Raw genomic sequence first — 55,131 nt, 5'->3', positions numbered from 1 at the left:
AGCGGTCGCGGTCGAACCAGTGCGGGTTGGCGGGGTTGTAGCGCAGGTGCTCGCCCCACAGGGCGACGGCCATGTCGGCCATGCCCATCGGTGCGCCCGGATGTCCGGAATTGGCTTGTTGAACGGCATCCATTGCCAGCGCGCGGATCGCGTTGGCCATCAGGGCTTGGTTTGCCATGGGCAGTGGGCTTTCGGGGGAAAAGGGTGGGTGGGGGATACGGGAGAACCCGAGATTTTACCGGGCGAGCCGCGCCCGGCCTCGATACAGGGCCAACACCCCGCTGATGCTCTCTTGTGTCGCAGGCCCGGCTGCTAGAGTTGCCCCCCATGCAAGGGCTGCACCTCACCGCCGATCTCCACGACTGCCAATGCGGCCTCCAATGGCTCACCGACGGGCGCGCGCTCGGCGAGGTCTGCACCAAAGCCGTGACGGCCGCCGGGCTGCAGGCCGTGGGCAAATTGGTCCACAGTTTTCCGGCCACGCCGCAGGGGCCGGGCGGCGTGACGGCCACGCTGCTGCTGGCCGAATCGCACCTGTGCATCCACACCTGGCCCGAGCAGCGCGGCGTGACGCTCGATGTGTACGTCTGCAACTTCGGCGCCGACCACTCGGCGAAGGCGCATGCGTTGATGGCCTGCCTGGTGGCGCTGTTCCAGCCCCGCCACAGCGAACGCAACGAACTGCAACGTGGCCGTGTGGCCGGGTCGGTGCGGTGATGGCGGTGCGCGCGATGATCCTGGCCGCCGGCCGCGGCGAACGCATGCGGCCGCTGACCGACACCACGCCCAAGCCCCTGCTCGAAGTGCGCGGCAAGCCGCTGATGCAGTGGCCGATGGAAGCGCTGGCCGTTGGCGGCTTCACCGAGCTGGTGGTCAACACCGACTGGCTGGGCGCGCAGGTCGCCGCCCGGTTCGGCGCGAACCCTGTGCTGGCGGGGCATGGCGCGCTGTCCATTTCGTATTCCGACGAGGGCCGCGACTTCGGCGGCGCGCTCGAAACGGCGGGCGGCATCGTGCGCGCGCTGCCGCTGCTGGGCGAGGTGTTCTGGGTCGCTGCCGGCGACGTCTTCGCGCCCGGTTTCCGCTTCACCCAGGAAGCGGTCGACCGCTTCCTGGCCAGCGGCAAGCTCGCCCACCTGTGGCTGGTGCCGAACCCGGCGCACAACCTCAAGGGCGACTTCGGCCTCTCGGCCGACGGGCTCGCGCTGAACCAGGCGGCCAAAAAGTACACCTTCTCGACCATCGGCCTGTACAGCGCCGCGCTGTTCGCGCCGCCGTACAGCGGCATCCCGGCCGGCAACCCGGGCGGCGTCAAGGCCCCGCTGGCGCCGATCCTGCGCGCCGCCATGGACCACAGGCAGGTGAGCGCCGAGCTCTACACCGGCGACTGGACCGACGTGGGCACGCCGCAGCGCCTGCAGCAACTCAACGCCGGGGTCGCGCCGGCAGCGGGCGCATGACAACGCTCGCACCGTTGCCCGACGCCCTGCGCCTGCTGCCGCAGCGCCTGCAGGACCTGGCCCTGGCCACCGCCGCCGAACGCAATGACGGCGCGCCCGAAGACCCGCTGACCGTGCCGCTCTACGTGAGCGACTTCACGCGCCTGAGCCTCGCGCCCATGCGCCAGGGCTGGCACGTCGAGTACTTCGGCGACACCTGGGGCGACGCCTTCGACGAAACCCTGGCCTGCCTGAGCCGGCAGGACGTGGCCGATTGCATCACCTCGCTGTCGTTCAGCGGCCCCGACAGCGGGGCGAACGGCTCGCGTGAGTGGATGTTCACGCCGCTGCTCGAGAGCGCGGTGATGTTTCCCCGCCTGCGCTCGCTGTTCATCAAGCCGACGCAACCGGAAGACCACAACCAGTCGCTCGTCTGCACCAGCGACGGCATCCTCGAGGAAGGCGGCGACATCGCGCGCTGGGTGCGCAAGACGCCGCACCTGAGCGAACTGACGGTGCCGAACGCGCCGAACGCCGACTTCTTCGCCGTGCCGCTGCCGCAACTGACCAGCCTGTGCGTCGGCGCCCATTTCGCCACGCAGCACTTCATCCGCCACCTCGCCGCCGCAACGCAGCTGCCGGGCCTCAGGCTGCTGGACTTTTCCGAGTCCACCGAGCAGCAGATGGCGTGGCCGGCCGACCGGGCACCCGGCGGCATCACGGCCTTCGAAGACTACGAAGCCTTGCTGCACAGCCCCGTGGGCGCACAGCTGCGCGTGCTGAGGCTGCGCAACACCTGCCTCGACCTGGCCCAGCTGCAGCAGCTGCAGGGCGTGCGGCAGGGGCTGCAATTCATGGTCATCCAGTCAACGATCGGCGGCTACGTCAGCCACTTTGCGCAGGATGTGTTCCCATGGCGGCATCTGGTACCCGCGGACCCCGGACTTGCACCGTATCGAAAGTGAAATCCCATGCTCAATGACACCACGATCTACGCCGAGCGCCGCGCGCGCCTCGCTTCGCAACTGGGCAAGGACGGCATCGCCATCGTCCCCACCGCGCCCGAGCGCCAGCGCAACCGCGACAGCGACTTCCTGTTTCGCCACGACAGCTACTTCTACTACCTGACCGGCTTCACCGAGCCCAACGCCTGGCTGGTGCTGGCGGGCGACGGCCGCGCCACGCTGTTCTGCGCACCGAAAGACCTGGAACGCGAGATCTGGGACGGCTACCGCCTCGGCCCCGACGCCGCCCCCGCCGCGCTGGGCGTGGACGAGGCCTTCTCGGTCAACGACCTCGACGCGAAATTGCCGAAGCTGCTCGAGAACCGCTCCACCGTGTGGTTCCCCTTCGCCACCCACAAGGGACTGGAAACCCGCATCGACGGCTGGCTGCAGTCGGTGCGCGCGCGCGTGCGCTACGGCGCGCTGTGCCCCGAGGAGCAGCGCGACCTGTGCGGCCCGCTCGACGAGATGCGCCTCGTGAAGGACGCGCACGAGCAGGACATCATGCGCCGCGCCGCGCAGATCAGCGCCCGCGCCCACATCCGCGCGATGCAGCTGTCGGCGCGCATGCTGCGCGAGGGCAAGGATGTGCGCGAGTACCACCTCGACGCCGAACTGCTGCACGAGTTCCGCCTGGGCGGTTCGCAGTACCCGGCCTACGGTTCCATCGTCGCGGCCGGTGCCAACGCCTGCGTGCTGCACTACCGCGCCGACGCCGCGCCCGTGCGCAAGGGCGAGCTGGTGCTGATCGACGCCGGCTGCGAGCTCGACGGCTACGCCAGCGACATCACCCGCACCTTCCCGGCCGACGGCAAGTTCAGCGGCCCGCAGCGCGCGCTGTACGACCTGGTGCTGGCCAGCCAGGACGCCTCGGCCGCCGCCACCAAGGCCGGCAACCGCTTCAACGACCCGCACGACGCGGCCGTGAAGGTGCTCGCGCAGGGCATGCTCGACCTGGGCCTGCTCGACGGCAACAAGGTCGGCGGCGTCGACGACGTGATCGACTCGCGCGCCTACTTCCAGTTCTACATGCACCGCACCGGCCACTGGCTGGGCATGGACGTGCACGACTGCGGCAGCTATGTCGAACCCACGCAGGTGGGCGAGGTGAGCGAACGCAAGGACCCGCTGTCCAACGAACTCATCAAGAACCGTCCGAGCCGCATCCTGCACCCGGGCATGGTGCTGACGCTGGAACCCGGCATCTACGTGCGGCCCGGCGAAGGCGTGCCGGAGCAGTTCCACAACATCGGCATCCGCATCGAGGACGACGCGATCGTCACGGCCACGGGCTGCGAACTGATTTCGCGGGGGGTGCCGGTGAAGGCGGATGAGATCGAGGCATTGATGCGCGCCTGAGCGCGAATCAGGCGGGCAGCGCGCAGAACAGCGCCTGCCCGATCGCGAGCACTGCCGCGCCCGCGGCGATGCGCGGAAAGCGATGCGGCAACCCGCTCAACAGCCCGACCGTCGCCAGCGCCGCCGCAGTCAGCGCCCCGAGCCACAACACCCATCCCACCGACCCGCCCGCCGCCTCCAGGCTGGCCCACAGCGACAGGCACAGCAGCGCCGTGCCCCCGAGCTGCAGCCATCGGCGCCAGGCGCCCGGCGTGTGGCCGCGGCCGAAGACGTCTTCGCTGTGGCGGTCCATCGCGAGGCTCAGCGCGCAGAAGCCGGCCAGCGAGGCCGCGAACACCAAACCGAGCAGCGGCATCACGACCCCTGGCCCGACGCAGCGAGCTCGGTCGGCGGCGGCTTGACGGCCTTCTTCGGCGCGGCCAGCGCCTTGCGGCGCTTGCGCTCCACCAGCCAGGTCGCGCCCGCGAGCCCGAGGCCGAGCGCGATCGCCACGAGGTCGAAGCCCGCCACCGAACTCGGGCCGCTGCGCAGGCTGACCGTGAGCGGCGCGGGGCCGGTGAAGGCATTGAGCACCGGCAGCAATGCGAACAGCAGCGCGCCGAGCGCGAGCTGCGCCTGCCACATGCGCAGGGTCGGGCGCAGCAGGCCCAGCACGGCGGTGGCCCCCCAGACGATGAAGAACCAGCGGATCTCGGCCTCGTTGCGGCCGGCCACGTCGACCGGCAGCAGGCGGTTGGCCCAGAAGAAGGCGGCCATCGCCACGGGCAGGCCCGCGATCGCGCCGAGGTTCAGTCCGTCGACCAGCCGCAGGCCGAAGCCGATGCGACCGCCCTGCTTGAGGGTCTTGGCGTATTTCTGGCGCTCCTTCACGGCCCACAGCAAGAGGCCCGTGGCCACCATCAGGCAGCCCGCAAGGCCCGAGACGAAGAACAACGCGCGCAGCAGCGGATCGGCAAAGCGGCCGATGTGCAGGCCGTAGAGCACGCCGCGCGTTTCGGCCGCGGCCTTGGGCACGTCGCCGAAGGTGCCGATGAGCGCACCGGTCGTGCCGTTGAACTGCATGGAGGGCTGTTCGTACGACAGGTGCCGGCCCTCGGCCCGCGCGAGCGAGACCACGGCGTTGGCGTCGTTGGGCTGGTGCACCAGGATGCGGCCCACGGGCGCGCCGCCCCAGTGGGCCGTGGCCTGCGCCACCATGGGCCCGAGGGGTGCCAGCGCCGCCTTCGTGCCCGAGGGCTTGATCTGCGTGCGCAAGCCGCCCGGAATGGCTTCGGCGAAGAAGGTGTCGGTGCCGCCGTGCGCCTTGTAGGCCACCTGCGGGCCCCACGGCATGTACATGAACATCAGCGTGACCAGCCCGGTGTAGGTGATCATGGCGTGGTACGGCAGCGCAAGCACGGCGGTGACGTTGTGCGCGTCGAGCCAGCTGCGCTGGCCCTTCTTCGGACGGAAGGTGAAGAAGTCCTTGAAGATGCGCTTGTGCGTGACGATGCCGCTGACGATCGCCACGAGCATGAACATCGCGCAGAAGCCGACGATCCAGCGCGCCCAGATCGCGGGCATGTAGTGCAGGTCGAAGTGCAGGCGGTAGAAGAACTCGCCGCCGCGCGTCTCGCGCGGCGCGGTGATCGCCTGGCCCGTGGCCGGGTCGAGCGCGGCGCGGTCGAAGCCGCGGCGCCGCTCCACCGGTGGCGAACCGGCCGGCGGCGGCGGCTTGATCCACAGCACGCCGACCGACGGCTCGCGCGCGGTCGGCAGCGTGATGAACCAGCGCGCCGCATGGCCCGCGTTGCGCTCCAGGTACGCCACCGCGTTCTCGGCCGCGACCGGCTGGGTCACGGTGCCGTGCGAGATGGCGTGCAGCTCCGGCTTCATCCAGAAGGTGATCTCGTCCTTGAAGTACGAGGCCGTGCCGGCCGCGAACACCATGAAGAGCACCCAGCCGACCAGCAGGCCCGACCAGGTGTGCAGCCAGGCCATCGACTGACGGAATCCTTCCTTCATGCGGCACCTCCGCCACCCTGGGTCCACAGCAGCAACAGCAGGCCCTGCGGCGCCGCCGCGATGGCAAGGCCGATCCAGGCACGCCACGCCGAGCGGGCCGCGAAGACCCACATCACGGCCACGGCGTAGACGAGGAAGGAGGCCAGCGTGCCGGTCAGCGCGGCTTCGCTGCGCGCCATGCCGAAGAGAGCGGGCAGGCCCAGCGCGAGCACGGCGGCCGACAGCGCGGCGACGCCGTAACCGCCCGCGATGGCGGCGACGGCCCGCGACGCCACGCTCATCCGGTAACGGACGTCGGCGCTCACGACGGGCGCCGGACGACGTGCAAGGTCGTTCGGAAATTCATGGGACAGAGGGAGAGGAGAAACCTGGAGAATGAGAATCATACTCATCTTCTCGGTTTTTCTCGCCCCCCGCCCATCCCGAGAGCGGGGCCTTGAAAGGCGCGCGGCGCCTTACTCTTACTTCGCCTGCAGCAGCGCGCCGGCTTCGAGCAGCACCAGCTCGTTGTCGTCCGCCTTGTTCGGCTCGCGGCTGCTGGAGAAGGGCAGGTTGTTGTCGTTGCCGACCACGATGTGCGTGGCATCGACCACGTCGACGTTCTCGATCGTGAAGAACGGGAACTTCAGCACGCCGTCGTTGAGCGGCTTGCGCGCGAGCTTGTTGGGGTCGGCGATGTTCAGCAGGTCGATGTAGCCGATCTTGCGCACCGCGCCGCCCACATTCGCATCGCTCAGCTCGACCTTGTAGACGCGCTTGAACTTGGCGATGTCATGGAAGCAGTCGGTGCTCTTCTGGCCTTCGGGGCAGGCCTTGTCGCTCGTGCCTTCGCCGTTGTCGCGCTCGATGATGAGGCCGGTGGTGCCGTCGATCATGTTGAAGTCGCCGATGGCGTGGCCGTTGGCTTCGAGCACGTACTTCCAGTGCCGACCCGTCCACTTCTCGGTTGCGACGTCGAACTCCAGAACGCGCAGCGCTTCCTTGCCGTCAACCTTCTCGTAGTCCTTGGTCTCGGCGTTCCACACCGGGCCTTCGAGCAGCGCATAGAGCTTGCTGCCGTCCTTCGAGGACGCCATGCCTTCGAAGCCCTTGGAGCGCTTGATCTGGAAGTCGACCGCGCCGCCCGGTGCGCCCGGCGTGGTCACGGCCGGATGGTCGGGCGAGCGCACGGCCTTGCCGTCGACCTGCGTGTCGAACACCGCGAGCACCTTGCCCTTCAGGTCGGCCTTGATGAGGAAGGGGCCGAACTCCTCGCCGATCCACAGCGCGCCGCCGGCGAACTGGAAGCTCTCGGGATCGAAGTCCGAGCCTGTCAGGTAGCGCTGCTTCGTGCCTTCGTGAACGATGCGGAACGGCACCTTCTTGTCGGGGTCGTGCAGGAAGATGGTGTTGATGCGATTGAACTTGCCGCTCTTGAAGTCCACCTTGTAGTGGTTCAGGTAGAGCATGAAGTCGGGCGAGTTGGCCTTCGCGCCGGCGCCGTTGTCGGTGAGGATCCAGAACGAGCCGTCGTCCATCTTCTTGATGCCCGAATGCCCTTGCAGCGGCTGGCCCTTGAAGGGCACCGACACGCCGGTGCCGCGGCCGGCCGAGAGGCCTTCGACGGTGCCCAGCGCCTCGACGCGCTTGCCCGAGGTGAACTTGCCGCTGACCTGCAGGTCGGCCGGCGCGTCTTTCGGTGCGGCGACGAAGCTCTGCGCAGGCAGCACGGCGTGGCCGGAGAGCGTGGCGGGGAAGGCGGTCTGGGCCACAGCGCCGCCGCAAGCGAAGGCAGCGGCCAGGGCGACCAGAGAGAGGGAAGCGAAGCGCGTCATGAACGAAAAAGCTTTCAGTCGAAAACGCGTGACCTTGCCGGGCAGGCGTGACGCCGCCGTGACATCCGCTCAGACGAACGACAGCTGCGGCTTGTTCACCATCAACCAGAACACGATGGCCATGGCCACGAAGGCCGGGTAACCGAGCAGTTCCCAGTAGCGCTGATAGCTCAGATACAGCGACGGCAGCGGCGTGGCCGCGTGGTGCGCCTGCGCCGCGAGGGCCGCCATGCGGATCTGCAGCCACACCACCGGCAGCCAGCACGCCCCCGCGAACGCGAACAGCCCCAGCGAGAGCGCCAGCCACGGCGTCGACAGCGGCCAGCCCGCCATGTGCGCCAGCGCGAAGCCAGTGACCGGCTGCAGGATGACGGTGGGCGTGGTGAACCACCAGTCGGCGCGCACCACCAGCCGGCTCACCACCGCCTGCGCCGGCACGCTGCCGCTGCGGTTGGCAAAGAACATGTAGAAGGCCGACCCCAGCCCCGTGCCGACCATCAGCACGCTGGAGACGATGTGCAGCCACTTGAGGACGAGGTAGGTGTTCATGGCGTGGCGCGTCGGTACAAATGCCAGAGCAGCGCGGCAATGGGCAGGTTCTTGAGCAGCGGGCCCAGCGGATGCAGCCACAGGTTCGGCTGAAGCACGGTTGCCACGAGCGTCATGGCGAGCATCAGCGCGAAGGCGGCCAGGTAGACGGTGCGGCCGGGCCGCAGCCACAGCGCCAGGCCGACCGCAAGATCGGCCGCCGCGCCGCCGACGATCAACGCCTGCACCAGCCACGGCGGCGAGGCGATGCCTGCGTCGGCCAGCACGCGCCGGCTCTGGCCGTCGAGTTCGACGATGCTGGCGACGGCGGTGACAAGCCAGACGACGACGAGGCTCAGGCGCAGCAGGCGGTCGTCGTCACGCGTCTTCGTCATGCCGCATCGCTCCCATGCTGTGCCCGTTGCCACCGAACGACCTCGTCCGCATGCCCCGCGAGAAAGTCGCGCATGCGGGCGAAACGCCGTTGTGTCTGCCGCGCGAAGACCTGGGCCACCACGGGCTCCAGCAGCCAGCGCAAGGCCTTCGGTCCGGCTTCGATGGTGTAGACGTAGATCAGCACCGATTGGCCAGGCTGTGTGTCCCGGTGCCGCATCGATGCGGCCCAGCGGCTGAAAGGAAAGGAGCGGCCGACCATCGACGCCGCGGCCACATGCGGCCGGTCGAACGTGACAAAGCGCGTGCGCATCGACAGGCCGCGCAACCAGCCGCCGCCGGTGTTCTCGGTTTCCGCGCCCACGAAGGGGCAGGGCGCGCCGCCCACCACGCGCGCGTTGCCGACCAGCGAGTCCCAGCGCGCACGCCAGACGTGATAGTGGAAGGCATCGAAGACCACGTCGGCCGGCGCCGGCATGTCGAATTCAAAGCGCTGGTGTGCCATGGCCTGCTGCGCTTTCGCCTTCGTCGATCACGTCCGTCACCATGCCCCAGCGCGCGAACTCGGGGTCGAACTCGGGCAGCGTGAGCAGGCCGGCGCAGGCGTGCGCGCCCGTCGGCAACGCCTCGCCGCGCGCGAGCCGGCGGGCCAGCAGGATGGCGGCCATGCAGGGGATTTCGGGGCCGTGGTTGTCGTCGGCCGCGATGTGCCAGGCGCGGCGCGCGATGGCGCCATGCGCATCGGCGCCTTCGACGCGCACCACCATGCCGCCCAGCGCGGTGCCGAACGCATCGAACACGCCGCCCGTCGCGTGCAGCAGGGGCGCCAGCTTCTGCGGTGCGCGCAGCAGGCCCGCGCGGCGCAGGAAGGCCAGGAAGGCGAAGGCGTGCTGGGTGAGGCCGACTTCGAGTGCGGCGCGGAACATGACCGACTGCACGCCGGCGTAGCGCGCCGGAAAGAGTTCGAGATCGGGGATGTCGCACAAGGCGCCGCGGCGCGGCGTCATGCGCGCGAACTGCACCTTCGCGGGATGGGCCCAGCCGGGTTGCTCGGTCCAGCGGCCGTCCTGCCAGACGCGGATCAGCGCGCCGCAGTAGGCGAGCACGCCCGCGAGCGTGGCTTCGCCGCGCGGCGCGCCCTGTGCCGGCGCGATGCAGATGTCGATGCTGCGGATGCCTTGCCAGCCGGCGGCGAGGTGGTCGATCACCGCCGACGACAGCGCCGGCACGGTGCTGGCACCGGCCACGGCGGTGCGGCCTGCGCTGTGGAAAGCGGCGTCCATCGCGGCGGGAAAGTCGCAGACGAAGCGCCGGCCGTCGGCCAGGTCGATGTAGTTCGCGCCGGCGGCTGCCACGGCCTGCGGCACGCGGTAGTCCTGGCCCTGGAACGGGCCGGCGGTGTGGATGACGAGGTCCACGCCCAGGAAGCCCAGCCCCTGCGCGAGGTCGGGCGACTGCGCATCGACGCGCACACTGCGTGCACTGCCGCCCAGCGATTGCGCAAAGACCGTCGCCCGTTCGAGGTCGCGCCCGCCGACGTACAACTCGATGCCCGGGTCCTGCGCGAGCGCGCGGCTGATGCGCGCGCCGAAGTTGCCGTAGCCGCCGAGCACCAGCGTCTTCATGCGAGGTTCGCTCCGGCGATGTGGCCGCGCGTGAAGGCTTCTTCGAAGATCGAATAGCCCGACCAGTCCGCGTGCGCGAACGACAGCCGGCCCGCGGCCACGCGGTCGCCGTGCGCGCCGATCTGCGCGAGCAGGCCCGGCCGCGGGATCGACATGGCGTGGCCGTAGCGCGTGATCTCGACGCGCGTGGCGAGTGCGGGCAGGTCGGGATGCGGCACCGACAGCTCGGCCAGCAACTCGTCGCGCCATGCGGTCCACGGGCGCTCGAGCAGCAGCTGGCGGCCGTCGCCGGTGTCGTAGCCGCTCGGGCCCAGCGGGCGGTACCAGCTGAGCACGGTGCCGCGCGGCGTGGGATCGAGCGTCTGGTGGCGCGCATCGACATACCCGAGGCCGCGCGTGCCGTAGATCACGTTGTCCCAGCTCGGCGCGGCGCCGACGCGGTCGGCCAGCGGGCCGCGCAGGTGCACGTTGGCGACCAGCCACGGCGCATAGCGCACGTGCGCGGCGGCGCTCGTCAGCAGCGCCGGCGGGTTCTCGACCACGCGCGCGGCGATGAAGACGGGCAGCGCGACGATGCAGCGCTCGGCCTGCCAGCGCACCATGGATTTCGACGCGGCATCCCACGCATCGACCTCGACGCCCGCGCGCCCTTCGGCGATGCGCGTGACGACCTGGCCGGTGTGCAGGCGCGCGCCCAGCGGCGCAGCCAGCTGCTTCGTGAGCCAGCCGTTGCCTTCGGGCCAGGTGAGCACGCCGTCGCGGTCGGGGTTGGTGTCGTTGACACTGCCGCTGGCGTCGCCGGGCGCATGGAAGCCGTGCCGGCTTGCGAAGTAGTGGATGCCGGCCCAGGCCGACACCTGCGCAATGCCGGCGCCGTAGTCGTCGCGGCAGCAGTAATCGAGGTACCAGCGCAGGTGGGCGTCGTCGAAGCCTGCGCGGTCGAGCCAGCCCGCGAAGGGCAGGGCGTCGAGCGCGAGCAGCTCGGGCGTGACGGCGAAGCGCAGTGTGGGAATGGCGAAGTGGGCGGCGTGCTGCAACGCGTCGATGCGTTGCGCGAAGCGGCGGTACTGCGCGTGCGTGCCGGCGCCCACGTCGTGCACGGGCAGCAGCCCGTCCTGCCATTCGCCGCGAAAGAACAGGCGCTCCTGCGGGCTGTGGCAGAGGTGGCGCTCGTCGTAGGTCCAGCGGCCGGCCACGCGGCGACGCAGGCCGAGTTCCTCGAGCAGGTCCTGCACCTCGTGCGCGTCGTCGCCGGGCGTGGGCAGGTAGTGCGCGCCGAGCGGGCAGGCGATGCCGCCGACCGAGCCGCCGCGCGCATTGCCGCCGGCGGTGTCTTCGAGTTCGAGCAGCGCGAAATCCTCGATGCCCGTGAGGCGCAGCGCGCGCGCCGCCGCCAGGCCAGCGACGCCACCACCCGCGATGACGACCCGGGTGCGTTTGACGGTGGCCGGGGCCTGCGACTTCAGTGCGCCATCGCGCATCGCGTGGCCGCGCGAGACATCGACACCGGTGAAGCCGCCCTCAATGGCCGGTGGCGGCGCCTCGCAGCCGGCCAGCGCCAGGGCGCCCGCCGCACCCGCCACGCCGAGGAAGTCGCGCCGTTGCATGCCGCGGCTAGTGCGCCATGACCTTGCCCCACTCCTGCTCATAAGTGGTGACCAAGGTCTGGTTCGACAGGCGGTTTACTTCGGTCGGCACGCGCGCCATGTCGAGCGGAAAGTCGAACATCAGGGGCAGCGTCGCAGGCGTGAGAAAGCGCATGCCGCCCGGCAGCGCATCGGGCAGCCGGTAGGGCCGGTGACTCGCAATGATGTAGCCCCATTCGCCGAAGCTGGGCACGTGCGCGTGGTACGGCGTGGCCTTCAGGCCGACCGACTCGATCGTGCTCGCCACGGTCCAGTAGCTCTTGCGCGCCACCAGCGGCGAGGTGGTCTGGATCACGGCATAGCCGCTGGCCGACAGGCGCCGGTCGAGCAGCGCGTAGAAGCTGTTGGTGTAGAGCTTGCCGATGGCGAAGTTGGTCGGGTCGGGGAAGTCGACCACGATGACGTCGAAGGTGTCGCCCTCCTGCTGCAGCCACTGGAACGCGTCGGTGTTGACGATCTTCACCTTCGGCGACGACAGCGCGTGCCCGTTGAGCGCGGCCAGCGTCTCGTGCGTGGTGAAGAGCTGCGTCATGTTCGGATCGAGCTCCACCAGCGTGACCGACTCGACCGAGGGGTACTTGAGGATCTCGCGCACCGCCATGCCGTCGCCGCCGCCGAGCACGGCGACTTTCTTGGGCGCGCCGTGCGCGGCCATCGCGGGATGCACCAGCGCCTCGTGGTAGCGGTACTCGTCGCGCTCGGCGAACTGCAGGTTGCCGTTGAGGAACAGCCGGTGGCCCAGCGCGCCGCGCGTGACCACGATGCGCTGGTAGGGCGAGCTGGCGCTGAAGACGATGCGGTCCTGGTAGAACTTGTCTTCCGCCAGCGAGGTGATGTGGTCGGCGCCCCAGAAGGCGCCGATGAGCGCGGCCAGCGTGAGAAAGCAGGCCACCGCATGCGCGCCGGCGCGGCGCAGCTCATGGCGGAACAGCCACAGCGCCCACACGGCCACCGCGGCGTTCATCACGCCGAACAGCAGGCCGGTGCGGATCATGCCCAGCTGCGGCACGAGGATGAGCGGGAACGCGACCGACACGGCGAGCGCGCCCAGGTAGTCGAAGGTCAGCACCTGCGACACGAGGTCCTTGAGCACGATGTTGCGCTTGAGGATGCGCATCACCAGCGGAATCTCGAGCCCCACCAGCGTGCCCACCACCACCACGAGGCCGTACAGCAGCAGCCGGAACGCGCCCGGCACGTAGGCATTGGCCAGGAACAGGATCGCCGGCAGCGCGCCGCCGATCAGCGCCACGAGCAGCTCGATGCGAAGGAAGTGCGCCGGCAGCTGCCGGTCGAAGTAGCGCGAGAGCCACGAGCCGACGCCCATGGCGAACAGGTAGGTGCCGATGATGGTGCTGAACTGCAGCACCGAGTCGCCAAGCAGGTAGGAGCTCAGCGCGGCCGCGCTCAGTTCGTAGACGAGGCCGCAGGCCGCGACGACGAACACGCTGGCGAGCAGCGCGATCTCCACGGGTTGCGGCCCCCGCGCATCCGGGGTGCGCGCGGGCAGGGCCGCGTCGCTCAATGGATGGCTGCGGCCACGATGACGCTGATGCCGAGGCACATGGCGGCCACGACGAGCGCCAGCGCCATGTTCTGCTTCTCGACGATCTCGCCCCACAGGTCATAGGGCGTGATCTTGTCGATGATCAGGAAACAGACCCAGAAGACCACCACGCCGATCAGCGCATACACGAGCGATCCGAGGACCACGCCCGGTTTCAGCCATTCAATTCCCATGGGGACCTCCAGTCGTAGCAATAAAGAGAGATGTGAGAGAGCCGCAGCGCCTGCGCGCGATCTTCGTCATTTGTGGCCGCCGCCGCTCGAGTAGCCGCCGTACGAACCGCCCGAGCTGCGGTACCCGCTCGAGGAGCCGCCGCTGCAGTTGCTCATCAGGATCAGCACGAAGAGGATGACCACGATGACGAGGATGATCGTGCCGCAGCCCATGCCCGACGCGGCGCTCACGGGCAGCGCGTCGCCGCGCGAGAACAGGTCTTTCTTGGCGTCGAGCTTGAAGGCCGTGGCCACGGCGCCGCTGTCGATCTTGCTGCCCGAGGACCATGTCAGCTCGTTGGCCGAGCGCTCCATCGAGAGCAGCGCGCCGCCGCTGGCGAAGTCGCGGTTGAAGGTTTTCTGGCCGCGCTCGACCTGCCAGTAGAACTCGCCGGCCACGTAGGTGGTCTCGGCGTTGTAGGCGTACTGCTGCTGGTAGCGCTTGTTGAGGTAGGTGGCGGTGTTGCCGTTCTCGGCCATCACGGGCGCGCCGGTGGTCGGCTTGACCATGCTCCAGCCGTCCTCGGCATCGACCAGGAAGCTGAAGCCGCGCTTCTTGTTGTACAGCAGGTACTCGTCCCAGCCGAACTGCTCGTCGTCGCCGGGCTCCTGGCCCATGCGGTGCTGGAAGCCCACCACCTGCCACTGCGCGCCCTGCAGCTGGCCCATGCTGCCCAGCGCGATGAGCGGGCGCACCGGCTCGTTCTGTTCGGCGTGCTTGAGCTCGCCGCCGATGCCTTGCGACAGGTCGATGATGCTGTGGCAGTTGCCGCAGGTGATGCTCTTGCTGTCGGCCAGGTTGACGGTGACGGGCGAGCCGCAATTCGGGCAGTTGAAGCTGCGGCCCTTTTCGTCCTTCGCGGATTCGTCGCGCAGGCCAGTGAGTTGCAGGTCGTCCAGCTGCACCGAGCGGCCGAGGTAGGCGGTGGGCGGGGCGGTGCCGTAGTCGATGCTGAGCACCAGTCCCTTGTCGTTGCGCAGCTCGACCATCGCGAACGGTTGGCCGAGCGCGGGCAGGTGCGGCAACTCGCCCTGCGCGGAGGTCAGCGCCACCTGCTCGTTGGAGGCGACGGTGTAGCTCTGGCCGGCGAAGGCGGTGGTAGCGCCCACGCGCAGGTCGGCCGGCGGCGGCGCGGCGCGCTGCAGGTCGAAAGGCAGCGCGAAGACGTAGGCGCCGTTGTCCTCGCTGAGCACGCCGGTGCGGTCGCCGTCGAGCGAGGCGATCCACTCGGTCCAGCGCCCGCCGGGGTAGGTGTACTGCAGCCGGCCGATCAGCGTGAAGGGCTTGTCCTGGATGCGGCCGGCGGCGAACAGCTGCAGCGGGCTGAAGTCGTCGAACAGCTCGGCCATCTTGCCGGTGCGCGCGAGCGTCTCGCCCTGGCGCACGACGGTGCTCTGGCAGTACGGGCAGACCGCGTGCGTCGATTGCGCCGAGCGGAATTCGACCGGCGCGCCGCAGCCGGGGCAGGGCGCACGGTAGTAGCGTTGGGAGCCGGTTTCCTCAGCCATGGCAGCCTGGAAAAGCGACGGATGCAACTGCGGGAAACACCACGGAGCCGGCTTCGCCGGGCCGTGGGTGTTGCCCCCTGCAAGGGGGAAGGAGAAGCGACACGAAGTGCGCGAAGCCTGGGGGTTAGACCAACTTCTTCAACAGTTCGGCCTTCTTGGCGTCGAACTCTTCCTGCGTGAGGATGCCCTTGGTCTTGAGTTCGCCGAGCTTCTCGAGCGTGGTCATCACGTCGGCGGCGCTCACCACGGCCACGGCCGGCTGCTGCGTCGTGGCCGCAGCCTGGGCCGCCGCGTTCGGGCTCAGGCCCTGTGCGAGGTTCTGCGCCAGCACCTGGCCGAGCGCCACGCCGGCACCCAGGCCCATCGCGTCGCCCGCGATGCCGCCGCCACCGGCCGCGCCTTCGGCGAACTTGGGAATGGCCTGCGCCGTCTGGTACTGCATGAACTTGCCCATGTCGTTGCCGACCATGCCCATGCCGATCTTCTGGTCGAGGATTTTCTGCAGCTCTTCGGGCAGCGAGACGTTCTGGACCGTGATGTTCTCGAGCTTGATGCCGATCTTTTCGAACTCGGGCACCAGCTGGGCGGCGAGCGCCTGCGCGAACTGGATCTGGTTGGCCGCCAGGTCGAGGAAGGGCAGGCCGCTGGACGCAATGGCGTTGCTGATGTTCTGCAGCACCAGCCCGCGCAGCTGGCCGTCGAGGTCGGCCACGGAGTAGATGTCGCGCGTGCCGGAGATTTCGGTGTGGAACAGCTTCGGATCGCCGATGCGGAAGCTGTAGTTGCCGAAGGCGCGCAGGCGCACGGCACCGAAGTCCTTGTCGCGGATCGTGATCGGCTGGGGCGTGCCCCACTTCTGGTCGACCTGCTGGCGCGTGCTGAAGAAATAGACGTCGCTCTTGAAGGGGGATTCGAAGAGCTTGTCCCAGTTCTTCAGGTACGTGAGCACGGGCAGCGTCTGCGTCGTGAGCTTGTACATGCCGGGGCCGAACACGTCGGCCACCTGGCCTTCGTTGACGAACACGGCCATCTGCGACTCGCGCACGGTGAGCGAGGCGCCGTTCTGGATTTCCATCTCGGCCATCGGAAAACGCCAGGCCAGCGTGCCATCGCCGGACTCGGTCCACTGGATGATGTCGATGAACTGTTTCTTGATGAAATCCATCAGGGCCATGGTCGTTCCTCTCGAGATGTTGTCGGGTTTTGTCCCAGCCGCACATATTGCCACAGGGCTTTGACGGCGCCCCGTGCTTTTGGTCATGCCTGCCACCGGCCATGCGGCGTAGGGCGGAATGGACCGAGGTCTACAATCGGCGCCCCCAGAAGAAGCGCCACCAGGAGCAACGGCACATGTCCGATTCGACCGCATCGTCCCCTTCGACCCCCACCCCGGAAGACAAGCGCGCCCTGTTGCGCCGTGCCGCCCTCGAGTACCACGAGTTTCCCGTCCCCGGCAAGATCGCCATCGCGGCGACCAAGCAGATGGTCAACCAGCGCGACCTGTCGCTGGCCTACTCGCCCGGCGTGGCCGCGCCCTGCGAGGAAATCGTCAAGGACCCGGCCAACGCCTTCAAGTACACCTCGCGCGGCAACCTCGTGGGTGTCATTTCCAACGGTACCGCCGTGCTGGGCCTGGGCGACATCGGCCCGCTGGCCTCCAAGCCGGTGATGGAAGGCAAGGGCGTTCTCTTCAAGAAATTCGCCGGCGTCGACGTGTTCGACATCGAGATCGACGAGAAGGACCCGGTCAAGCTGGTCGAGATCATCGCCTCGCTGGAGCCCACCTTCGGCGCCATCAACCTGGAAGACATCAAGGCCCCGGACTGCTTCTACGTCGAGCGCGAGCTGCGCAAGCGCATGAAGATCCCGGTGTTCCACGACGACCAGCACGGCACGGCCATCACGGTGGCGGCCGCCATGCTGAACGGCCTGAAGGTGGCCGGCAAGAACATCGCCGAAGTGAAGCTGGTCACCTCGGGCGCGGGCGCCGCGGCGCTGGCCTGCCTGAACCTGCTGCTCAAGGTGGGACTGAAGCGCGAGAACGTGTTCGTCACCGACCTGGCCGGCGTGGTCTACGAAGGCCGCGAAGAGCTGATGGACGACGACAAGCGCCAGTACATGCAGAAGACCGACATGCGCAAGCTGTCGGAAGTGATCGCCGGTGCCGACGTGTTCCTCGGCCTGTCGGCCGGCGGCGTGCTCAAGCCCGAAATGGTCGCCAAGATGGCGCCCAAGCCCGTGATCTTCGCGCTGGCCAACCCGAACCCCGAGATCGCCCCCGAAGACGCCCATGCGGTGCGCAACGACGTGATCATGGCCACGGGCCGCACCGACTACCCGAACCAGGTCAACAACGTCCTGTGCTTCCCGTACATCTTCCGCGGCGCGCTCGACTCGGGCGCCACCACCATCACCGACGAGATGGAGATTGCCGCGGTGCACGCCATCGCCGAGCTGGCCCAGGCCGAGCAGAGCGAGCGCGTGGCCGCCGCCTACGCCGGTGAAAAACTGAGCTTCGGCCCCGAATACCTGATTCCGAAGCCCTTCGACCCGCGCCTGATGATGAAGATCGCGCCGGCCGTGGCCAAGGCGGCCGAGGAAAGCGGCGTGGCGCTGCGCCCGATCAAGGACATGGACGCCTACCGCGACAAGCTGCAGAGCTTTGTCTACGCCTCGGGCACCACCATGAAGCCGATCTTCGACGCCGCCAAGCGCGCACCGAAGAAGCGCGTGGCCTACTGCGAAGGCGAAGAAGAGCGCGTGCTGCGCGCCGCGCAGATCGTGGTGGACGAAGGCCTGGCACGCCCGACGCTGATCGGCCGTCCGGCCATCATCGCCCAGCGCATCGAGAAGTTCGGCCTGCGCCTGAAGGAAGAGCTCGACTACGACGTGGTCAACGTCGAGCAGGACCACCGCTACCGCGACTTCTGGCAGACCTACCACCGCATGACCGAGCGCAAGGGTCAGACGGTGCAGACCGCCAAGATCGAGATGCGCCGCCGCCTCACGCTGATCGGCGCCATGCTGCTGCACAAGGGCGAGGTCGACGGCATGATCTGCGGCACCTGGGGCACCACGCTGATCCACCTGCACTACATCGACCAGGTGATCGGCAAGCGCCCCGGCGGCTGCGCCAGCACCCCGCAGGACGTGCCCGTGTACGCCTGCATGAACGGCCTGCTGCTGCCCGACCGCCAGGTGTTCCTGGTCGACACGCACGTCAACTACGACCCGACGCCCGAGGAACTGGCCGAGATCACGACCATGGCGGCCGAGGAAATGATGCGCTTCGGCCTCAAGCCGAAGGCCGCGCTGCTGTCGCACTCCAACTTCGGTACCAGCAACGAGCCCAGCGCCGTCAAGATGCGCAAGACGCTCGACCTGCTGCGCGTGCAGGCGCCCTGGCTCGAAGTCGATGGCGAAATGCACGGCGACGTGGCCCTGGACAGCAAGCAGCGTGCGGTCGTCATGCCGCACAGCGCGCTCGCGGGCGACGCCAACCTGCTGGTGTTCCCCAACATCGACGCCGCCAACATTTCTTACAACCTGCTCAAGACCGCAGCCGGCGGCAACATCGCCATCGGCCCGGTTCTGCTCGGCGCGGCCAAACCTGTGCACATTCTCACGGCGAGCGCGACTGTTCGCCGCATCGTGAACATGACGGCCTTGACAGTGGCCGACGCAAACGCCGAGAGATAGGCCGTTTGACGAGAGTGGCCGCCAACTTAAGGCGTCGCTTTCCGTCCCCGCGACTGCTCAAACTTTGGGCAGTCGCTTGCTATTTTCGCCAGCGTGGTGCACACTCGCGGGCTTGAATTTGCGGGTTAACCCCGAGGTTGAGCGCAATTCGAACCCCCCGCTCTTTTCTTGTGGTGCCCCATGGCGGCTTACGCCTCGATCACGTCCTCTGTCACTAAGTTTGCGCTCACCAGCTTGATGCTGGTGGCTCTGACGACGGGGGCCGAGGCCCGCGGATGGTTCGGGGCCGAAAAAACGTCCTCCGAGGCCTCGATTGCCCTGACCGATCTCCCGGTCCAGGGCCAGCGAACCTACCAGGCCATCCTTGACGGTGGCCCCTTCCGGTACGACAAAGACGGCACGGTATTCGGCAATCGCGAACGCATCCTGCCAGCGGCACGCCGCGGGCATTACCGCGAATACACGGTGCCAACGCCCGGCGCGCGCAACCGCGGTGCCCGGCGGATCGTTTGCGGTGGCGAGCAGCGCACAGCGCCCGAGGCCTGCTGGTACACGGCAGACCACTATGCGAGTTTCAGACGGATTGCGCCATGAGCGATGACAACGACCTGAGCGGCGCCCCGAAGCGCCCCGACGAGATGATGATGACTATGGAAAGACCAGCGGATATGACCTTATCCCTTCGAGCCGTACGCCCGAACATCGTGCAATCGATCCGCGCGTTCCGCGTGAACGACCTGCAGGATGCCGCCAACGCGGCCGGCCAGCACTTCCTGTACGCCAACCTGGGCAACGCCCAGACCAAGCAGGACGTGCTCGACCTGATTGCCCAGCAGTTCACCTTCCCGGCGCACTTCGGCAAGAACTTCGACGCGCTGTACGACTGCATGACCGACCCGTTGCATAAATCGGGCCCGCAGCCTGGTTTCGTCATCGTGCTCGAACAGATCCCGGCCAACGCCAAGTTCGACAAGGAAGCGCGCGAGCAACTGCTCGACATCTTCCGCGACGCTTCGGACTACTGGGGCGATCGCAAGGTCCCGTTCCGCTGCTTCTATTCTTTTCTGTAGCCCGTTCTGCATCTACCAGCCAAGCAGAACGGGCGAACGAGGCTCAGCCGACCGCTGAAACCCTCGATGGCATCGAAGTCAACACCACCGCCACGGCAGCCGCCGCGGCCACGCCCGCCGCCAGCACCGAGCCGGCCGGCGAGAAAATGCCGACCGACAAGCTCGTCGACGTGTCGCCCCTGGCGCTGCGCATGAGCAGCCCCTTCAACGCGGGCTACTGGCTGGCCGCTGCATAACCAGGCTCACCCCCAGGCTGCGCGCACTTCATGTCGCTTCGCCAACCCCCTTCCGGGGCGGCGCCTACCGACCGGCAAAGCCGGATCGGTGGCACCCTGGAAAAGAAAAAGCCCGTCATCGACGGGCTTTTTTCATGGGGGAACGGCCTGGGCCAGTGCGACGTATTCGGCCACCGGCACCTCTTCAGCGCGGCGCTGCGGGTCGAACCCTCCTTCGAAGCCGTGCGTCTCCAGCCACTTGCCCAGCGTGTGCCGCAGGATCTTGCGCCGCTGGCTGAAGGCCACCTGCACGATCTCGCCGAGCCGCGCCGCATCGACCGCCGGCGGTTGCGCGAGCGGCACCATGCGCACCACGGCGCTGTCGACGCGCGGCGGCGGATCGAAGCTCTCGGGTGGCACGAACAGCACGTTCTCCATGTCGTAGCGCCACTGCAGCATCACGCTCAGGCGGCTGTAGTCCGACGTGGCGGGCCGGGCCACCATGCGGTCGATCACTTCCTTTTGCAGCATGAAGTGCTGGTCGGCGATCAGGTGGGCATAGCCCAGCAGGTGGAACAGGATCGGTGTCGAGATGTTGTAGGGCAGGTTGCCGACCACGCGCAGCGGCTTCGGCGCGGCCTTGGCCGCAAGTTCGGCGAAGTCCACCTTGAGCACGTCGGACTCGATGACGTCGAGCTGCGGATGATCGCGCAGCCGCTTGGCCAGATCGCGGTCGAGCTCGATGACCGTGAGCCGGCCAAGCCGCTCGACCAGCGGCTGCGTGAGCGCCGCCAGCCCCGGCCCGATCTCGACCATCGCGTCGCCGGGCTGCGGCGCGATCGCCTGCACGATCCCGTCGATGATCCCGCCGTCGGACAGGAAGTGCTGTCCGAACCGCTTTCTTGCAATGTGTTGTGCCATCGCGGCCTAGAACGCTGCCGCGGCCATCAGGACTGCGGCGGCTCGCGGAATTCGACGTAGGCGCGCGCGCGCACTTCCTGCACCCAGGTGGTGAAGGCTTCTTCGACGCGCTGTTCGCGCAGCGCGGCGCGCGCGGCTTCGCGCTGCTCCGACTGGCTCAGCTTGGCTTCGCGGCGGCCGACCACCTGGATCAGGTGGACGCCGAAGCGCGACACCACGGGGTCGCTGATCTGGCCCGGCGTGAGCCGGTCCATGGCTTCCTCGAACTCGGGCACGAACTGGCCGGGACGCGACCAGCCGAGGTCGCCGCCTTCCTTGGCGCTCGCGTCCTGCGAGTTGTCGCGCGCCAGGCCGGCGAAGTCGGCGGTGCCCGACTGCACGCGGCGCTTGAATTCCTGCAGCTGTGCCACCGCCTGCGCGGTCGTGCGCTTGGGGTCGTTCATCAGCAGGATGTGGCGCACCTGGGTCTGGGTGATGGATGCATCCGACGCGCCCACCTGCGCCTTGGTCAGCACCTTGAGCACGTGGAAGCCGGCGCCCGAACGCACGGGCCCGGCGATGCCGTTCACTGCGGTCGATTGCGTGGCCTCGACGAACACCGGCGGGTAGCGGTCGGCGCTGCGCAGGCCGAGCGCGCCACCGTTGGCACGGTCGGGCGAGTCGGAGTTCTCGCGCACCAGCTTGGCGAAGTCTTCGCCGCTGCGCGCACGCTGGGCGAGGTCGGTGGCCTTCTTCTGTGCGGCAGCGAGCTGCGCGTCGGTGGCGTTCTCGGGCACGGCCACCAGCAGCTGGGCGATGTTGAGGTTGAGCAGCGCGTTGTTCTTGACGGCGCTCTCGCGCTGGTCGCGCAAGTACTCGTCGGCCTCGGTGTCGCTGACCTTGACCTTGGACTCGACCTCGCGGTCGCGCAGGCGGGTCAGCAGCAACTGGTCGCGCAGGTCGTTGCGGAACTCGCGCGCCGAGATGCCTTCGGCCGCGACGCGGCTGCGCAGTTCGGTGAGGCTGATCTCGTTCTGGCGCGCCACGGTCTGCTCGGCCTGGTCGATCGCCACGTCGTCGACCTTGATGCCGTTTTCCTTCGCCAGCTGCAGTTGCGCGCGCTCGGTGATCAGGCGCTCCAGCACGAGGCGCGTCAGTTCGGCGCGCGGCACGCGCTCGGCGTCCGGGTTCTCGCGGATCAGGCGCGTGACACGCGATTGCACCTCGGTGTTGGTGATGGGCTCGGAGTTGACCAGCGCCACGATGTATTCGGCCGAGCGCTGCACCGGCGCCGCCGTGGGGCCGGCGGCAGGGCGGGCCGCCGGCGGAATGATCCGGGGACCGGCGCGCATGATGTCCGTGATGCCGCTGCCGGAACGAAAGCCCTGTGCGCCCGCCGTCGCGGCGATGGCCGCAAGGCAACCCAGGGTGATGAGGGAACGGATGTGTTTCATGGCGTGAACGGTCGTCGTTTCAGTCGTAATTGGTGAAGCGGCTCGGGGCTTCGGTCGGTTGACGCAGCGGCTGGTAGCGCTGGATGTTCTGTCGCAGCGCCTGCATCGGGCTCGATCCGATGCTGGAGAAACCGACGAATTCGAGCTGGAACATGATGCGGGTGTTGGCCGTCACCTGGCCGGTGGTGATGCGCTGCAGCACCACGCGGCTGATCCAGCAGCAGCCGTCGTACTCGACCCCGAGCACGCCGTCCGTGAGCTTCTTGTCCTGCAGGCTGTAGTTGAGGCGGCCCACGGCGTACCAGCGTCCGCCGCCTTCGCCCTTGCCCGGACCGAGGTCCTTGCCCTTGTCGCCCCACAGGTCGTTGAGCGGCCATTGCCAGCCGAAGTCGATCGACTTGTTGCCGTCGGTGGCCGTGGGCGTGCTCGGCGCCTGGTAGCGGAAGGCAGCGCTGAGGTTGCGGTACGGGCCCGGGTTGTAGCGCGCGCTGATCGCGCTGCGCGTGGAGCGGCGCGAATCGGGGTTGTACTGGAGCAGCGTGTCCAGGCTCCACTTGGGCGTCCAGTTGATCTGGGCGCCCAGCAGCAGGTCGCTGGTGCGGTCGGTGACCGGCGCGACGCCCGGCAGCGTGACCTTCTGGTCGGCAAAACGGAAGCGCTGCGCGATGCCGAAGCGCACGGCTTCCACGCCGGTGCCCGGGTCGATCAGGCGGGACGTGACGCCCAGCGTGAGCGCGTTGGTGTCCGAGATGCGGTCGGCGCCCGAGAACGCGTTCTCGGTGTAGATGGTCGCGAAGCTGAAGTCGTTGGCGGCCGAATCGTAGTTCGGCAGCATGCTCTGGTTGCGGTACGGCGTGTACACGTAGTACGCGCGCGGCTCCAGCGTCTGGCGGAAGGCGCGGCCGAAGTAGTTGGCGTCGCGCTCGAAGACCAGGCCGCTGTCCAGGCTGAAGGTCGGCACGACGCGGTTCGACGAGGTCGGGAAGAAGTACAGCTGGCTCGGGTTGTACGGCATCCCGTTCACGTAGTCGACGCCGTTGACCGACACCTTCGGAATGGACGACTGCGGCAGGTAGTAGTTGTACGAGGTCGCGTGCAGCTGCAGCTTCGGGATGACGAAGGAGCTCGGCGTGAGGAACGGCCGGCTGATCGCCGCCTGCGCGAACACGCGGTCGCCGTCGGGCTGCGACTGCTGATTGAGGTCGAAGCCGGGCTGGCCGGCCAGGATGCTGTTGACGCGAAAGCGCGAGTAGTCGGTGTTCAGCGAGACGTCGAAACCGTGCCAGTCGTACTTGGCGTAGTTGGCCGTGATCTGCGGCACGCGGTCGTACGACGGCACGACCGGCGACAGGTTGTACTGCAGCGTCTGGTAGCGCAGGGCGCGCACGGCGCCGCTCCAGTCGCCCTTGGTCCAGTTCAGCGAACCTTCGCTCGGCAGCTGGCGCTGCGCCAGCGTCGGCGTGCGCGTGAAGTCGCGCCAGTAGTCGTTGTCGCTGACGCGGTTGATGTTGACGTTGGCGGACAGCGAATCCAGCCCCAGCGCCTTGGCGTCGAAGTCGTGGTGGTGGTTAAGCCACAGGCCCCAGCGCTTGCTGCTGTCGGGCGGCTTGCCGAAGTTCAGGTCCTTGAGCGCGATCTCGCCGTTGTTCAGCTTCTGCAGCTGCTCGGCACGCGCCTCGTTGTAGCGCTGGCCCACGAGCCGGTCGCTGCCCATCAGGTCCAGGCGGATGCTGCCGCTGTAGTCCTTCTCGAGGTAGCGGAATTCGTTGGCCAGGTTCAGCCCGCGCTTGCTCATCAGCGTGGGCGTGAAGGTGGCGTCGCGGTTGGGCGCGATGTTCCAGTAGTAGGGCTGCGCGACCTCGAAACCGTTGGTGTTGTCCAGCCCGATGGTGGGCGGCAGCAGGCCGCTCTTGCGCTCGTTGGACAGCGGGAAGGTCACGCGCGGGATCGGCGGCGTCGTGATGCCCATGAAGCTCATGCGCGCATCGATGGCGACGCCTTCGTTTTCCTCGGTGTCGGTGGTCAGCGTGGCCGCGGTCAGCAGCCAAGCCGGCATCCAGCCGGGGAAGTCTTCGCGGCGGCAGGTGGTGTAGCTGGCGCGTCGCGCGATGGACACGTTGGAATCGACGAAGTCGATGCGCTCGGCCTCGCCGTGGCCACCGGTCGCGAGGAAGCGGTAGCGCACGTTGTTGAAGAAGCCCTCGAAGGTCTCGAGCTTGAGTTCCAGCTCGGGGCCTTCGTACACGTTGCCGGCCTGGTTGACCCGCACATTGCCGGTGGCCTTGGCGCGGTCGTCGGGCTGGTAGTACTCGAGGCGGTCGGCCGTGATGGCGACCGGGCCACGGCGCAGCGTGGCGTTGCCCTCGATCACGGTCTCCAGGTCGGGGCGGCCGGAAATGCGGTCACCGGTGACAAGGCTGGGCAGCTGGCTGCGTTGCACGGGCGTCAGCGTCTCGGTGAGCAGCGGCGTGCGCTTGAGCGTGAGCGGTCCGTCGAGGACACCGGCCTGCTGGGCGAAGGCGCCGTGCGCGTGCAACAACGCCAGCGACAGCACGGCCAGTGGCAGCGGCGGGCTCAAACGTCGCAAGGCGGCGCGTGGGGTCGTAGGCATCGATTCGGAACGAAAGATCGTCGGGGACGGCGCGGCAGGCCGGCGGGTTGCGGGGACCGGCAGCCACCCCGCCCGGCCGGATCGGCCTTGGGAAGGGGTGCCGCGCCAGGCGGATTTGTAGAATTGATTATCCATGACAGCACCTTCGACCCCGGCGTCCACGACCCCACACCCCGACCAGGCCATTCTCTGGACAGATCCGCAGCGGGCCGAAGCGTTCCAGGGCTGGCTGGCCGGCATCGCCGGCACCCGCCAACTGCGCCCGGACACCGTCCGGCTGGCCTCGGCCGACGCCAGCTTCCGCCGCTACTTCCGACTGGACACCGCCGACGGCGGCACGCGCATCGTGATGGATGCGCCGCCCGACAAGGAAAACAGCGCCCCCTTCGTGCAGGTGGCGCAGCTGATGACCGAGGCCGGCGTGACCGCGCCGCAGGTGCTCGAATGGGACCGCGACCACGGCTTCCTGCTGCTCGACGACCTGGGTCGCCAGACCATGCTCGACGTGATCGACCCGGCCCATCCCGACGCCAACCGACCGCTCTACGACCAGGCCATCGACGCGCTGATCCGCTGGCAGCTGGCCTCGAAACCCGGCGTGCTGCCGCCTTACGACCGTGCGCTGCTCGAGCGCGAACTGGCGCTCTTTCCCGAGTGGTACATCGGCAAGCACCGCGGCGTGGCCGTCGAGGGCCAGCTGAAGGAGCGCCTGGGCCGCGCCTTCGCGCTGATCGTCGAGAACAACCTCGCGTCGCCGAGCGTCTACGTGCACCGCGACTTCATGCCGCGCAACCTGATGGTCGGCAGCGATGCCGGCCAACCGCTGGGCGTGCTCGACTTCCAGGACGCGGTTTACGGCCCGATCACCTACGACATCGCCAGCCTGATGCGCGATGCCTTCCTCAGCTGGGACGAGGAGTTCGTGCTCGACATCACCATCCGTTACTGGACGGCGGCACGCAAGGCCGGCCTGCCGGTCGACGAAGACTTCGGCGCCTTCTACCGCGCGGTCGAATGGATGGGCCTGCAGCGCCACCTCAAGGTCGCCGGCATCTTCGCGCGCCTCACGCTGCGCGACGGCAAGCCGCGCTACCTGGCCGACACACCTCGCTTCATCGCTTACATCCGCGCCACCGCCAGCCGCTACATCGAGCTGAAGCCGCTGCTGCGCGTGATCGACGAGGTCGAGGGCACCACGGCCGTCACCGGCTTCGCCTACGGCCGAGTCTGAAGAGAAACTGAAAAAAGCCGAAAAAGAAAATCGCTGTAGCGCCCGCACCACGGGCGCCGTCAGCTCCTGATTTCATAGCATGCCCCGTTTTCACTGCTCCGTGCCGCTGACCGCCGGCGCCAGCCTGGCGCTGCCGCCGGGCGCCGCGCGCCATGTGCAGGTGCTGCGCATGCAGCCCGGCGACACCCTCACCCTGTTCGACGGCACGGGCGGCGAGTACGCCGCGACGGTCGAGCGCATGGGCCGCAGCGAGGTCGCCGTGGCGGTCGGTGCCCACACGCCGGTGGAGCGCGAAGCGGCCCGCGCCGTGCACCTCGCGGTCGGCATGCCGGCCAACGAGCGCATGGACTGGCTGGTCGAAAAGGCCACCGAACTCGGCGTGACCAGCATCCAGCCGCTGGCCACGGCGCACGGCGTGTTGCGCCTGTCGGGCGAGCGCGCCGAGAAGAAACGGGCGCACTGGGAAGCCATCGCCGTCGCGGCCTGCGAGCAATGCGGTCGCAACCGCGTACCGGTGATCCATCCGGTGCAGTCCTTCGCGGGTTGGCTCGGCGATGCTGCCGCCTCCGACGCTTCGGCGACGCGCCTGGTGCTGAGCCTGGCCGACGGCACGCGCGCCGTCGCCGCCGTGGCTGCGAACACCCCGACCACGCAATCCGCGCTCGTGCTGAGCGGCCCCGAAGGCGGCCTCAGCGCCACCGAGGAGCAGGACGCCATCGCGCGCGGCTTTGCACCGGCCACGCTCGGCGCGCGGGTGCTGCGCGCAGAAACAGCAGCGCTCGCGGCGCTGGTGTCGCTCATCGGCGCCTGAGCCGTTGCGGGGGGTTTTCCGCGAGGCGCGAACCAAGCGCCTGCGGAACAATGGCCGCTTCCTTTTCCTTGTTCAATCCGCCTCCCGGAAGGACCGCTCCCTCATGCCTCGTTCATCCCGCGCGTTTCGTCTCGCCCCTCTCGTTCTGGCCGCGCTGTGCGCCATGCCCGTCGTCCACGCCCAGAGCCAGGCCGTCGCGCCCACGCCGGCGCAGGTCAGCCCCGCGGTCGACCAGGCCTACACGCAACTCATGGCCTCGCCCGCGATCCGCAAGCTGCTGGAATCAGTCAAGGCCGACCACGAACGCACGGTCGAAGAACTGAAGACGCTGACCGAGATCGAGGCACCGCCCTTCAAGGAACAGAAGCGCGCCGAAGCCTTCCTGGCACGCCTGAAAGCCCTCGGCCTGCCCGACGCGAAGATCGACGCCGAAGGCAACGTGATCGGCCTGCGCAAGGGCACGGGCCACGGCCCCAAGCTGCTGATCTCGGCGCACCTCGATACGGTCTTTCCCGCCGGCACCGACGTCAAGGTGAAGGAGCGCGACGGCAAGCTCTTCGCGCCCGGCATCGGCGACGACACGCGCGGCCTGTCGGTGCTGCTGTCGTGGCTCAAGGTGCTCAACGAGAACAAGATCCAGACCGTGGGCGACCTGATGATCGTCGCCAACGTCGGCGAGGAAGAGCTGGGCAACCTGCGCGGCATGAAGGCCATCTTCCGCGACCACCTCGACATCGACGGCATGGTCGGCCTGGAGCCCTCGCCCGACGGCCACGTGCTGGTGCTCGGCACCGCGAGCCATCGCTACGAAGTCACCTTCAAGGGCCCGGGCGGTCACAGCTTCGGCGCCTTCGGCCAGGTGCCCAGCGCGATCCACGGCATGGGCCGCGCCATCGCCAAGATCGCCGAGGTGCGCACGCCCAGCTTCCCCAAGACCACCTTCACGGTCGGCACCGTGGGCGGCGGCACCTCGGTGAACACCATCGCGCCCGACGCGCGCATGGCCATCGACATCCGCTCGGACGACATGGCCTCGCTGCTCGAGACCGAGAAGAAGATCCTCGCCACGCTCGACGAGGCCGTGGCGGAAGAGAACAAGCGCTGGAACGTGAGCAGCCTGAGCGTGAGCACCAAGCTGATCGGCGACCGCCCGGGTGGCCGCACGCCGCCCGACTCGGTGATCGTCGAAGCCGCCACGCGCGCCAACAGTGCTTTTGGCCACAAAACGCTGCTGCGCGGCGGCAGCACGGATGCGAACGTTCCCATTTCGCTGGGCATCCCGGCCATCATCATCGGCGGCGGCGGCAAGTCGGGCGGATTTCACTCGCTGGCCGAGTCGATTGACGTGACAGATGCATGGAAAGGCGCGCAGAATTCGCTCGTCACCGTGCTCGGTCTGGTCGGTGTGCAGGGCGTCAGCCCCGCGCTCCTGCCGAAACGCGCAGCACGCAGCAAGTAATTTGTCACGTTGCCAGTTCGAAAGTGGCCGCGCCACTTTCGGCGAGCGGGTCGCCACATTGGAAAATGTGAGCGTTTCTGTCACACAACAAGGAATGGTCATGGGTTTGCTCGATTCGGTACTCGGTCAGGTGCTTGGAGGCGCTGCACAACAGCAGCAACCGCAAGGCGGTGGCCTCGGGGGATTGGGAGATCTCGGAAGCCTCGCCGGCGCCTTGGGCGGCCTGCTTGCCAACAATGGCGGGCAGGGCGGCCTCGGCGGCATGGTCTCGAAATTCGAGCAGGCGGGCATGGGCGACGTGATCGGCTCGTGGATCGGCAACGGTGAAAACAAGCCGGTCTCGGGCGATCAGCTGCAGAACGCGCTGGGCGGCGACACGATCGCTGCCATCGCTTCCAAACTCGGCATCAACGCACAAATGTTGCTGCCGATGCTGGCCACCATGCTGCCGGCCCTCATCAACCAGCTCACGCCGCAGGGCAAGGTGCCCGAGCAAGGCCTCGGCAACCATGAAGACCTGCTGGGCTCGCTCAGCGGCCTGCTGCAAGGCAACAAGCCGACCTGACCTGCCACCCGGCGAATTTCATTCTCAGAATTCCGGCGCCCGCGAGGGCGCTTTTTTTTGGCCGGCGCCTTGCTTTCGTCGCCCAATCGCGTAGAACCGCGCCCCATGAATCGCAATCTGTGGCTCCTGGCCATCTGCCAGGGCCTGCTCCTGACCAACAACGTCACCTTCATCGCCATCAACGGTCTCGTCGGCCTGGGCATCGCGCCGCAGGGCTGGATGGCGACGCTGCCTGTGATGGGCTACGTGGTGGGCGGCGCGTTGAGCACGGGGCTGGTGGCGCGCACGCAGCAGCGCTTCGGGCGCCGCGGTTCGTTCCAGATCGGGCTGGCGGTGGCGGTCGGCTCGGCGCTGCTGTGCGCCTACGCGGCGTCCTCGAAGAACTTCTGGCTGCTGTGCTTCGCGACCGTGGTCGCGGGCTACTACAACGCCAACGCCGGGCTCTACCGTTTCGCGGCGGCCGAACTGGCACTGCCGGCGTGGCGCGAGAAGGCCGTGTCGATGGTGATGGCCGGCGGCCTGATCGGCGCGGTGGCGGGGCCGAACCTGGCGACCTTCACGCGCGACGCCCTCTCCGTGCCGTTCGCCGGCGCCTACATCGCGCTGGCGGCGGTGGCGCTGCTGTCGATGGCGGTGATGCGCTTCATCGAATTCCCGCCGTCACCGACCCGCAAGGAAGCGGCCGGCGGCCGGTCGCTGGGCGAGATCATGCGTCAGCCCGTGTTCATCGTGTCGGCCGCCGCGGGCGCGCTGAGCTATGGCGTGATGAACCTGCTGATGGCCGCCACGCCCATCGCGATGCAGATCTGCAGCCTGCCGTTTTCCGACGCGGCGCTGGTGCTCGAATGGCACGTGATCGGCATGTTCGCGCCGGGCTTCTTCACCGGCCACTTGATCCGCCGCTTCGGCGTGCTGCCGGTGATGGGGGTGGGGCTGGCGCTGAACCTTGGCTGCATCGTGGTGGCACTGTCGGGCGTGGCGCTGCACCACTTCCTGGTGGCGCTGTTCCTGCTGGGCGTGGGCTGGAATTTCCTGTTCACCGGCAGCACGACGCTCTCTCTCACGGCCTACACGGCCGAGGAGCGCGACCGCGCCCAAGGCGCGCTCAACTTCTGCGTGTTCGCGACGCTGGCGCTGACCTCGTTCGCCTCGGGCGTGCTGGTGACCACGCAGGGCTGGCAGCTGTTGAACTACGGCTCGCTGGTGCCGGTGGTGCTGACCGGCGCCGCGCTGCTCTGGCTCGCGCAGACGCAACGCCGGCGCACGCCGGTGGCCAAGGCCTGAGCCTCAGGCCACGCGCGCCGAAACAGCCGCCGGAAACCGCCGGTCGAGCCAGCGCTGCAGCGTGTCGAACACGGGCTCCGCATCGAGCTCGTTGAACAGCTCGTGGTACAGCGTGTCGAAGCACTTCGCCTCGACCTTGCCGCTGGGCGCAGCGGCCGCCGCGAAGGCACGGCTGGCAGCCGGCCGCACGAGCCGGTCGTCGCCCGCGTAGATCAGCAGCGTGGGCACCGGCCAGTGCGCCGCATGCTGCTGCACCGTGGCGCCTTCATACGCGAGGAAGCGCGCCAGCCGGCTGCCGATGCGGTCATGCGTGAGCGGATCGTCGCGGTAGGCCTGCACCACCACCGGGTCGTGCGAGAGGTAGTTGTCGTCGAGCCCGTTGCCCACGCGCAGGTTGGGTGCGACGCGCGGCAGCACGGCCAGCAGCATCTTCTGAAAACCGTTCAGCCCCGGGTCGAGCCCCGGCGACGACAGCACCAGCGCATCGACCGGCCGCACGCCGCGCGCCACCAGGCTCGCGGCGACCAGGCCGCCCAGGCTGTGGCCGAGCAGCACCAACGGCACGCCGGGGTTCTCGCGGCGCGCGTCGTCGATCACCAGGGCCAGATCGTCGACCAGCCGCAGCTCGCTGGGCAGGCCGCCGCGCGCACCGGTGGACTCGCCGTGCCCGTGGTGGTCGTGCGCCCAGACCGCGAAGCCCCAACCGTGCAGTTGCTTGGCGAGGCCGTGATAGCGCCCCGCATGCTCGCCCAGCCCGTGCACCACGACCACCACGGCGCGGGGCCTGCCAGCGGCGGGCAGCCGCCGCAGCGCCAGCGTCTCGCCGTCCGGCGTGGTCAACGACACCCGATGCGGCAGGGGCAGCGCGTCGCTCAAGCCGCCACCGGCTCCGACGCCGCAGCGCGATGCGCCACCGGCAGGGCAGCGATGACCTCGGCCACGGCGGCCGTCAGCTTCTTGGCGTAGGGCACGTGCAGGAACTCGTTGGGGCCGTGCGCGTTGCTCTTCGGGCCCAGCACGCCGCAGACCATCATCTGCGCGGTCGGGAAGCCGGCGCTCAGCATGTTCATCAGCGGGATCGTGCCGCCCTGGCCGATGTAGCCGCACGACGCGCCGAAGTGCGCACGCGAAGCCTTGTTGAGCGCGTCCTCGAACCACGGCGTGATGGTGGGCGCGTTCCAGCCGGTGGCGCCGCCGCCGCTTTCGAAGGTGACGCGCGCCTGGTAGGGCGCGTTGTCTTCGAGCAGGGCCTTGAGCTTTTGCACCGTCTCGGCCGCGTCGACGAGCGGCGGCAGGCGCAGCGAGAGCTTGAAGGCGGTGTAGGGGCGCAGCACGTTGCCCGCGTCCTTCAGGGCCGGGAAGCCTTCGGCGCCGGTGACCGACAGCGTGGGCTTCCAAGTGCGGTTGAGCAGGGCCTCGACCGGGTCGGTGGTGGTCGGCAGCGCGAACATGGTCGAGCCTCCGCAGTCGTAGTGCGCCCACGGAAAGCGCTTGTAGACCTCGTCGCCGAGGATGGCCGCGGTGGCCTTGGCCTGTGCCAGCCGGTCGGCCGGCACTTCGCAATGGAAGCTCGCGGGCAGCAGGCGGCCGGTGGCGCTGTCTTCGAGGCGGTCGAGCACCTGCCGCATGATGCGAAAGCTCGAGGGCACGAGGCCCGAGGCGTCGCCCGAGTGGATGCCTTCGGTCAGCACCTCGACCTTGAGCGTGCCGCTGGCCATGCCGCGCAGCGAGGTCGTGAGCCACAGCTGGTCGTAGTTGCCGGCACCCGAATCCAGGCAGATCACCAGCTCGACCTCGCCCAGGCGCGGACGCAGCGCGTCGACGTAGGGCAGCAGGTCGTAGGAGCCGCTTTCCTCGCAGGTCTCGATGAGGCCGACGATGCGCGGGTGCGCCACGCCCTGGGCCTTGAGCGCCTGCAGCGCGGCCACGCTGGCGTACACGGCGTAGCCGTCGTCGGCGCCGCCGCGGCCGTAGAGCAGGCCGTTCTCGTACTTGGGCGTCCACGGGCCGAGGTCGTTGCGCCAGCCGGTGAATTCGGGTTGCTTGTCGAGGTGGCCGTACATCAGCACGGTCTCGGCCATGTTGGTGCCGGTGGCCGGCACTTCGAAGAACAGCACCGGCGTGCGGCCTTCGAGGCGCACGATTTCCAACTTCAGGCCCTCGACCTTCTGCGCCTCGACCCAGGCCGCGGCGTTGCGCAGCACGGTCTCCAGGTAGCCGTTGGCCGACCAGTCCTTGTCGAAGCCGGGCGACTTGGCGGGAATGGCGATGTAGTCGGTGAGTTGCTTGACGATGTCGCCGTCCCATTGGGCGGTGACATCAGAGAGGGCGCGCGTCGCGTCGAGCGTGCCGGCGGGCATTTCACGGTGCAGGGGGGCGTTCATCGGGGGGTTCTCCGCGGGGACGAAAAAACGCATTTTGCGCCTCGCGGCGAGCGCGCGTAGAGTGCGGGCGATCTCAAAACCCGGAGCGCAATGTGAGCAAGGCAACATCGACGCGGATCAAGGCAGGGATAGGCGGCTGGACCTTCGAGCCCTGGCGCGACAACTTCTACCCGAAAGGCCTCGCTCACGCGAAGGAGTTGAACTACGCCAGCCGGCAGGTGAGCGCCATCGAGATCAACGGCACCTACTACAGCACCTTCAAGCCCGAGACCTTCCGCAAGTGGCACGACGACACGCCGGACGACTTCATGTTCTCGATGAAGGCCTCGCGCTTCACGACCAACCGCAAGGTGCTGGCGAGCGCGGGCGAGTCGATCCAGCGCTTCATCGACAGCGGCGTGGCCGAGCTGGGCGACAAGCTCGGACCGATCGTCTGGCAGTTCATGCCGACCAAGCAGTTCGATGCGGAAGACTTCGAGGCATTTCTGGAATTGCTGCCCAAGAAGGAGGGCAGCCGCGTGCTGCGCCACGTGATGGACGTGCGCCACGAGAGCTTCATCACGCCCGCCTACAAGGCGCTCGCGAAAAAGCACAAGGTGTCGACCGTGTTCACCGACGCCGACAAGTTTCCGTCCTTCGAGGAGCCCGAAGGCGACGTCGCCTATGCGCGGCTCATGATGGCCGACGCCAAGCTCAAGACGGGCTACGGGCCGAAGGCGCTCGACACCTGGGCCGAGCGCGCGCAGGGCTGGGCCGCTGCACCGAAGGCGCGCGACGTGTTCGTGTACTTCATCAACGGCGCCAAAGAAAAGGCACCGGCCGCGGCCGGTGCCTTGCTGGAGCGCCTGGGATGGAAGCCGCCGGCCGCTTGAGAGCGGCCTGCGTGGGCTGGCTTACGACGCCTTGGCGCCGAAGCTGATTTCGCCCGACAGCTGGCCGCCTTCTTCGATCACGATCTTGCCGTAGCGGATCTTGCCGGTGACCTTGCCGGTCGAGTGGATGACGAGCTTTTCGCGCACGGTGAGGTTGCCGTCGAACACGCCGCGGATCTCGGCGATGTCGATCTCGGCCGAGCCCTTGAACTCGCCCTGTTCGGCGATCTGCATCAGGCGCGAGTCCATGGTCGCTTCGACCAGGCCTTCGACCACGAGCGTGTCGCAATCGGTGATCTCGACGCCCTTGAGCTTGATGTTCGGGCCGACGGTGAGCTTGCTGCCGCCTTCCTTGACGGCGGGAGCGGCGGCCACCGGGGCCAGGCCGGCCTGCGCGGTCAACGAGGAGGGATTGACGGGAGTGCCCGAGAGATTGGTGCCCGAACCAACCAGCGGTGCGGGACGGGACGTCAGCGAGTCGGTGTCACGATCGCGCTTGCCGAAAAAGGGGGACTGTGTGGCCAAAGGGGAGCTCCTCAAGAAAGGGGACTATCGTAAGAAGACGCCCGCGGCATGCGGCACTTCATTGCGCAAGAAGCGTAACTGAATAAGTCGCCTGGCCCCCTGACAATGCCCGCATGACCCGCCTGATCCGCCCGAACATCGAAGCCCTGTCCACGCCCGCTGCCACCGACTCGCGGTTCGACAAGCCGGCCAGTGGTTGGCGCCGCAAGCTGTTCACCGTGATCTTCGAGGCCGACACGCCCGCCGGCCTGTGGTTCGACCTGACGCTGATCGCGGTGATCGTGATGAGCGTGCTGGTCGTCATCCTGGACAGCGTGCAGTCGATCCGCGACCAGTGGCGGCCTCTGTTCAATGCCCTCGAATGGGTGTTCACGATTCTCTTCACGCTGGAGTACATCGCGCGGCTGTGCTGCGTGAACAAGCCGCTGCGCTACGCATTGAGCTTCTACGGCGTGATCGACCTGCTGGCGCTGCTGCCGACCTTTCTCGTGGCCTTCGCGCCCGAGCTGGCGTACCTGATCGACGTGCGCATCCTGCGGCTGCTGCGCGTGTTCCGCATCTTCAAGCTCTCGCGCTATTCGGTGGAGTACCGCGCGCTGGTGCAGGCGGTGGCATCGAGCCGCCGGAAGATCACGGTGTTCGTGGGCTTCGTGATGCTCGTGGTGCTGGTGATGGGCACGCTGATGTACGTGGTCGAAGGCCCGACGCACGGCTTCACCAGCATTCCGGTGGCGATCTACTGGGCGATCTCGACCATGGCCACGGTCGGCTTCGGCGACCTCGTGCCCAAGACCGACCTGGGCCGCGCGATCGCCTCGGTGATGATGCTGCTGGGCTGGGGCGTGCTGGCCGTGCCCACCGGCATCGTGACGGCCGAGATGACGCGGCGCGGTGTCGACGACGACCTGGCGGAGCCGATCGCGCTCGCATCGCGCGGCGTGCTTGCCCTGGCAACAGAGCCGACGCCAGGCAAGGCGCCGGCGAAGCGGCTCACGCCGTCGGCCAGACGACGCGCCCTTGCGCAGCATCGTCGAGACGCGCGATGAAGGCATCGGCCTCGGGCGCGGGCAGCGCGAAGGCCAAGCGCACGTCGTCGCCGTGCTGCACGTCTTCCAGCACCGCACCGATGGCGGCCAGCTCGCGCCGCACCAGCCCCTCGAGCGCATAGGGCACGGCGCACTGCAGCTGGCGCTGTCGCACGAGCGGCACCAGCGTGGCGCCGAGCAGGGCCTGCGCCACGGCATCGGTGTAGGCCCGCACGAGGCCGCCGGCCCCGAGCTTCACGCCGCCGAAGTAGCGCACCACCGTGGCGAGCGCGCCTTCCACCTGCTGGTGGCGCAACACCTCCAACATCGGGCGTCCGGCCGTGCCGCCGGGCTCGCCGTCGTCGTTCGCCGCCGACTGGCCGCCGGCCATCAGGGCCCAGCACACGTGCGCGGCGCCCGGGTGTTCGGCACGCAGCGAGGCGACCACCGCCAGCGCCGCCGCGCGGTCGGGCACCGGTTGCACGCAGCCGATGAAGCGGCTTTTCTTGATGAGCAGTTCGCTGTGAACCGGCTGCGCGAGCGTGAAGCTCATTCCGACCCGATGTCCGTGCGGTGCGAGGGCGGCGTGCTCAAGCGCCCCGCTCGAACTTGAACACCGCCGTGCTGGCGCGCGCGTTGGGCAGCCAGCGCACGTCGCGGCCGTTCTGCAGGCCGAAGGCGTCGAGCACGCGCAGGTTGTTCTTGCCGGCCAGCACCTCGAAGTCCTTGTAGGTGCCGACGCGGATGTTGGGCGTGTCGTACCACTGGTAGGGCAGGCGGCGCGTCACGGGCATGCGCCCGCGCGCCACGCTCAGGCGGTTGGGCCAGTGCGCGAAGTTGGGAAAGGCGACGATGCCGAAGCGGCCCACGCGCGCGGTCTCGCGCAGCATGACCTCGGCATTGCGCAGGTGCTGCAGCGTGTCGATCTGCAGCACCACGTCGAAGGTGGCGTCGTCGAACATCGCCAGGCCTTCGTCGAGGTTGAGCTGGATCACGTCGACGCCGCGGCGGATGCACTGCAGCACGTTGCCGTCGGCGATCTCCACGCCGTAGCCGGTGCAGCCGCGCTCGCGCTGCAGCAGGTCGAGCAGGGCGCCGTCGCCGCAGCCCAGGTCGAGCACGCGCGAGCCCTTCGGCACGAGCTCGGCGATCAGTCGTTGGTGTGCAAGGTCGCTCATTGGAATTCCTTGGCGACGCGTTCGAAGTACGAGCGCACCACGCCCATGTAGCGCACGTCGTCGAGCAGAAAGGCGTCGTGGCCGTGCGGCGCGTCGATCTCGGCGTAGCTCACGTTGCGGCGGTTGTCGAGCAGCGCCTTCACGATCTCGCGGCTGCGCGCGGGCGAGAAGCGCCAGTCGGTCTTGAAGCTCACGAGCAGGAACTTGGCCGTGGCCTGCGCCAGCGCGGTGCTGAGCTGGCCGCCGTGGTGGCGCGCGGGGTCGAAGTAGTCGAGCGCGCGGGTGATCAGCAGGTAGGTGTTGGCGTCGAAGTACTCGCTGAACTTGTCGCCCTGGTAGCGCAGGTAGCTTTCGATCTGGAACTCGACGTCCTGCGTGGAATAGCGGTAGTCGAGCCCCGCCGCTTCGCCTTCGACGGCGCTGCGCAGGATGCGCCCGAACTTGGCGTTCATCACGTCGTCGCTCAGGTAGGTGATGTGGCCGATCATGCGGGCGATGCGCAGGCCGCGCTTGGGGATCACGCCGTATTCGTAGAAGTGGCCGCCGTGGAAGTCGGGGTCGGTCACGATGGCGCGGCGTGCCACCTCGTTGAAGGCGATGTTCTCGGCCGTGAGGTTGGGCGCGCTGGCCACCACCACGGCGTGCCGCACGCGATCGGGGTACTGCAGCGTCCACGACAGCGCCTGCATGCCGCCGAGGCTGCCACCCATCACGGCCGCGAGCGTCTGGATGCCGAGCGCATCGAGCAGCGCGGCCTGGGCGTCGACCCAGTCTTCGACCGTGACCACCGGGAAGTCGGCACCGTAGACGCGGCCGTTGGCGGGGTTCACGTGCATCGGGCCGGTCGAGCCGAAGCAGGAGCCGAGGTTGTTGACGCCGATCACGAAGAAGCGGTCGGTGTCCAGCGGCTTGCCCGGGCCCACCATGTTGTCCCACCAGCCCTCGGAGCGGGCCTGGCCCTCGTACACGCCCGCGACGTGGTGCGAGGCGTTGAGCGCATGGCACACCAGCACCGCATTGCTGCGCTCGGCGTTGAGGGTGCCGTAGGTTTCGTAGGCGAGCGTGTAGCCGCTGATCGAAGCGCCGCTGCGCAGGGCCAGCGGGCCTGCGAACTGCATCGACTGCGGGGTGACGACCAAAGGTGACGACGACATGAATGAAAAAACCCGGCCTCGCCAAAAACGAGCCGGGTTCGGCAGCCGTCTTTAGCAGAATTTATAAAGCGCCCGCAAGCTGAAGCAAATCGGCGCAGGGCAAGTATAGCCCCGTGACTTTTTCCTGCTACCAGCCGACGATCATGATGACGCCCAGCACCAGGAAGATCGCCGCCGAGATGCCGTGCACCAGCTTGATCGGCACGCGCCGCACGATCTTGTCGCCCAGCCAGACGACCGGCGCATTGGCCAGCATCATGCCCAGCGTGGTGCCGACGACGACCCAGGCGTAGTCCTGCGTGAAGCGGGCGGCCAGCATGACGGTGGCGATCTGGGTCTTGTCGCCCATCTCGGCCAGGAAGAAGGCGATCACGGTGGTGCCGAAGACGCCGAACTTCGAAACGCCCGGGGCGTCGTCTTCATCGAGCTTGTCGGGTATCAGCATCCAGATGGCCATCGCGATGAACGAGCCGCCCAGGATCCAGCGCAGCACCTCGGGGCCGAGCCAGCGCGTGATGTAGTTGCCGACCGCGCCGGCCAGCGCGTGGTTGATGACCGTGGCGACGAAGATGCCGAACACGATCGGCCAGGGTTTCCTGAAGCGCGCGGCCAGAAGAAGGGCCAGGAGTTGGGTCTTGTCGCCCATTTCGGCGAGCGCAACCACGCCCGTTGCAACGAGAAAAGCTTCCATGATGGATGTGGGGTTCCTTGGGCCGAAGGACGCAATTGACCGCACAACACCTTCGGCCATATTCCCGAAGTTGTGCGGTCAAAGGTCTCGCCAGGTGTGTTCACTGCACGCGCCATGTCCTCGTGGGGCAAGGACAAGTCTGTTGACGCGGGCCCTTCTCGTATACGGAAGGCGGCTACTCCCCAATGACCCGCCAATTGTAGCCGCATCGTCAATTCCCCCGGCTCAAATAGGTAGGCGTGCGCTAACTTCCATTGCTTTGAAAAGGTGCTACCTCAAGACGCAAATTCCTGCTTGCTTTTTTGATATTTCACCCATAATGCACGAGCCTCCCTCTTGATTTTGGGCGGGAGCAATTCGGTGATCGGTCAGTTTCGCGCGGCTCGGCGGCTCTCGTTTGAGTGATGCTTTCGGGACTCCATCGCTTTTCTTGATGTGTTTATAGGAGTCCCTTGATGGGCAACAAACTCTACGTCGGCAACCTGCCTTACTCGGTGCGCGACGGTGATCTCGAACAGGCCTTTGGCCAGTTCGGCGCAGTGACCAGCGCCAAGGTCATGATGGAGCGCGACACGGGTCGCTCGAAGGGCTTCGGCTTCGTCGAGATGGGCAGTGACGCGGAAGCACAGGCCGCCATCAACGGCATGAACGGCCAGCCCCTGGGTGGTCGCAGCGTGGTCGTCAACGAGGCACGTCCCATGGAAGCACGTCCCCCCCGCAGTGGCGGCGGTGGCGGCTACGGCGGCGGTGGTGGTGGTTATGGCGGCGGTGGTGGCGGTGGCTACGGCGGCGGTGGTGGCGGCTACGGTGGTGGCGGCGGTGGCCGTTCCGGCGGTGGCGGCGGCTACGGCGGCGGTGGTGGTCGTTCGGGTGGCGGCGGCGGTGGTGGCGATGGCGGTTTCCGCAGCCCCTACGGCGCGGGTCCCCGTGGCGGTGGCGGCGGTGGTCGCAGCGGCGGTGGCGGCGGCTACGGCGGCGGCGGCAACGGTGGTTACTGAACCCTGTTCACCTCTTCGCGTGCCCCGCGGCACACACAGAAAAGGCTCCCTCGGGAGCCTTTTTCTTTGCCTGCGTTCGGTGCCGTGGCGCTCAGGCTTCGCCGCTGCGCTTCTTGCGCGCCCGACCCTGCACCGCGCGGTCGAGCACGGCATTGGGCAGCAGGCGCATGACCTTGGCGACCACGCCCATCTGCCAGGGAATGACGCGGTAGCTCGTGCCGGCCTCGATGGCGCGCAGCGCCTGGGCCGCAAAGTCTTCGGGCTGCATGAGGAAGGGCATGCCGTAGCGGTTGCCCTGCGTGAGCGGCGTGTCGATGTAACCGGGGCAGAGCGTGACGACCTTCACCCCGCTGGTGCGCAGCTCCCCGCGCAGGCTCTCGCAGTACGCGACCACGCCGGCCTTGCTCGCGCAGTAGGCGCCGTGCCCCGGCAGCCCGCGGATGGCGGCGACGCTGCCGATGCCCACGAGCCGCCCGCTGCCGCGCTGCACCATGGCCCGCACGAAGGGATGGAAGGTGGCGGCCAGCCCCACGTTGTTGACGGCGAAGGTGCGCGCCAGCACGTCGAGGTCCGAACGCTCGGCCGTGTCGATGCCGATGCTGATGCCGGCGTTGGCGATCACCACGTCGGGCACGCCCTGGCGCGCGATGCAGTCGACACCGGCGGCCACGATGCTGTCGGTGTCCGCCACGTCGGCGCCATAGACCTGGTAGCGGCCCGCGTCCAGCCGGCGGCCCGTCGCCCAGGTGTCGATCTCGCCCGTGCGCCGCGCGACCAGTGCCAGCCGGTAGCCCGCGTCGTAGAAACACGCGGCCAGGGCCTGACCGATGCCGCTGGAGGCGCCGGTGATGAAGACGAGCGGTGCGGCGGTGGTCATGCGTGGATCGTCTCTCGGGAACTTGTTTTTGTGTTTCAGCCGCTCAGCGCGGCTTGCCCGCCGCGGCCGAGGGCACCAGCACGCCGCGCACGCGGCCCGTGAGGTTGGCCACGCCGCTCAGGTTGTCGTAGTCGAGCGTATCGCCGGTGAACTGGTCGCTGCCGCGGATGAGCGTGACCGGCTTGTTCGACTGCACCTTCTCGGTGTCGAGGAAGGCATGCAGGAACTCGCCGCGGAACTCCAGCCGCGGCGTGGCCTTGCCGCTGGCGCTGACCGCCGGTTCGCGGATCACGATCGCATTGCCGAACAACTGGATCTCGCTGCCATCGGAATTCGACAGGCCCCGGTTCGCCGACGAGCGCGTGACCAGCCCCTCGGGCGACACCGAGCGCATGCGCACCTGGTCGACCTCGATGGTGTCGGTGTCCGGGTAGTGCCGTCCCTCGGTGCCGTGCAGTTCGCTGCGCAGATCGCCGTTGGGCAGGAAGTTCTTGATGACGAAGTCCCGCATGAAGTAGTCGGGCTCGTGCGTGGGCGCCGCCTTGGCGGTGGGCTCCAGCAGCTTGGGCGCATTGCGCACCAGCCAGTAGGTGCCCAGCGCCACACCCGCCATCAGGATGATCGGCAGGTAGATGGTGGTGCGGTCGAGCACATCGCGCGTCAGGTTCCAGGCGCGTCGCAGCTGCGGGCTCATGGTCGGGGGCCCAAGGCAGCGTCGAGCAGCGGGCGGTACTGGCCGCAGGCCGTCAACAGCAGGTCGCAGAATTCGCGCGCCGCGCCTTCGCCGCCGCGCGCGGTGGTGACGTAGCGCGCCACGGCACGCACCTCGGCGTGCGCGTTGGCCGGCGCCGCCGCGAAGCCGACGCGGGTCAGCACCGGCAGGTCGGGCCAGTCGTCGCCGATGGCGGCGGCCTGCGCCCAGGTGAAGCCGAGCTGCTTCAGCATGGCTTCGGCCGCGGGCAGCTTGTCTTCGGTGCCGTAGCGCACGTGCTCGATGCCCAGCGCCTCGAGCCGCACACGCAGCGGCTTGGAGTCGCGCCCGGTGATCACGGCCGGCGTGATGCCGGCCTTGCGCAGCAGCTTGAGGCCGTAGCCGTCGAGGATGCTGAAGCGCTTGAGCGTCTCGCCGTGCTCGGTGAAGTACACGCCGCCGTCGGTCAGCACGCCGTCGATGTCGAAGAAGACGATGCGCACATCTTGCGCGGCCAGCAGGGTCTCGGCCTGGAAATCAAGCGGCATCAGATGACCTTCGCGCGCATCAGGTCGTTGGTGTTCACCGCGCCGACGATCACCCCCGCGCCGTCGATCACGAACAGGCGGGTGATGCCGCATTGCTCCATGAGTTCGGCCGCTTCCACCGCCAGCGCGTCGACGCGGATGGTGCGCGGGTCGCGGTGCATGATGTCGGCCGCCTTGGGCGTGCGCAGATCGGCGCCGGCCTCGATCAGGCGGCGCAGGTCGCCGTCGGTGAAGATGCCCAGCGCCCGGCCGTCGGGCTCGACCACGGCAGCGGCGCCGAAGCCCTTGATGCTCATCGCGCGCATCAGCTCGCTGACGGTGGCCGTCGGCGGCACGCACGGCACCTCGTCGCCCGAGCGCATGACGTCGCTCACGTGCGTGAGCAGCTTGCGGCCCAGCGCGCCGCCGGGGTGCGAGCGCGCAAAATCTTCGGAGCCGAAGCCGCGCGCGTCGAGCAGGGCCACAGCCAGCGCGTCGCCCATGGCGATCTGCGCGGTGGTGCTCGCGGTGGGCGCGAGGTTCAACGGGCAGGCTTCCTTGGCAACGCCAGCGTCGATCACGATGTCGGCATGGCGCGCGAGGGTGGAGTCGGGGCGGCCGGTCATGGCGATCAGGGGCACGCCTTGGCGCTTGACCACCGGCAGCAGCACGGTGAGTTCGTCGACCTCGCCGCTGTTGGAGATGGCCAGCACGAGGTCGACCGACTTGATCATGCCCAGGTCGCCGTGGCTGGCCTCGGCCGGGTGCACGAACATCGCGGGCGTGCCGGTGGAGGCGAGGGTGGCGGCGATCTTGCGGCCGACGTGGCCGCTCTTGCCCATGCCCATCACGACCACGCGGCCGCGCACTTCGAGGATCTTGCACACGGCCTCGACAAAACTCGGGCCGACGCGGGCCTTCAGGCCGAGGACGGCTTCGGCTTCGATGTCGAATGTGACGCGTGCCCGGGCCAGGATGGCGTCGGGGTCGACCACGTGGGTCGGGGCGGGGCGGGAGCTCATCGCCGGATTTTACGAGGCGGGCGCGGTCGGCGATCACATGGCCCGGGGAAGCCCGGGGCACGGACATTGCTCTAGCATCGGCGCCTATGTCTTCGTTCGATCTCACGCTGTTGTATCTGTTGGCCGCGGTGATCGGCGTGGTGGCCTGCCGGTCGCTCAAGCTGCCGCCGATGCTCGGCTACCTGACGGCCGGCGTGCTGATCGGCCCGCATGCGCTGGCGCTGGCGCAGAACTCCGAAGGCATCCGCCACCTGGGCGAATTCGGCGTGGTGTTCCTGATGTTCGTGATCGGGCTCGAGTTCAGCCTGCCCAAGCTGCGCGCCATGCGCAAGCACGTGTTCGGGCTGGGCATGGCGCAGGTGCTGCTGACCATGGCGCTGGCCACGGCCGGCGCGCTGCTGATCGCCACGCAGCTGCCGCCGGCCTGGCAGCTGGGGTGGCAGACCACGCTGGCGCTGTCGAGCGCGCTCACCATGAGCAGCACCGCCATCGTGGTCAAGCTGATGGCCGAGCGGCTCGAACTGGAGAGCGAACACGGCAAGCGCGTGATGGGCGTGCTGCTGTTCCAGGATCTGGCCGTGGTGCCGCTGCTGGTGCTGATTCCCGCCCTGGGCGCGCCGCCCGAGGCGCTGGCCAAGGCCTTGGGCTTCGCGCTGGTGAAGGCCACCTTCCTCATCGGCGTACTGCTGTACGGCGGGCCGCGCATCATGCGCTGGTGGCTCACGCTGGTGGCGCGGCGGCGCAGCGAGGAGCTGTTCATCCTGAACGTGCTGCTGATCACGCTGGGCCTGGCCTGGCTCACCGAGCTGGCCGGCCTGAGCCTGGCGCTGGGCGCCTTCATCGCCGGCATGCTGGTGTCGGAAACCGAATACAAGCACCAGGTCGAGACCGACATCCGCCCCTTCCACGACGTGCTGCTGGGGCTGTTCTTCATCACCGTCGGCATGTCGCTCGACTGGCACATCGTGGTCGAGCGCTGGCTGCTGGTGGCCGTGCTGCTGCTGGTGCCGCTGCTGTTCAAGCTGGGGCTGGTGACGGTGCTGGCGCGGGTGCTGGGCGCCACCTCGGGCGTGTCGCTGCGCACCGGCCTGTACCTGGCGCAGGCCGGCGAGTTCGGTTTCGTGCTGCTGGCGCTCGCGCAGGACCGCAACCTGCTGCCACCGTGGCTGGCCAACCCGGTGCTGGCGTCGATGGTGCTGTCGATGCTGGCCACGCCCTTCATCATCATGTACAGCAACGCCATCGTGCGCAAGCTGGTGGCCAGCGACTGGCTGCAGCAGTCGCTGCAGATGACGAGCATCGCGCGCAAGACCATCAACACCGCGCAGCACGTGATCATCTGCGGCTACGGGCGCTGCGGCCAGAACCTGGCGCGCATCCTGGAGCGCGAAGGCATTCCCTACATGGCGCTCGACCTCGACCCCGACCGCGTGCGCCAGGCCGCCGCGGCCGGCGATTCGGTGGTGTTCGGCGACGCGGCGCGGCTGCAGGCGCTGATGGCGGCGGGCCTGGCGCGCGCCAGCGCGGTGGTCGTCACCTACCTCGACGTGGGGGGCGCGATGAAGGTGCTGGCCAACACCCGCGCCCACGCGGCGCACGTGCCGGTGATCGTGCGCACCCAGGACGACCACGACCTCGAGAAGCTGCAGGCCGCCGGCGCGACCGAGGTGGTGCCCGAGGCCATCGAGGGTTCGCTGATGCTCGCCAGCCATGCGCTGGCGCTGGTCGGCGTGCCGATGCGGCGCGTGATCCGCGTGGTGCAGGACCAGCGCGACGCACGCTACAACCTGCTGCGCGGCTACTTCCACGGCGCCGACGACGACAACGCCGACGAGATCGATCACGAGCGCCTGAACAGCTTCACGCTCACGCCGGGCGCACGCGCCATCGGTCAGACGCTGGGACGGATGGCGCTGCCGACGCTGGGCGTGCGCGTGGCCAACCTGCGCCGCCAGGACGGCCAGGCGCGCGTGCCGGACGACGACACGCTGCTGTCGGACGGCGACACGCTGGTGCTGTCGGGCAAGCCCGCCGCGCTGGCGATTGCCATCGAGCGGCTGCAGAAGGGCTGAGGCGGCCGGCGCGGGCGCGCGCTCAGTTCAAGAGCGACGGGTTGCGCTTTTCTTCGTCGATGCGCTGCTGACGGCGCACCGCTTCGCACTGCGCGTGCGACCTGTATTCGGGCTTCGTGCACTGGGCCGCCATGCATTGCGCCTTGGCGATGAAGTTGCGGTCGCCGCATTGGGCCTGCGGGTCGGCCGGTGGGGACGGCGTCGCGGGCACAGGGGCAGGCGCGGCAGCCACAGGCGCCGCGGCGGCTGGGGCCTGGGGCGCTGGTGCTGCAGGCGTCACCGGCTTGCGCGGCTTCGCGACGGGCGTCGGCTTGGGTGCGGCTTCCACGGGCTCGGCGACCGCTTCCGCGGCCGGCGGCTCGGCCACGGGCGGCGCAGGCTCGGTCGCGAGGGGCGGTGGTTCGACCGCCGCCGGCGTCACGACGGGGGCTGGCGCAGCCGCGGGGGTTGGTGTCACCGGCGGCTCGGGCGCCTTGCTGCCGGTCCCGTAGCCCAGCCAGCCCGCGACCACCAGCAGCAGCGCGACTGCGAGCAGCCCCAGCCACAGCCCGATGCCGCGCGGGCGCAGCACCGGTTCGGGCGGCTTGATGCGCTTGACCTTGATCCGCGTCTTGGGCCGGTCGGCCCGCGGGGACGGAGGCAAGGACGACGCCGCGCCTCCACGTCCCGGCGCCACGATCACGGTTCGTTCATCCGCCGGCGGCGGTGGGGGTGGCGGCTCGGGCCCCCAGCCGGCGGAGGCGGGCGACGACGCCCGCTTCGACTCGGCGGGATCGAACAACGGTGCGGGAATGGTCGGCGCACGCAGTTGAGCCGGTGCGGTGGTGGCCCATTCGCGGTCGGCAGGACTGGGCGCCGGCGGCGGCACGCGGTCGGCGGCCGACAGCCGGCCACCGCAGCTTCTGCAGAAGTTGGCACCGTCGCGGTTGTCCGCGTCACAGACCGGGCAGATCAAGGCCATGGCTCACCAGCAATTCTCAGGATCGGAAACGAAGACTTGTTCTTGTTGTTGCGGCGACTGGCAGCGCGCGGCGAGCCGGAAGCTCCGCTCAGGTGACGGCCACCCGCTTGGACCGGTGCGCCATGCGCTTGGCGATCACGGCGCCGAGCGCCATCGCGATGTCCAGCGCCATGTTGGGCTGGCGGTTCGACATCTCGGAAAACCGCACGGCGGTGAGGCGCCACACGCGCCCTGCGCCGGTGACCACCACGTTCGCCGCATGCGGCTCGCGCGAGAAGAACGAGCCTTCGCCCACCACCGAGCCCGGCGACAGCACGGCCAGGCGCATCTGCTCCTTGCTGCTGACGCGGTGCACGCTGATGGCGCCGCTTTCGATGAAGAACACCGAGCGGTCGTGCGTGCCTTGGGAGATCAGCACGTCGCCGATGCTGGTTTCGATGGGCTGCAGATAACCCGCGAGCGTGTCCCACTGCGCGACGCTCAAGGTCAGCGCGAACGCATCGGCGCTCAGGTTCTCCGCGATGGCGCGGCTCAGGTTCTGGATGGACATGTTTTTCTCGACCCCCGCAAGTGATCCGAAGTATCCGCGAAGGCCCCGAGGTTCGGCTACAACTGTTTACGCTTTCGCCAGCGAAGCGCAGGCATGTGTCGCTATTTCCCGATACAGAAGCGCGAAAAGATGACACCCAGCAGGTCGTCCGCGCCGAACTCGCCGGTGATCTCGTTGAGCGCGTTCTGGGCCAGACGCAGCTCCTCGGCCAGCAGGTCGAGCAGCTGGGCCTGAGCCACCAGGTGGGCTGCCGCCAGCGCGAGGTGCGTCTCGACACGGGCCAGCGCCTGCACGTGGCGTGCGCGTGCGAGGTAGACGCCTTCGGGCACGGCCTGCCAGCCGGCCATCGCCAGCAGCTGGTCGCGCAGCGCCTCGATGCCCGCGCCGGTCTTGGCGGACAACGCGATGCCTTCGGACGGCGGCGCGGCCGAAGCCGCCGCGTCCTGCTTGTTCCACACGTCGAGCACCGGCACGCTGGCCGGCAGCTTGCGCCGCAGGCCGGCCAGGATCTCGGCGTCAGCGGCGGCGTAGTCGGGCTGGCCGGCGCGCGTCAGGTCGTGCAGGAACAGCACGGCGTCGGCGCTTTCGATCTGGCCCCAGGCGCGCGCCACGCCGATCTGCTCGACCTCGTCGGTGCTGTCGCGCAGGCCGGCGGTGTCAGCCACGTGCAGCGGCACGCCGTGGATCTGGATGGTCTGCGAGACCACGTCGCGCGTGGTGCCCGCGATGGCGCTCACGATGGCCAGCTCGGCGCCGGCCAGTGCATTGAGCAGCGAACTCTTGCCCGCATTGGGCTGGCCCGCGATCACCACCTTGATGCCTTCGCGCAGCAACGCGCCCTGTTTGGCGCGCTGTTGCACGGCGGCCAGTTGCGCCTGCAGCCGCTGCAGCTGGCCGGTCGCGTCGGCTTTCTGGAGGAAGTCGATCTCTTCCTCGGGGAAATCGAGCGTGGCCTCGACCAGCATGCGCAGATGGATCAGCGCGTCGCGCAGCGTGTGGATCTCGCGCGAGAACGCACCCGACAGCGAGCGCCCGGCGCTGCGCGCGGCCGCCTCGGTGCTCGCGTCGATCAGGTCGGCGATGGCCTCGGCCTGCGCCAGGTCGATCTTGCCGTTGAGAAAGGCGCGCTGGCTGAACTCGCCCGGCTCGGCCACGCGCAGGCCGGGCAGGCGCGGGCGGCCGGTGGCCGGATCGACTTCGGCCGCGGCTTCCAGGCAGCGCGACAGCAGCAACTGCAGCACGACCGGGCCGCCATGCGCCTGCAGCTCGAGCACGTCTTCGCCGGTGTAGGAGTGCGGCGTCGGGAAATGGATCGCCAGGCCGTGGTCGACCGGCTCGCCCTGCGCATCGCGAAAGGGCAGGTAGGTGGCCTCGCGCGGCTTGAGCCCACGAGCGCACAGCGCCTCGACCAGCGGCGCCAGCCGGGCGCCCGACACGCGAACGATGCCGACCGCCCCGCGCCCCGGGGCGGTGGCGATGGCGACGATGGGATCGGTGGTGCGGGCGAGGGTCATGACAGCGCGATTCTTTCAGCAAAAAGCAAAGGGCCGCGGATGCGGCCCTTTGCGGGTGGCGGAGGCCGGCTGGCTTACTTGCCCAGCACGCCCAGTCGCTTGTTGATGAACCACTGCTGCGCGATCGACAACACGTTGTTCGTGATCCAGTACAGCACCAGGCCGGCCGGGAAGAAGATGAACATCACGCTGAACGCGAGCGGCATGATCCACATCAGCTTGGCCTGCATCGGATCGGGCGGCGTCGGGTTGAGCCAGGTCTGGAACAGCGAGGTGGCCGTCATCACGATCGGCAGGATGTACCAGGGATCGGGTGCCGACAGGTCGGTGATCCAGCCGATCCACGGGGCGTGGCGCATTTCAACCGACGACAGCAGCACCCAGTACAGCGCGATGAACACCGGGATCTGGATCACGATGGGGAAGCAGCCGCCCATCGGATTGACCTTTTCGGTCTTGTAGATCCGCATCATCTCTTGCTGCATTTCTTGCGGCTTGTCCTTCAGCCGCTCGCGCATTTCCATGATCTTCGGGTTGATGGCCTTCATCTTGGCCATGCTGGCGTACGCCTTGGCGTTGAGCCAGTAGAAGGCCGCCTTCAGCAGCACCACGAGCGCGACGATCGACCAGCCCCAGTTGCCCAGGATGCCGTGCAGCTGCGTGAGCAGCCAGTACAGCGGCTTGGAGATGATCGCGAAGATGCCGTAGTCCTTCACCAGGTCCAGGCCAGGGGCGATGGCTTCGAGCTTCTTTTCTTCTTCGGGGCCGGCGAACAGCGCGCTGTTCACGACCTGCGTGGCGCCCGGAGCGATCTTCGGCAGCGTGGCCACCATGGCCACGGTGAAGAGGTTGTCGCCCAGGTCCTTCACGCGGAATTCGCGGCGCAGCTGTTCGCTGGCCGGGTCGCCCTTGAGCAGCCAGGCCGACGCGAAGTAATGCTGCACCATCGCGATCCAGCCGTCGTTGGCCGGCGGCGGCGGCTCGATCTTGCCCTTGGCGATGTCCTTGAAGTCGAGCTTGTGGAACTTCTTCTCGTTCGTGTACGCGGCCGGACCGGTGAAGGTGTTGGTGCCGAACATGGTGCCGGCGGCCACGGTGCCGTGGCGCAGCAGCTGCATGTACAGCTGCGCGTCGCGCGGCTGGTCGCTCACGTTGACCACTTCGTGGCGCACGCCGATGACGTAGTCGTCACGCTTGAACACGTAGGTCTTGATGTACTTCAGGCCGCCGACGGGGGCGCTTTCGAAGCTCACTTCGAGCGTGTTCTGGCCGTCGGCCATCGCGCGCGGACCGGCCTTCGGCGTCATGGCCGTCAGGTGGTTGGGGAAGGCTTCGCCGGCGACGGGGTTCAGCAGGCCGGTCTGCGCCACGTAGCGCGTGGCGGGCGAACCGTTCTCGAACAGCACGACGCGCTTGGTGCGGTCGGCTTCGTCGTACTTGAGCAGTTCGAGGTGGTTGACCGTGGCGCCTTCGCTGTCGATCGTCGCCTTGAACAGGTCGGTGGTCACCACGACCTGCTCGCGCGGCGCGGCCGGGGCCGCCTGCGTGGGCACGGCACCTGCGGTGCCGCCGGCTGCGGCAGCCGCGGTCGGCACGCCGTTGTTCGTGGCAGTACCGGCAGCCGGTGCCGTGACGGCGGGCTTGGTCGACGGCAGGAAGGTCGGCTTGTTGCCGTTGAAGACCTGCCATTGGTCCCACAGCAGCACGAGCGAGAAACCAAAAATCACCCACAGGATCGTGCGGCGGATATCGTTCATGACGAAGACTTCTTGTCGGAGGAGAGAAGAGACGAAAACAGCGAGCCTGACCGCTCAGTGCGACGCTGTGATTTCGGTGGAACCGGATCGTGGCCGCCCTGGCACCAGGGCTGGCAGCGCGCGATGCGGTGCAGAGTCAGGTAGCTGCCCTTGAGCGCGCCGTGCACTTCCAGCGCCTCGATCGAATACACGGAGCAGGTCGGCGTGAAGCGGCACGACTGGCCGAGCCAGGGGCTCAGCAGCAGACGGTAGGCCTTCACGAGGCCGATCAGCAGGCGTTTCATGCCGGAGCGCGTGCAGGGGAGGGGCCGGCCGGTGTCGGCGGGCGCCCGGCGCGCGCCAGCAGTTGCTGGAGCTCGGCGCGCACGGCGGCCTTGAGCTGGTCCGAGGAGGCGCTCACGAATACCTTGCGATCGAAACCGGCGCGCAGACGCACCACGTGCGCGGCACGCGGCAAAGCAACGCCAGGCGCGGCGCTCACGGTGTAGATCTGGCGCTTGATGGCGTTGCGCGTCACCGCGCGGCGTGCCCAGCGCTTGGGCACCATGGCGCCCAGCCAGACCTCATCGGACGGAAACAGCGAAGCAGCGCCCGACGCAGAAGCATCGAGCGCACAGCGGTGCAATGCGAAATGGGCAGTGCGCGCCACGGTGGCACCTGCGAGGACGGCCTGGAATTGCGCGCGGGTCTTGAGCCGCTGCATGGAAGCCGGGCCGCGTACGTCGCTGCTGGCGGGGCCAGGCGCTGGGGCTGCAAGAGCCTGCGCGGACGTATCGGCGGCTGACAACGGCAGGTGAGGTGCCGTCAGACGGCCAGGCGCTTGCGGCCCTTGGCGCGGCGTGCGTTGATCACGGCGCGGCCGCCACGGGTCTTCATGCGGACCAGAAAGCCGTGGGTACGGGCGCGGCGGACTTTGGATGCTTGGTAAGTGCGTTTCATGATGGTTTCCTGATTCCCTGTTTGCGCCGGTTTCCGCATGAAGGCATGCACAAACCCGACGAGCGCTGGGGGAGCGAGTTTCGGATGGCCCCCGAAAGACGCTATGAAGGCTTTTCAGGGAAACCCGCAATTATCGCAAACATTGGCCGCCGGAACAATCTTCGACTGCATTTGCGGGCCTTTCCATGTGCACTGCAGCATGTGGATAAGGCTTTGACAAGTTAGAATGCCAAGCGCCTTCCAGCAGAGAATATCCACAATACCTATACAAGAAATGCCCGAAGGTTCCCTCACTTTTTCAAGCACCCATGTCGACTGACGGCATCGGCGAAAGCCTGTGGCAAGCCTGCGTCGACCAGCTCGCGCAGGAGCTGTCCGAGCAGCAGTTCAATACCTGGATCAAGCCCCTCCACGCGCAGGTCGCCGACGACCTTTCGCGCATGACGGTGTTCGTGGCCAACCGCTTCAAGCTCGACTGGATCCGTGCCCAGTACGCGGGCAAGATCGCGGCCATGGCCGAGAAGATGTACGGCCAGCCGGTCGCCATCGAGTTAGCGCTCGCTCCGCGCGAAGCCCCCGTCCGTGTTGCCCCCATGGCCGTCCTGGCCGAAACGGATGTGCCGCGCGACGTGGCCGGTCCGGGCGAAGAGCCCGTTGCCGCCGGCTTCAAGAACCGCCTCAATTCGGGGCTCACTTTCGACACCCTGGTCGAGGGCACGGCCAACCGCATGGCACGCGCTGCGGCGATGCACGTGGCCGGCATGCCGGGCCATCTTTACAACCCGCTTTTCATCTACGGTGGCGTCGGCCTGGGCAAGACCCACCTGATGCACGCGGTGGGTAACCGGCTGCTGGCCGACCGGCCCGATTCCAAAGTTCTCTACATCCACGCCGAGCAGTTCGTGTCGGATGTGGTCAAGGCCTATCAGCGCAAGACTTTCGATGAGTTCAAGGAGCGCTACCACTCGCTCGATCTGCTGCTGATCGACGACGTGCAGTTCTTCGCCAACAAGGACCGCACGCAGGAAGAGTTCTTCAACGCGTTCGAGGCCCTGCTGGCCAAGAAGTCGCACATCGTGATGACCAGCGACACCTACCCCAAGGGGCTGGCCGACATCCACGAGCGGCTGGTGTCGCGCTTCGATTCGGGCCTCACGGTGGCGATCGAGCCGCCCGAGCTCGAGATGCGCGTGGCGATTCTGATCAACAAGGCCCGCGTCGAAGGCACTGAAATGCCCGAGGAAGTCGCCTTCTTCGTGGCCAAGAACGTGCGCTCCAACGTGCGCGAGCTCGAAGGCGCCCTGCGCAAGATCCTGGCGTACTCGCGCTTCAACCAGAAGGAGATCTCGATCGCCCTGGCGCGCGAGGCGCTGCGCGACCTGTTGTCGATCCAGAATCGGCAGATCTCGGTCGAAAATATCCAGAAGACGGTGGCCGACTACTACAAGATCAAGGTCGCCGACATGTACAGCAAGAAACGCCCGGCCAGCATTGCGCGGCCGCGGCAGATCGCGATGTACCTGGCCAAGGAGCTCACGCAGAAGAGCCTGCCGGAAATCGGCGAGCTGTTCGGCGGTCGCGACCACACGACGGTGCTCCACGCGGTGCGCAAGATTTCGGGCGAGCGCCAGCAGCTCACCGAACTCAACCAGCAGCTGCACGTCCTCGAACAGACCCTCAAAGGCTGAAGCCGAATGTCATCAAGAACGCCCCTCGCGACAGCGGAGAATGGCGTCCTGAAAGCTGATTCAAAGAGATAAGAGAAGAGGAAGAAGACATGATCGTTTTGAAGGCAACCCAAGACAAAGTTCTTGCCGCGCTGCAGTCGGTGGCCGGCATCGTGGAGCGGCGTCATACCCTGCCGATCCTGGCCAATGTGCTGATCCGCAAGACCGGCGGCCAGCTGCAGCTGACCACCAGCGACCTCGAGATCCAGATCCGCACCACCGCCGAACTCGGCGGCGACGAGGGCAACTTCACGACCACCATCGGTGCGCGCAAGCTGATCGACATCCTGCGCACCATGCCGGCCGACCAGACCGTGAGCCTCGAATCGAGCGCCAGCAAGCTGGTGCTCAAGGGTGGCAAGAGCCGCTTCACGCTGCAGTCGCTGCCCGCCGAAGACTTCCCGCTGGTGCAGGAAGCCGCCAATTTCGGCCCCGTGTTCAGCGTGCCGCAAAAGACGCTGAAAGACCTGCTCTCGCAGGTCTCGTTCGCGATGGCCGTGCACGACATCCGCTACTACCTGAACGGCATCCTGTTCGTGGCCGAAGGCAAGCAGCTGAGCCTGGTGGCCACCGACGGCCACCGCCTGGCGTTCTCGTCGGCCCTGCTCGACGTCGAAGTGCCGCGCCAGGAAGTGATCCTGCCGCGCAAGACCGTGCTCGAAATGCAGCGCCTCTTGTCCGACGCCGAAGGCGCCATCGAGATGCAGTTCGCGAACAACCAGGCCAAGTTCAGCTTCGGCGGCATGGAGTTCGTCACCAAGCTGGTCGAGGGCAAGTTCCCCGACTACAACCGCGTGATTCCCAAGAACCACAAGAACACCGTCACGCTCGGCCGTGCACCGCTGCTGGCCAGCCTGCAGCGCACCGCCATCCTGACCAGCGAGAAGTTCAAGGGCGTGCGCCTGAACATCGAGCCGGGCACGCTGCGCATCGCGTCGAACAACGCCGAGCAGGAAGAAGCGCAGGACGAGCTCGACATCGACTACGGCGGCGACAGCATCGAAATCGGCTTCAACGTCACCTACCTGATCGACGCGCTGTCGAACATGGACCAGGACATGGTCAAGCTGGACCTGGCCGACTCCAACAGCTCGGCCTTGTTAACCATCCCCGAGAACGCATCTTTCAAGTACGTCGTGATGCCGATGCGCATCTAGACCCCCCAGGACACAGCGCCTTGCGCACACAACCCGCGGCCCCCCGCGGGTTTGCGCTTTCAAGAGGCGGCGAATTGAGCTTTTGAGAGCCCGAAAAATCACGGGAAACCCGTGAGAGACAGAGGAATATCCGAATGAGTGCAGAAGAGAACAAGCCCGACGTGCCGCACACCGAGCCGGTCTATACCCCCGAAATCCAGATCGTGGCGCCCGAAGGCGTCCCCGCCGACACCAGCTACGGCGAAGGCTCGATCACGATCCTCGAAGGTCTGGAAGCCGTGCGCAAGCGCCCGGGCATGTACATCGGCGACACCTCCGACGGCACGGGCCTGCACCACCTCGTGTTCGAAGTGGTCGACAACTCCATCGACGAAGCGCTGGCGGGCCATTGCGACGACATCGTCGTGACCATCCACTCCGACAACTCGATCTCCGTCACCGACAACGGCCGCGGCATCCCGACCGGCGTGAAGATGGACGACAAGCACGAGCCCAAGCGCTCGGCCGCCGAAATCGCGCTCACCGAACTGCACGCCGGCGGCAAGTTCAACCAGAACAGCTACAAGGTCTCGGGCGGCCTGCACGGCGTGGGCGTCTCGTGCGTGAACGCGCTGAGCGTGAAGCTGCGCCTCATCGTGCGTCGCGAAGGCAAGATCCACGAGCTCGAATTCAGCCGCGGCTTCGTGCAGAACCGCCTGCTCGAGACCGTGAGCGGCGTCGAGGTCTCGCCCATGAAGATCATCGGCGACACCGACAAGCGCGGCACCGAAGTGCACTTCCTGCCCGACACGGAAATCTTCAAGGAAAACAACGATTTCCACTACGAGATCCTGAGCAAGCGCCTGCGCGAGCTGAGCTTCCTGAACAACGGCGTGCGCATCCGCCTGCTCGACGAGCGCACCGGCAAGGAAGACGACTTCTCCGGCGCCGGCGGCGTGCGCGGCTTCGTGGAGTTCATAAACAAGGGCAAGACCGTCCTGCACCCGAACTCGTTCTACGCAGCGGGCGAGAAGCCGGCCGACACCTACGGCGGCATTCCCGGCACGCACATCGGCGTCGAAGTGGCGATGCAGTGGAACAGCGGCTACAACGAGCAAGTGCTGTGTTTCACCAACAACATCCCGCAGCGTGACGGCGGCACCCACCTCACCGGCCTGCGCGCCGCGATGACCCGCGTCATCAACAAGTACATCGAAGAGAACGAGTTCGCGAAAAAGGCGAAGGTCGAAGTCACCGGCGACGACATGCGCGAAGGCCTGTGCTGCGTGCTGAGCGTGAAGGTGCCCGAGCCCAAGTTCTCGAGCCAGACCAAGGACAAGCTGGTGTCCAGCGAAGTGCGAGCCCCGGTGGAAGACATCGTCGGCCGCCTGCTCACCGACTACCTGCAGGAGCGCCCGAACGACGCCAAGATCATCTGCGGCAAGATCGTCGAAGCAGCCCGTGCCCGCGAAGCCGCGCGCAAGGCCCGCGAAATGACGCGCCGCAAGGGCGTGCTCGACGGCATGGGCCTGCCCGGCAAGCTGGCCGACTGCCAGGAAAAGGACCCCGCCCTGTGCGAGGTCTACCTGGTGGAGGGTGACTCCGCCGGCGGCTCCGCCAAGCAGGGCCGCGACCGGAAGTTCCAGGCCATCCTGCCGCTGCGCGGCAAGATCCTGAACGTCGAGAAGGCACGCTACGAGAAGCTGCTCACCAGCAATGAAATTCTCACGATGATCACCGCGCTGGGCACCGGCATCGGCCGCGCCGGCGCGACCACGGCGGGCGGCGGCGCGGACGACTTCAACGTCGCCAAGCTGCGCTACCACCGCATCATCATCATGACCGACGCCGACGTGGACGGCGCGCACATCCGCACGCTGCTGCTCACGTTCTTTTACCGGCAGATGCCCGAGCTGGTCGAGCGTGGCCACATCTACATCGCGCAGCCGCCGCTTTACAAGGTGAAGGTCGGCAAGGAAGAGCAGTACCTGAAGGACGGCCCCGCGCTCGACGCCTTCCTGCTCAAGGTCGCACTGAAAGACGCGAGCATCGACACCGGCGGCGCCACCTCGACCACGCTGTCGGGCGACACCCTGGCCGAGCTGGCGCGCAAGCACCAGGTGGCCGAGGCC

The 55,131-nt window shown here is 68.0% G+C and carries 54 protein-coding genes and 1 riboswitch (2 of these 55 only partly in view); of the genes, 19 read left to right on the top strand and 35 right to left on the bottom strand.

The features are described from left to right. Window positions 1-178, bottom strand: partial view of a transketolase family protein gene (locus AC07Q9_RS17950; protein WP_495311069.1) — the 5' end (the start) only. Its footprint begins 1,928 nt before the window's first position; only the first 178 of its 2,106 coding nucleotides appear in the window; the start codon lies at window positions 176-178; the stop codon falls past the left edge of the window. 149 nt (window positions 179-327) lie between these two features. On the opposite strand from AC07Q9_RS17950, the gene speD reads away from it, so the two are divergent. From speD to AC07Q9_RS17930, 4 genes are read left to right on the top strand one after another with little or no spacing between them, the layout of a single operon-like run. Continuing rightward, window positions 328-717 (top strand): adenosylmethionine decarboxylase, encoded by a 390-nt coding sequence (gene speD, locus AC07Q9_RS17945; protein ID WP_489060511.1) that lies wholly within the window; start codon window positions 328-330, stop codon window positions 715-717. A 14-nt stretch (window positions 718-731) separates the two neighbouring features. Continuing rightward, window positions 732-1,460, top strand: coding sequence for a nucleotidyltransferase family protein (locus AC07Q9_RS17940; protein ID WP_495311068.1), 729 nt, complete (start codon window positions 732-734; stop codon window positions 1,458-1,460). After that, window positions 1,457-2,404, top strand: a complete 948-nt coding sequence (locus tag AC07Q9_RS17935) for a hypothetical protein (protein WP_495311067.1) — start codon at window positions 1,457-1,459, stop codon at window positions 2,402-2,404. Before AC07Q9_RS17940 ends, AC07Q9_RS17935 begins: the two co-directional genes overlap by 4 nt. Before the next feature lie 6 nt (window positions 2,405-2,410). Continuing rightward, window positions 2,411-3,802, top strand: a complete 1,392-nt coding sequence (locus tag AC07Q9_RS17930; RefSeq protein WP_495311063.1) for an aminopeptidase P N-terminal domain-containing protein — start codon at window positions 2,411-2,413, stop codon at window positions 3,800-3,802. A gap of 7 nt (window positions 3,803-3,809) precedes the next feature. Here AC07Q9_RS17930 and AC07Q9_RS17925 read toward each other — a convergent pair whose 3' ends face one another. From AC07Q9_RS17925 to AC07Q9_RS17865, 13 genes are all read right to left on the bottom strand, one after another. Next, a complete protein-coding gene (locus AC07Q9_RS17925) occupies window positions 3,810-4,157 on the bottom strand; it encodes a DUF3325 domain-containing protein (RefSeq protein WP_489060503.1) in 348 nt (115 codons plus the stop codon). Continuing rightward, complete coding sequence (locus tag AC07Q9_RS17920; RefSeq protein ID WP_495311059.1) at window positions 4,157-5,806, bottom strand: PepSY-associated TM helix domain-containing protein; 1,650 nt, start codon at window positions 5,804-5,806, stop codon at window positions 4,157-4,159. Before AC07Q9_RS17920 ends, AC07Q9_RS17925 begins: the two co-directional genes overlap by 1 nt. Next, a complete protein-coding gene (locus tag AC07Q9_RS17915) occupies window positions 5,803-6,111 on the bottom strand; it encodes a DUF3649 domain-containing protein (RefSeq protein ID WP_495311057.1) in 309 nt (102 codons plus the stop codon). The genes AC07Q9_RS17920 and AC07Q9_RS17915 overlap by 4 nt, the downstream gene beginning before the upstream one ends. A 156-nt stretch (window positions 6,112-6,267) precedes the next feature. Then, on the bottom strand, window positions 6,268-7,620 hold the full coding sequence (locus AC07Q9_RS17910) for an esterase-like activity of phytase family protein (RefSeq protein ID WP_495311055.1): 1,353 nt from the start codon (window positions 7,618-7,620) through the stop codon (window positions 6,268-6,270). Window positions 7,621-7,689: 69 nt separating this feature from the next. Continuing rightward, window positions 7,690-8,169 carry a DUF2269 family protein gene (locus tag AC07Q9_RS17905; RefSeq protein ID WP_495311053.1) on the bottom strand — a complete coding sequence of 160 codons (480 nt, stop codon included), beginning with the start codon at window positions 8,167-8,169 and terminating at the stop codon, window positions 7,690-7,692. After that, entirely contained in the window at window positions 8,166-8,543 is a 378-nt protein-coding gene (locus AC07Q9_RS17900; RefSeq protein ID WP_495311051.1) for a DoxX-like family protein, read from the bottom strand. Before AC07Q9_RS17900 ends, AC07Q9_RS17905 begins: the two co-directional genes overlap by 4 nt. Beyond that, complete coding sequence (locus AC07Q9_RS17895; protein ID WP_492682017.1) at window positions 8,540-9,046, bottom strand: SRPBCC family protein; 507 nt, start codon at window positions 9,044-9,046, stop codon at window positions 8,540-8,542. Before AC07Q9_RS17895 ends, AC07Q9_RS17900 begins: the two co-directional genes overlap by 4 nt. Continuing rightward, the gene (locus AC07Q9_RS17890; RefSeq protein ID WP_495311049.1) at window positions 9,027-10,166 is read right to left on the bottom strand and encodes a saccharopine dehydrogenase family protein; all 1,140 of its coding nucleotides are present in this window, start codon (window positions 10,164-10,166) and stop codon (window positions 9,027-9,029) included. Before AC07Q9_RS17890 ends, AC07Q9_RS17895 begins: the two co-directional genes overlap by 20 nt. Then, the gene (locus tag AC07Q9_RS17885) at window positions 10,163-11,773 is read right to left on the bottom strand and encodes an FAD-dependent oxidoreductase (protein WP_495311047.1); all 1,611 of its coding nucleotides are present in this window, start codon (window positions 11,771-11,773) and stop codon (window positions 10,163-10,165) included. The genes AC07Q9_RS17890 and AC07Q9_RS17885 overlap by 4 nt, the downstream gene beginning before the upstream one ends. A 7-nt stretch (window positions 11,774-11,780) precedes the next feature. Next, window positions 11,781-13,337, bottom strand: coding sequence for a polyamine aminopropyltransferase (locus AC07Q9_RS17880; RefSeq protein ID WP_495311045.1), 1,557 nt, complete (start codon window positions 13,335-13,337; stop codon window positions 11,781-11,783). Further along, a complete protein-coding gene (locus AC07Q9_RS17875) occupies window positions 13,334-13,552 on the bottom strand; it encodes a DUF350 domain-containing protein (RefSeq protein WP_489060488.1) in 219 nt (72 codons plus the stop codon). The genes AC07Q9_RS17880 and AC07Q9_RS17875 overlap by 4 nt, the downstream gene beginning before the upstream one ends. A 66-nt stretch (window positions 13,553-13,618) precedes the next feature. Beyond that, window positions 13,619-15,100: a DUF4178 domain-containing protein gene (locus AC07Q9_RS17870; protein WP_495311043.1), complete on the bottom strand. Its 1,482-nt coding sequence runs from the start codon at window positions 15,098-15,100 to the stop codon at window positions 13,619-13,621. A gap of 124 nt (window positions 15,101-15,224) precedes the next feature. Further along, entirely contained in the window at window positions 15,225-16,274 is a 1,050-nt protein-coding gene (locus tag AC07Q9_RS17865) for an SPFH domain-containing protein (protein WP_489060484.1), read from the bottom strand. Window positions 16,275-16,450: 176 nt separating this feature from the next. Between AC07Q9_RS17865 and AC07Q9_RS17860 the strand changes: the two genes are divergently transcribed. From AC07Q9_RS17860 to AC07Q9_RS17850, 3 genes are all read left to right on the top strand, one after another. Continuing rightward, window positions 16,451-18,799, top strand: a complete 2,349-nt coding sequence (locus tag AC07Q9_RS17860) for an NADP-dependent malic enzyme (RefSeq protein WP_095948384.1) — start codon at window positions 16,451-16,453, stop codon at window positions 18,797-18,799. Between the two features lie 180 nt (window positions 18,800-18,979). Next, entirely contained in the window at window positions 18,980-19,393 is a 414-nt protein-coding gene (locus AC07Q9_RS17855) for a guanyl-specific ribonuclease (RefSeq protein ID WP_099794219.1), read from the top strand. Between the two features lie 50 nt (window positions 19,394-19,443). After that, entirely contained in the window at window positions 19,444-19,869 is a 426-nt protein-coding gene (locus AC07Q9_RS17850; protein WP_095747788.1) for a barstar family protein, read from the top strand. A 368-nt stretch (window positions 19,870-20,237) separates the two neighbouring features. On the opposite strand, the gene rsmA is transcribed toward AC07Q9_RS17850, so the two are convergent. Genes rsmA through AC07Q9_RS17835 form a run of 3 tightly spaced genes read right to left on the bottom strand, consistent with a single transcriptional unit; the run spans window position 20,238 to window position 25,049 of the window. After that, entirely contained in the window at window positions 20,238-21,005 is a 768-nt protein-coding gene (rsmA, locus tag AC07Q9_RS17845) for a 16S rRNA (adenine(1518)-N(6)/adenine(1519)-N(6))-dimethyltransferase RsmA (RefSeq protein ID WP_495311042.1), read from the bottom strand. A gap of 26 nt (window positions 21,006-21,031) precedes the next feature. Beyond that, window positions 21,032-22,438 carry a peptidylprolyl isomerase gene (locus AC07Q9_RS17840; RefSeq protein ID WP_495311041.1) on the bottom strand — a complete coding sequence of 469 codons (1,407 nt, stop codon included), beginning with the start codon at window positions 22,436-22,438 and terminating at the stop codon, window positions 21,032-21,034. Window positions 22,439-22,457: 19 nt separating this feature from the next. Further along, the gene (locus AC07Q9_RS17835) at window positions 22,458-25,049 is read right to left on the bottom strand and encodes an LPS-assembly protein LptD (RefSeq protein ID WP_495311040.1); all 2,592 of its coding nucleotides are present in this window, start codon (window positions 25,047-25,049) and stop codon (window positions 22,458-22,460) included. A 133-nt stretch (window positions 25,050-25,182) separates the two neighbouring features. Between AC07Q9_RS17835 and AC07Q9_RS17830 the strand changes: the two genes are divergently transcribed. From AC07Q9_RS17830 to AC07Q9_RS17810, 5 genes are all read left to right on the top strand, one after another. Beyond that, entirely contained in the window at window positions 25,183-26,280 is a 1,098-nt protein-coding gene (locus AC07Q9_RS17830; protein WP_495311038.1) for an aminoglycoside phosphotransferase family protein, read from the top strand. A gap of 79 nt (window positions 26,281-26,359) precedes the next feature. Further along, window positions 26,360-27,091, top strand: coding sequence for a 16S rRNA (uracil(1498)-N(3))-methyltransferase (locus tag AC07Q9_RS17825; RefSeq protein ID WP_495311037.1), 732 nt, complete (start codon window positions 26,360-26,362; stop codon window positions 27,089-27,091). Window positions 27,092-27,194: 103 nt separating this feature from the next. After that, window positions 27,195-28,550, top strand: coding sequence for a M20/M25/M40 family metallo-hydrolase (locus tag AC07Q9_RS17820; RefSeq protein WP_495311036.1), 1,356 nt, complete (start codon window positions 27,195-27,197; stop codon window positions 28,548-28,550). Between the two features lie 100 nt (window positions 28,551-28,650). Further along, window positions 28,651-29,115: a YidB family protein gene (locus AC07Q9_RS17815; RefSeq protein ID WP_070063350.1), complete on the top strand. Its 465-nt coding sequence runs from the start codon at window positions 28,651-28,653 to the stop codon at window positions 29,113-29,115. Between the two features lie 105 nt (window positions 29,116-29,220). Beyond that, window positions 29,221-30,399 (top strand): MFS transporter, encoded by a 1,179-nt coding sequence (locus AC07Q9_RS17810; protein WP_495311033.1) that lies wholly within the window; start codon window positions 29,221-29,223, stop codon window positions 30,397-30,399. Window positions 30,400-30,402: 3 nt separating this feature from the next. Here AC07Q9_RS17810 and AC07Q9_RS17805 read toward each other — a convergent pair whose 3' ends face one another. Continuing rightward, complete coding sequence (locus tag AC07Q9_RS17805) at window positions 30,403-31,275, bottom strand: alpha/beta hydrolase (protein WP_495311031.1); 873 nt, start codon at window positions 31,273-31,275, stop codon at window positions 30,403-30,405. Further along, a complete protein-coding gene (locus AC07Q9_RS17800; RefSeq protein ID WP_495311030.1) occupies window positions 31,272-32,783 on the bottom strand; it encodes a M20 family metallopeptidase in 1,512 nt (503 codons plus the stop codon). The genes AC07Q9_RS17805 and AC07Q9_RS17800 overlap by 4 nt, the downstream gene beginning before the upstream one ends. Window positions 32,784-32,875: 92 nt before the next feature. On the opposite strand from AC07Q9_RS17800, the gene AC07Q9_RS17795 reads away from it, so the two are divergent. Next, on the top strand, window positions 32,876-33,655 hold the full coding sequence (locus AC07Q9_RS17795) for a DUF72 domain-containing protein (RefSeq protein WP_495311028.1): 780 nt from the start codon (window positions 32,876-32,878) through the stop codon (window positions 33,653-33,655). Between the two features lie 21 nt (window positions 33,656-33,676). On the opposite strand, the gene AC07Q9_RS17790 is transcribed toward AC07Q9_RS17795, so the two are convergent. Further along, the gene (locus tag AC07Q9_RS17790) at window positions 33,677-34,180 is read right to left on the bottom strand and encodes a bactofilin family protein (protein ID WP_099794230.1); all 504 of its coding nucleotides are present in this window, start codon (window positions 34,178-34,180) and stop codon (window positions 33,677-33,679) included. A 113-nt stretch (window positions 34,181-34,293) separates the two neighbouring features. Between AC07Q9_RS17790 and AC07Q9_RS17785 the strand changes: the two genes are divergently transcribed. Next, entirely contained in the window at window positions 34,294-35,226 is a 933-nt protein-coding gene (locus AC07Q9_RS17785) for an ion transporter (RefSeq protein WP_495311026.1), read from the top strand. Here AC07Q9_RS17785 and AC07Q9_RS17780 read toward each other — a convergent pair. The 4 genes from AC07Q9_RS17780 to AC07Q9_RS17765 all read right to left on the bottom strand — a co-directional run bounded on the left by AC07Q9_RS17780 (window position 35,171) and on the right by AC07Q9_RS17765 (window position 38,228). After that, window positions 35,171-35,758, bottom strand: a complete 588-nt coding sequence (locus AC07Q9_RS17780; RefSeq protein ID WP_495311025.1) for an IMPACT family protein — start codon at window positions 35,756-35,758, stop codon at window positions 35,171-35,173. The two genes, AC07Q9_RS17785 and AC07Q9_RS17780, sit on opposite strands and share 56 nt — an antisense overlap. 37 nt (window positions 35,759-35,795) lie before the next feature. Continuing rightward, window positions 35,796-36,383, bottom strand: a complete 588-nt coding sequence (gene metW / locus AC07Q9_RS17775; RefSeq protein ID WP_495311023.1) for a methionine biosynthesis protein MetW — start codon at window positions 36,381-36,383, stop codon at window positions 35,796-35,798. After that, the gene (gene metX, locus AC07Q9_RS17770; RefSeq protein ID WP_495311021.1) at window positions 36,380-37,537 is read right to left on the bottom strand and encodes a homoserine O-succinyltransferase MetX; all 1,158 of its coding nucleotides are present in this window, start codon (window positions 37,535-37,537) and stop codon (window positions 36,380-36,382) included. Before metX ends, metW begins: the two co-directional genes overlap by 4 nt. A 127-nt stretch (window positions 37,538-37,664) precedes the next feature. Then, window positions 37,665-38,228, bottom strand: coding sequence for a TMEM165/GDT1 family protein (locus AC07Q9_RS17765; protein WP_495311018.1), 564 nt, complete (start codon window positions 38,226-38,228; stop codon window positions 37,665-37,667). A gap of 9 nt (window positions 38,229-38,237) precedes the next feature. Next, window positions 38,238-38,429, bottom strand: a riboswitch (yybP-ykoY riboswitch). Between the two features lie 254 nt (window positions 38,430-38,683). On the opposite strand from AC07Q9_RS17765, the gene rbp reads away from it, so the two are divergent. Next, window positions 38,684-39,226: an RNA-binding regulator gene (gene rbp, locus AC07Q9_RS17760; protein ID WP_495311016.1), complete on the top strand. Its 543-nt coding sequence runs from the start codon at window positions 38,684-38,686 to the stop codon at window positions 39,224-39,226. A gap of 91 nt (window positions 39,227-39,317) precedes the next feature. Here the strand turns inward: rbp and AC07Q9_RS17755 are convergent, their stop codons facing one another. Genes AC07Q9_RS17755 through AC07Q9_RS17740 form a run of 4 tightly spaced genes read right to left on the bottom strand, consistent with a single transcriptional unit; the run spans window position 39,318 to window position 42,343 of the window. Beyond that, window positions 39,318-40,103, bottom strand: coding sequence for an SDR family oxidoreductase (locus AC07Q9_RS17755; protein ID WP_495311014.1), 786 nt, complete (start codon window positions 40,101-40,103; stop codon window positions 39,318-39,320). Window positions 40,104-40,146: 43 nt separating this feature from the next. Beyond that, the gene (lptC, locus tag AC07Q9_RS17750) at window positions 40,147-40,797 is read right to left on the bottom strand and encodes an LPS export ABC transporter periplasmic protein LptC (protein WP_489060459.1); all 651 of its coding nucleotides are present in this window, start codon (window positions 40,795-40,797) and stop codon (window positions 40,147-40,149) included. Beyond that, complete coding sequence (locus AC07Q9_RS17745) at window positions 40,794-41,342, bottom strand: KdsC family phosphatase (RefSeq protein WP_062473615.1); 549 nt, start codon at window positions 41,340-41,342, stop codon at window positions 40,794-40,796. Before AC07Q9_RS17745 ends, lptC begins: the two co-directional genes overlap by 4 nt. Continuing rightward, a complete protein-coding gene (locus AC07Q9_RS17740) occupies window positions 41,342-42,343 on the bottom strand; it encodes a KpsF/GutQ family sugar-phosphate isomerase (RefSeq protein WP_495311010.1) in 1,002 nt (333 codons plus the stop codon). The genes AC07Q9_RS17745 and AC07Q9_RS17740 overlap by 1 nt, the downstream gene beginning before the upstream one ends. 86 nt (window positions 42,344-42,429) lie before the next feature. Between AC07Q9_RS17740 and AC07Q9_RS17735 the strand changes: the two genes are divergently transcribed. Beyond that, complete coding sequence (locus tag AC07Q9_RS17735; RefSeq protein ID WP_489060457.1) at window positions 42,430-44,415, top strand: monovalent cation:proton antiporter family protein; 1,986 nt, start codon at window positions 42,430-42,432, stop codon at window positions 44,413-44,415. Between the two features lie 22 nt (window positions 44,416-44,437). On the opposite strand, the gene AC07Q9_RS17730 is transcribed toward AC07Q9_RS17735, so the two are convergent. The 7 genes from AC07Q9_RS17730 to rpmH form a co-directional block, all read right to left on the bottom strand. Continuing rightward, window positions 44,438-45,376 (bottom strand): zinc ribbon domain-containing protein, encoded by a 939-nt coding sequence (locus tag AC07Q9_RS17730; protein ID WP_495311008.1) that lies wholly within the window; start codon window positions 45,374-45,376, stop codon window positions 44,438-44,440. Between the two features lie 88 nt (window positions 45,377-45,464). Further along, window positions 45,465-45,926, bottom strand: coding sequence for a Crp/Fnr family transcriptional regulator (locus AC07Q9_RS17725; RefSeq protein ID WP_489060455.1), 462 nt, complete (start codon window positions 45,924-45,926; stop codon window positions 45,465-45,467). Window positions 45,927-46,027: 101 nt separating this feature from the next. Beyond that, window positions 46,028-47,440, bottom strand: coding sequence for a tRNA uridine-5-carboxymethylaminomethyl(34) synthesis GTPase MnmE (gene mnmE / locus AC07Q9_RS17720; protein ID WP_495311006.1), 1,413 nt, complete (start codon window positions 47,438-47,440; stop codon window positions 46,028-46,030). A 74-nt stretch (window positions 47,441-47,514) separates the two neighbouring features. Continuing rightward, the gene (yidC, locus tag AC07Q9_RS17715; RefSeq protein ID WP_492681967.1) at window positions 47,515-49,197 is read right to left on the bottom strand and encodes a membrane protein insertase YidC; all 1,683 of its coding nucleotides are present in this window, start codon (window positions 49,195-49,197) and stop codon (window positions 47,515-47,517) included. Then, complete coding sequence (gene yidD, locus AC07Q9_RS17710) at window positions 49,194-49,481, bottom strand: membrane protein insertion efficiency factor YidD (protein WP_099794243.1); 288 nt, start codon at window positions 49,479-49,481, stop codon at window positions 49,194-49,196. Before yidD ends, yidC begins: the two co-directional genes overlap by 4 nt. Further along, entirely contained in the window at window positions 49,478-49,900 is a 423-nt protein-coding gene (locus AC07Q9_RS17705) for a ribonuclease P protein component (RefSeq protein WP_495311005.1), read from the bottom strand. Before AC07Q9_RS17705 ends, yidD begins: the two co-directional genes overlap by 4 nt. A 101-nt stretch (window positions 49,901-50,001) precedes the next feature. Further along, window positions 50,002-50,136: a 50S ribosomal protein L34 gene (gene rpmH, locus AC07Q9_RS17700; protein ID WP_007834827.1), complete on the bottom strand. Its 135-nt coding sequence runs from the start codon at window positions 50,134-50,136 to the stop codon at window positions 50,002-50,004. 308 nt (window positions 50,137-50,444) lie between these two features. Between rpmH and dnaA the strand changes: the two genes are divergently transcribed. The 3 genes from dnaA to gyrB form a co-directional block, all read left to right on the top strand. After that, entirely contained in the window at window positions 50,445-51,824 is a 1,380-nt protein-coding gene (gene dnaA / locus AC07Q9_RS17695; RefSeq protein ID WP_489060450.1) for a chromosomal replication initiator protein DnaA, read from the top strand. Between the two features lie 89 nt (window positions 51,825-51,913). Next, window positions 51,914-53,020, top strand: coding sequence for a DNA polymerase III subunit beta (gene dnaN / locus AC07Q9_RS17690; RefSeq protein ID WP_099794246.1), 1,107 nt, complete (start codon window positions 51,914-51,916; stop codon window positions 53,018-53,020). Between the two features lie 134 nt (window positions 53,021-53,154). Continuing rightward, window positions 53,155-55,131, top strand: the 5' portion of a protein-coding gene (gene gyrB / locus AC07Q9_RS17685) for a DNA topoisomerase (ATP-hydrolyzing) subunit B (protein WP_495311004.1). The gene runs 645 nt beyond the window's last position; 1,977 of the gene's 2,622 nt are visible here — the first part of the coding sequence; the start codon lies at window positions 53,155-53,157; its stop codon lies beyond the right edge, outside the window.

This window comes from Variovorax sp. GW821-FHT09A10, from assembly GCF_059418385.1.
This window is presented reverse-complemented; position numbering and strand designations above follow the sequence as displayed.

Bases quoted from the DNA above. Each gene is read 5' to 3' on its own strand.
- AC07Q9_RS17925 (WP_489060503.1), bottom strand. From the start codon at position 4,157: ATGCCGCTGCTCGGTTTGGTGTTCGCGGCCTCGCTGGCCGGCTTCTGC.
- AC07Q9_RS17735 (WP_489060457.1), top strand. From the start codon at position 42,430: ATGTCTTCGTTCGATCTCACGCTGTTGTATCTGTTGGCCGCGGTGATC.
- metW (WP_495311023.1), bottom strand. From the start codon at position 36,383: ATGAGCGACCTTGCACACCAACGACTGATCGCCGAGCTCGTGCCGAAG.
- AC07Q9_RS17930 (WP_495311063.1), top strand. From the start codon at position 2,411: ATGCTCAATGACACCACGATCTACGCCGAGCGCCGCGCGCGCCTCGCT.
- AC07Q9_RS17825 (WP_495311037.1), top strand. From the start codon at position 26,360: ATGCCCCGTTTTCACTGCTCCGTGCCGCTGACCGCCGGCGCCAGCCTG.
- AC07Q9_RS17730 (WP_495311008.1), bottom strand. From the start codon at position 45,376: ATGGCCTTGATCTGCCCGGTCTGTGACGCGGACAACCGCGACGGTGCC.
- AC07Q9_RS17890 (WP_495311049.1), bottom strand. From the start codon at position 10,166: ATGAAGACGCTGGTGCTCGGCGGCTACGGCAACTTCGGCGCGCGCATC.
- AC07Q9_RS17725 (WP_489060455.1), bottom strand. From the start codon at position 45,926: ATGTCCATCCAGAACCTGAGCCGCGCCATCGCGGAGAACCTGAGCGCC.
- AC07Q9_RS17755 (WP_495311014.1), bottom strand. From the start codon at position 40,103: ATGACCACCGCCGCACCGCTCGTCTTCATCACCGGCGCCTCCAGCGGC.
- AC07Q9_RS17905 (WP_495311053.1), bottom strand. From the start codon at position 8,169: ATGAACACCTACCTCGTCCTCAAGTGGCTGCACATCGTCTCCAGCGTG.
- rsmA (WP_495311042.1), bottom strand. From the start codon at position 21,005: ATGGCACAACACATTGCAAGAAAGCGGTTCGGACAGCACTTCCTGTCC.
- mnmE (WP_495311006.1), bottom strand. From the start codon at position 47,440: ATGACCCTCGCCCGCACCACCGATCCCATCGTCGCCATCGCCACCGCC.
- AC07Q9_RS17860 (WP_095948384.1), top strand. From the start codon at position 16,451: ATGTCCGATTCGACCGCATCGTCCCCTTCGACCCCCACCCCGGAAGAC.
- speD (WP_489060511.1), top strand. From the start codon at position 328: ATGCAAGGGCTGCACCTCACCGCCGATCTCCACGACTGCCAATGCGGC.
- AC07Q9_RS17800 (WP_495311030.1), bottom strand. From the start codon at position 32,783: ATGAACGCCCCCCTGCACCGTGAAATGCCCGCCGGCACGCTCGACGCG.
- AC07Q9_RS17810 (WP_495311033.1), top strand. From the start codon at position 29,221: ATGAATCGCAATCTGTGGCTCCTGGCCATCTGCCAGGGCCTGCTCCTG.
- rpmH (WP_007834827.1), bottom strand. From the start codon at position 50,136: ATGAAACGCACTTACCAAGCATCCAAAGTCCGCCGCGCCCGTACCCAC.
- AC07Q9_RS17885 (WP_495311047.1), bottom strand. From the start codon at position 11,773: ATGCAACGGCGCGACTTCCTCGGCGTGGCGGGTGCGGCGGGCGCCCTG.
- AC07Q9_RS17830 (WP_495311038.1), top strand. From the start codon at position 25,183: ATGACAGCACCTTCGACCCCGGCGTCCACGACCCCACACCCCGACCAG.
- AC07Q9_RS17920 (WP_495311059.1), bottom strand. From the start codon at position 5,806: ATGAAGGAAGGATTCCGTCAGTCGATGGCCTGGCTGCACACCTGGTCG.
- AC07Q9_RS17865 (WP_489060484.1), bottom strand. From the start codon at position 16,274: ATGGCCCTGATGGATTTCATCAAGAAACAGTTCATCGACATCATCCAG.
- AC07Q9_RS17895 (WP_492682017.1), bottom strand. From the start codon at position 9,046: ATGGCACACCAGCGCTTTGAATTCGACATGCCGGCGCCGGCCGACGTG.
- AC07Q9_RS17910 (WP_495311055.1), bottom strand. From the start codon at position 7,620: ATGACGCGCTTCGCTTCCCTCTCTCTGGTCGCCCTGGCCGCTGCCTTC.
- lptC (WP_489060459.1), bottom strand. From the start codon at position 40,797: ATGAGCCCGCAGCTGCGACGCGCCTGGAACCTGACGCGCGATGTGCTC.
- AC07Q9_RS17870 (WP_495311043.1), bottom strand. From the start codon at position 15,100: ATGGCTGAGGAAACCGGCTCCCAACGCTACTACCGTGCGCCCTGCCCC.
- metX (WP_495311021.1), bottom strand. From the start codon at position 37,537: ATGTCGTCGTCACCTTTGGTCGTCACCCCGCAGTCGATGCAGTTCGCA.
- AC07Q9_RS17900 (WP_495311051.1), bottom strand. From the start codon at position 8,543: ATGACGAAGACGCGTGACGACGACCGCCTGCTGCGCCTGAGCCTCGTC.
- rbp (WP_495311016.1), top strand. From the start codon at position 38,684: ATGGGCAACAAACTCTACGTCGGCAACCTGCCTTACTCGGTGCGCGAC.
- AC07Q9_RS17940 (WP_495311068.1), top strand. From the start codon at position 732: ATGATCCTGGCCGCCGGCCGCGGCGAACGCATGCGGCCGCTGACCGAC.
- yidC (WP_492681967.1), bottom strand. From the start codon at position 49,197: ATGAACGATATCCGCCGCACGATCCTGTGGGTGATTTTTGGTTTCTCG.
- AC07Q9_RS17780 (WP_495311025.1), bottom strand. From the start codon at position 35,758: ATGAGCTTCACGCTCGCGCAGCCGGTTCACAGCGAACTGCTCATCAAG.
- dnaN (WP_099794246.1), top strand. From the start codon at position 51,914: ATGATCGTTTTGAAGGCAACCCAAGACAAAGTTCTTGCCGCGCTGCAG.
- AC07Q9_RS17820 (WP_495311036.1), top strand. From the start codon at position 27,195: ATGCCTCGTTCATCCCGCGCGTTTCGTCTCGCCCCTCTCGTTCTGGCC.
- AC07Q9_RS17740 (WP_495311010.1), bottom strand. From the start codon at position 42,343: ATGAGCTCCCGCCCCGCCCCGACCCACGTGGTCGACCCCGACGCCATC.
- AC07Q9_RS17765 (WP_495311018.1), bottom strand. From the start codon at position 38,228: ATGGAAGCTTTTCTCGTTGCAACGGGCGTGGTTGCGCTCGCCGAAATG.
- AC07Q9_RS17855 (WP_099794219.1), top strand. From the start codon at position 18,980: ATGGCGGCTTACGCCTCGATCACGTCCTCTGTCACTAAGTTTGCGCTC.
- AC07Q9_RS17840 (WP_495311041.1), bottom strand. From the start codon at position 22,438: ATGAAACACATCCGTTCCCTCATCACCCTGGGTTGCCTTGCGGCCATC.
- yidD (WP_099794243.1), bottom strand. From the start codon at position 49,481: ATGAAACGCCTGCTGATCGGCCTCGTGAAGGCCTACCGTCTGCTGCTG.
- AC07Q9_RS17705 (WP_495311005.1), bottom strand. From the start codon at position 49,900: ATGCAGCGGCTCAAGACCCGCGCGCAATTCCAGGCCGTCCTCGCAGGT.
- AC07Q9_RS17815 (WP_070063350.1), top strand. From the start codon at position 28,651: ATGGGTTTGCTCGATTCGGTACTCGGTCAGGTGCTTGGAGGCGCTGCA.
- AC07Q9_RS17745 (WP_062473615.1), bottom strand. From the start codon at position 41,342: ATGCCGCTTGATTTCCAGGCCGAGACCCTGCTGGCCGCGCAAGATGTG.
- AC07Q9_RS17785 (WP_495311026.1), top strand. From the start codon at position 34,294: ATGACCCGCCTGATCCGCCCGAACATCGAAGCCCTGTCCACGCCCGCT.
- AC07Q9_RS17850 (WP_095747788.1), top strand. From the start codon at position 19,444: ATGACTATGGAAAGACCAGCGGATATGACCTTATCCCTTCGAGCCGTA.
- dnaA (WP_489060450.1), top strand. From the start codon at position 50,445: ATGTCGACTGACGGCATCGGCGAAAGCCTGTGGCAAGCCTGCGTCGAC.
- AC07Q9_RS17835 (WP_495311040.1), bottom strand. From the start codon at position 25,049: ATGCCTACGACCCCACGCGCCGCCTTGCGACGTTTGAGCCCGCCGCTG.
- AC07Q9_RS17875 (WP_489060488.1), bottom strand. From the start codon at position 13,552: ATGGGAATTGAATGGCTGAAACCGGGCGTGGTCCTCGGATCGCTCGTG.
- AC07Q9_RS17935 (WP_495311067.1), top strand. From the start codon at position 1,457: ATGACAACGCTCGCACCGTTGCCCGACGCCCTGCGCCTGCTGCCGCAG.